This window comes from Actinomycetota bacterium, assembly GCA_040757835.1.
In the GTDB taxonomy this organism is placed as follows: Bacteria; Actinomycetota; Geothermincolia; order Geothermincolales; family RBG-13-55-18; genus SURF-21.
On sequence record JBFLWJ010000003.1, the window covers coordinates 25,714 to 82,811 of the forward strand.

The 57,098-nt window shown below is 63.7% G+C and carries 56 protein-coding genes, 1 tRNA gene and 1 riboswitch (1 of these 58 running past the window's edge); of the genes, 5 read left to right on the plus strand and 52 right to left on the minus strand.

The genetic code is table 11. The annotated features are described in order from the left end of the window. Positions 1 to 272: 272 nt before the first annotated feature. From AB1384_04045 to AB1384_04230, 38 genes are all read right to left on the minus strand, one after another. Entirely contained in the window at positions 273 to 932 is a 660-nt protein-coding gene (locus tag AB1384_04045) for a V-type ATP synthase subunit D (GenBank protein MEW6553443.1), read from the minus strand. Between the two features lie 31 nt (positions 933 to 963). Next, a complete protein-coding gene (locus AB1384_04050) occupies positions 964 to 2,385 on the minus strand; it encodes a V-type ATP synthase subunit B (GenBank protein MEW6553444.1) in 1,422 nt (473 codons plus the stop codon). Between the two features lie 24 nt (positions 2,386 to 2,409). After that, positions 2,410 to 4,158 (minus strand): V-type ATP synthase subunit A, encoded by a 1,749-nt coding sequence (locus tag AB1384_04055; GenBank protein MEW6553445.1) that lies wholly within the window; start codon positions 4,156 to 4,158, stop codon positions 2,410 to 2,412. 65 nt (positions 4,159 to 4,223) lie between these two features. Continuing rightward, the gene (locus tag AB1384_04060; GenBank protein MEW6553446.1) at positions 4,224 to 4,565 is read right to left on the minus strand and encodes a V-type ATP synthase subunit F; all 342 of its coding nucleotides are present in this window, start codon (positions 4,563 to 4,565) and stop codon (positions 4,224 to 4,226) included. A gap of 22 nt (positions 4,566 to 4,587) precedes the next feature. Continuing rightward, entirely contained in the window at positions 4,588 to 5,685 is a 1,098-nt protein-coding gene (locus AB1384_04065; protein ID MEW6553447.1) for a V-type ATPase subunit, read from the minus strand. A 39-nt stretch (positions 5,686 to 5,724) separates the two neighbouring features. Beyond that, positions 5,725 to 6,333, minus strand: a complete 609-nt coding sequence (locus AB1384_04070) for a V-type ATP synthase subunit E (GenBank protein ID MEW6553448.1) — start codon at positions 6,331 to 6,333, stop codon at positions 5,725 to 5,727. A 59-nt stretch (positions 6,334 to 6,392) separates the two neighbouring features. Then, complete coding sequence (locus AB1384_04075; protein ID MEW6553449.1) at positions 6,393 to 6,614, minus strand: ATPase; 222 nt, start codon at positions 6,612 to 6,614, stop codon at positions 6,393 to 6,395. A 1-nt stretch (position 6,615) separates the two neighbouring features. Continuing rightward, positions 6,616 to 8,643, minus strand: coding sequence for a V-type ATPase 116kDa subunit family protein (locus AB1384_04080; GenBank protein MEW6553450.1), 2,028 nt, complete (start codon positions 8,641 to 8,643; stop codon positions 6,616 to 6,618). A gap of 129 nt (positions 8,644 to 8,772) precedes the next feature. After that, positions 8,773 to 9,198, minus strand: a complete 426-nt coding sequence (locus AB1384_04085) for a hypothetical protein (GenBank protein ID MEW6553451.1) — start codon at positions 9,196 to 9,198, stop codon at positions 8,773 to 8,775. A 141-nt stretch (positions 9,199 to 9,339) separates the two neighbouring features. Next, positions 9,340 to 10,113, minus strand: coding sequence for a type III pantothenate kinase (locus AB1384_04090; protein MEW6553452.1), 774 nt, complete (start codon positions 10,111 to 10,113; stop codon positions 9,340 to 9,342). A gap of 109 nt (positions 10,114 to 10,222) precedes the next feature. Then, on the minus strand, positions 10,223 to 11,065 hold the full coding sequence (nadC, locus tag AB1384_04095; protein MEW6553453.1) for a carboxylating nicotinate-nucleotide diphosphorylase: 843 nt from the start codon (positions 11,063 to 11,065) through the stop codon (positions 10,223 to 10,225). A 3-nt stretch (positions 11,066 to 11,068) separates the two neighbouring features. Further along, positions 11,069 to 12,751, minus strand: coding sequence for an L-aspartate oxidase (gene nadB, locus AB1384_04100; protein MEW6553454.1), 1,683 nt, complete (start codon positions 12,749 to 12,751; stop codon positions 11,069 to 11,071). 28 nt (positions 12,752 to 12,779) lie between these two features. After that, on the minus strand, positions 12,780 to 13,691 hold the full coding sequence (gene nadA, locus AB1384_04105) for a quinolinate synthase NadA (GenBank protein ID MEW6553455.1): 912 nt from the start codon (positions 13,689 to 13,691) through the stop codon (positions 12,780 to 12,782). A 184-nt stretch (positions 13,692 to 13,875) separates the two neighbouring features. Beyond that, complete coding sequence (gene panD, locus AB1384_04110) at positions 13,876 to 14,259, minus strand: aspartate 1-decarboxylase (protein ID MEW6553456.1); 384 nt, start codon at positions 14,257 to 14,259, stop codon at positions 13,876 to 13,878. Positions 14,260 to 14,355: 96 nt separating this feature from the next. Beyond that, the gene (gene panC, locus AB1384_04115; protein ID MEW6553457.1) at positions 14,356 to 15,210 is read right to left on the minus strand and encodes a pantoate--beta-alanine ligase; all 855 of its coding nucleotides are present in this window, start codon (positions 15,208 to 15,210) and stop codon (positions 14,356 to 14,358) included. 37 nt (positions 15,211 to 15,247) lie between these two features. Further along, a complete protein-coding gene (locus tag AB1384_04120) occupies positions 15,248 to 16,135 on the minus strand; it encodes a Rossmann-like and DUF2520 domain-containing protein (GenBank protein MEW6553458.1) in 888 nt (295 codons plus the stop codon). Further along, positions 16,128 to 16,649: a 2-amino-4-hydroxy-6-hydroxymethyldihydropteridine diphosphokinase gene (gene folK, locus AB1384_04125; protein MEW6553459.1), complete on the minus strand. Its 522-nt coding sequence runs from the start codon at positions 16,647 to 16,649 to the stop codon at positions 16,128 to 16,130. Before folK ends, AB1384_04120 begins: the two co-directional genes overlap by 8 nt. Further along, positions 16,639 to 17,013, minus strand: coding sequence for a dihydroneopterin aldolase (gene folB, locus AB1384_04130; GenBank protein ID MEW6553460.1), 375 nt, complete (start codon positions 17,011 to 17,013; stop codon positions 16,639 to 16,641). The genes folK and folB overlap by 11 nt, the downstream gene beginning before the upstream one ends. A 1-nt stretch (position 17,014) precedes the next feature. Further along, positions 17,015 to 17,713 carry a peptidylprolyl isomerase gene (locus AB1384_04135; GenBank protein ID MEW6553461.1) on the minus strand — a complete coding sequence of 233 codons (699 nt, stop codon included), beginning with the start codon at positions 17,711 to 17,713 and terminating at the stop codon, positions 17,015 to 17,017. Between the two features lie 12 nt (positions 17,714 to 17,725). Beyond that, positions 17,726 to 18,934 (minus strand): dihydropteroate synthase, encoded by a 1,209-nt coding sequence (gene folP / locus AB1384_04140; GenBank protein MEW6553462.1) that lies wholly within the window; start codon positions 18,932 to 18,934, stop codon positions 17,726 to 17,728. Positions 18,935 to 18,943: 9 nt separating this feature from the next. After that, positions 18,944 to 19,510 (minus strand): GTP cyclohydrolase I FolE, encoded by a 567-nt coding sequence (folE, locus tag AB1384_04145; protein MEW6553463.1) that lies wholly within the window; start codon positions 19,508 to 19,510, stop codon positions 18,944 to 18,946. Positions 19,511 to 19,733: 223 nt separating this feature from the next. Further along, positions 19,734 to 21,713, minus strand: coding sequence for an ATP-dependent zinc metalloprotease FtsH (ftsH, locus tag AB1384_04150; GenBank protein MEW6553464.1), 1,980 nt, complete (start codon positions 21,711 to 21,713; stop codon positions 19,734 to 19,736). 2 nt (positions 21,714 to 21,715) lie between these two features. Continuing rightward, the gene (gene hpt / locus AB1384_04155) at positions 21,716 to 22,264 is read right to left on the minus strand and encodes a hypoxanthine phosphoribosyltransferase (GenBank protein MEW6553465.1); all 549 of its coding nucleotides are present in this window, start codon (positions 22,262 to 22,264) and stop codon (positions 21,716 to 21,718) included. Between the two features lie 73 nt (positions 22,265 to 22,337). After that, complete coding sequence (gene tilS, locus AB1384_04160; GenBank protein MEW6553466.1) at positions 22,338 to 23,774, minus strand: tRNA lysidine(34) synthetase TilS; 1,437 nt, start codon at positions 23,772 to 23,774, stop codon at positions 22,338 to 22,340. 380 nt (positions 23,775 to 24,154) lie between these two features. Beyond that, the gene (locus tag AB1384_04165; GenBank protein ID MEW6553467.1) at positions 24,155 to 25,324 is read right to left on the minus strand and encodes a CapA family protein; all 1,170 of its coding nucleotides are present in this window, start codon (positions 25,322 to 25,324) and stop codon (positions 24,155 to 24,157) included. Between the two features lie 280 nt (positions 25,325 to 25,604). Then, positions 25,605 to 26,882, minus strand: a complete 1,278-nt coding sequence (locus AB1384_04170; GenBank protein MEW6553468.1) for a prenyltransferase/squalene oxidase repeat-containing protein — start codon at positions 26,880 to 26,882, stop codon at positions 25,605 to 25,607. Continuing rightward, complete coding sequence (locus AB1384_04175; protein ID MEW6553469.1) at positions 26,875 to 27,639, minus strand: ECF transporter S component; 765 nt, start codon at positions 27,637 to 27,639, stop codon at positions 26,875 to 26,877. The genes AB1384_04170 and AB1384_04175 overlap by 8 nt, the downstream gene beginning before the upstream one ends. Then, positions 27,636 to 29,303, minus strand: coding sequence for an ATP-binding cassette domain-containing protein (locus AB1384_04180; protein MEW6553470.1), 1,668 nt, complete (start codon positions 29,301 to 29,303; stop codon positions 27,636 to 27,638). Before AB1384_04180 ends, AB1384_04175 begins: the two co-directional genes overlap by 4 nt. After that, positions 29,276 to 30,196: an energy-coupling factor transporter transmembrane component T gene (locus AB1384_04185; GenBank protein ID MEW6553471.1), complete on the minus strand. Its 921-nt coding sequence runs from the start codon at positions 30,194 to 30,196 to the stop codon at positions 29,276 to 29,278. Before AB1384_04185 ends, AB1384_04180 begins: the two co-directional genes overlap by 28 nt. Positions 30,197 to 30,220: 24 nt before the next feature. Beyond that, a complete protein-coding gene (locus AB1384_04190; GenBank protein MEW6553472.1) occupies positions 30,221 to 31,195 on the minus strand; it encodes a DUF4430 domain-containing protein in 975 nt (324 codons plus the stop codon). Positions 31,196 to 31,344: 149 nt separating this feature from the next. Then, the gene (locus AB1384_04195) at positions 31,345 to 33,933 is read right to left on the minus strand and encodes a PQQ-binding-like beta-propeller repeat protein (protein MEW6553473.1); all 2,589 of its coding nucleotides are present in this window, start codon (positions 33,931 to 33,933) and stop codon (positions 31,345 to 31,347) included. Positions 33,934 to 34,052: 119 nt separating this feature from the next. Beyond that, positions 34,053 to 34,231: riboswitch (cobalamin riboswitch) on the minus strand. A 40-nt stretch (positions 34,232 to 34,271) separates the two neighbouring features. Continuing rightward, entirely contained in the window at positions 34,272 to 34,415 is a 144-nt protein-coding gene (locus tag AB1384_04200; protein ID MEW6553474.1) for a hypothetical protein, read from the minus strand. A gap of 326 nt (positions 34,416 to 34,741) precedes the next feature. Continuing rightward, entirely contained in the window at positions 34,742 to 35,917 is a 1,176-nt protein-coding gene (locus tag AB1384_04205; GenBank protein MEW6553475.1) for a thiolase family protein, read from the minus strand. Positions 35,918 to 35,962: 45 nt separating this feature from the next. Then, positions 35,963 to 36,160 (minus strand): DUF6485 family protein, encoded by a 198-nt coding sequence (locus tag AB1384_04210; GenBank protein ID MEW6553476.1) that lies wholly within the window; start codon positions 36,158 to 36,160, stop codon positions 35,963 to 35,965. Between the two features lie 192 nt (positions 36,161 to 36,352). Beyond that, on the minus strand, positions 36,353 to 37,165 hold the full coding sequence (locus tag AB1384_04215; GenBank protein MEW6553477.1) for an SAM-dependent chlorinase/fluorinase: 813 nt from the start codon (positions 37,163 to 37,165) through the stop codon (positions 36,353 to 36,355). Position 37,166: 1 nt separating this feature from the next. Continuing rightward, the gene (locus AB1384_04220; protein MEW6553478.1) at positions 37,167 to 37,586 is read right to left on the minus strand and encodes a secondary thiamine-phosphate synthase enzyme YjbQ; all 420 of its coding nucleotides are present in this window, start codon (positions 37,584 to 37,586) and stop codon (positions 37,167 to 37,169) included. Between the two features lie 54 nt (positions 37,587 to 37,640). After that, the gene (locus tag AB1384_04225) at positions 37,641 to 39,314 is read right to left on the minus strand and encodes a thiamine pyrophosphate-binding protein (protein MEW6553479.1); all 1,674 of its coding nucleotides are present in this window, start codon (positions 39,312 to 39,314) and stop codon (positions 37,641 to 37,643) included. Positions 39,315 to 39,354: 40 nt separating this feature from the next. Further along, positions 39,355 to 40,338 (minus strand): NAD(P)-dependent oxidoreductase, encoded by a 984-nt coding sequence (locus AB1384_04230; protein MEW6553480.1) that lies wholly within the window; start codon positions 40,336 to 40,338, stop codon positions 39,355 to 39,357. 456 nt (positions 40,339 to 40,794) lie between these two features. Between AB1384_04230 and AB1384_04235 the strand changes: the two genes are divergently transcribed. Next, positions 40,795 to 41,937, plus strand: coding sequence for an acyl-CoA dehydrogenase family protein (locus tag AB1384_04235; GenBank protein MEW6553481.1), 1,143 nt, complete (start codon positions 40,795 to 40,797; stop codon positions 41,935 to 41,937). A 321-nt stretch (positions 41,938 to 42,258) separates the two neighbouring features. Here the strand turns inward: AB1384_04235 and AB1384_04240 are convergent, their stop codons facing one another. The 3 genes from AB1384_04240 to AB1384_04250 all read right to left on the minus strand — a co-directional run bounded on the left by AB1384_04240 (position 42,259) and on the right by AB1384_04250 (position 44,824). After that, a complete protein-coding gene (locus AB1384_04240) occupies positions 42,259 to 43,428 on the minus strand; it encodes a Xaa-Pro peptidase family protein (GenBank protein ID MEW6553482.1) in 1,170 nt (389 codons plus the stop codon). 61 nt (positions 43,429 to 43,489) lie between these two features. After that, positions 43,490 to 44,008: a DUF6141 family protein gene (locus AB1384_04245; GenBank protein ID MEW6553483.1), complete on the minus strand. Its 519-nt coding sequence runs from the start codon at positions 44,006 to 44,008 to the stop codon at positions 43,490 to 43,492. A 48-nt stretch (positions 44,009 to 44,056) separates the two neighbouring features. Further along, entirely contained in the window at positions 44,057 to 44,824 is a 768-nt protein-coding gene (locus tag AB1384_04250) for a prolipoprotein diacylglyceryl transferase (GenBank protein MEW6553484.1), read from the minus strand. 209 nt (positions 44,825 to 45,033) lie between these two features. On the opposite strand from AB1384_04250, the gene AB1384_04255 reads away from it, so the two are divergent. Continuing rightward, entirely contained in the window at positions 45,034 to 45,636 is a 603-nt protein-coding gene (locus AB1384_04255) for a PASTA domain-containing protein (GenBank protein ID MEW6553485.1), read from the plus strand. 252 nt (positions 45,637 to 45,888) lie between these two features. Beyond that, the gene (locus AB1384_04260) at positions 45,889 to 46,740 is read left to right on the plus strand and encodes a hypothetical protein (protein ID MEW6553486.1); all 852 of its coding nucleotides are present in this window, start codon (positions 45,889 to 45,891) and stop codon (positions 46,738 to 46,740) included. A 6-nt stretch (positions 46,741 to 46,746) separates the two neighbouring features. On the opposite strand, the gene AB1384_04265 is transcribed toward AB1384_04260, so the two are convergent. Next, complete coding sequence (locus AB1384_04265; protein ID MEW6553487.1) at positions 46,747 to 47,532, minus strand: hypothetical protein; 786 nt, start codon at positions 47,530 to 47,532, stop codon at positions 46,747 to 46,749. A gap of 178 nt (positions 47,533 to 47,710) precedes the next feature. Between AB1384_04265 and AB1384_04270 the strand changes: the two genes are divergently transcribed. Further along, positions 47,711 to 48,529: an EFR1 family ferrodoxin gene (locus AB1384_04270; protein MEW6553488.1), complete on the plus strand. Its 819-nt coding sequence runs from the start codon at positions 47,711 to 47,713 to the stop codon at positions 48,527 to 48,529. A gap of 33 nt (positions 48,530 to 48,562) precedes the next feature. Here AB1384_04270 and AB1384_04275 read toward each other — a convergent pair whose 3' ends face one another. From AB1384_04275 to AB1384_04285, 3 genes are all read right to left on the minus strand, one after another. Continuing rightward, on the minus strand, positions 48,563 to 49,513 hold the full coding sequence (locus tag AB1384_04275; GenBank protein ID MEW6553489.1) for a DUF3592 domain-containing protein: 951 nt from the start codon (positions 49,511 to 49,513) through the stop codon (positions 48,563 to 48,565). Beyond that, positions 49,510 to 50,688: an aldo/keto reductase gene (locus tag AB1384_04280; GenBank protein MEW6553490.1), complete on the minus strand. Its 1,179-nt coding sequence runs from the start codon at positions 50,686 to 50,688 to the stop codon at positions 49,510 to 49,512. The genes AB1384_04275 and AB1384_04280 overlap by 4 nt, the downstream gene beginning before the upstream one ends. Before the next feature lie 80 nt (positions 50,689 to 50,768). Next, complete coding sequence (locus tag AB1384_04285; protein ID MEW6553491.1) at positions 50,769 to 51,497, minus strand: class I SAM-dependent methyltransferase; 729 nt, start codon at positions 51,495 to 51,497, stop codon at positions 50,769 to 50,771. 192 nt (positions 51,498 to 51,689) lie between these two features. Here AB1384_04285 and AB1384_04290 point away from each other — a divergent pair, with 192 nt between their 5' ends. Next, complete coding sequence (locus tag AB1384_04290) at positions 51,690 to 51,881, plus strand: hypothetical protein (GenBank protein MEW6553492.1); 192 nt, start codon at positions 51,690 to 51,692, stop codon at positions 51,879 to 51,881. Positions 51,882 to 51,935: 54 nt separating this feature from the next. Here AB1384_04290 and AB1384_04295 read toward each other — a convergent pair. From AB1384_04295 to holB, 7 genes are all read right to left on the minus strand, one after another. Further along, positions 51,936 to 52,011: transfer RNA gene (locus AB1384_04295), tRNA-Thr, on the minus strand. A 108-nt stretch (positions 52,012 to 52,119) separates the two neighbouring features. Further along, positions 52,120 to 53,082, minus strand: coding sequence for a thiamine pyrophosphate-dependent enzyme (locus AB1384_04300; GenBank protein MEW6553493.1), 963 nt, complete (start codon positions 53,080 to 53,082; stop codon positions 52,120 to 52,122). After that, entirely contained in the window at positions 53,079 to 54,299 is a 1,221-nt protein-coding gene (locus AB1384_04305) for a transketolase C-terminal domain-containing protein (protein MEW6553494.1), read from the minus strand. Before AB1384_04305 ends, AB1384_04300 begins: the two co-directional genes overlap by 4 nt. After that, entirely contained in the window at positions 54,286 to 54,579 is a 294-nt protein-coding gene (locus tag AB1384_04310) for a 4Fe-4S binding protein (protein MEW6553495.1), read from the minus strand. The genes AB1384_04305 and AB1384_04310 overlap by 14 nt, the downstream gene beginning before the upstream one ends. Positions 54,580 to 54,627: 48 nt before the next feature. Further along, positions 54,628 to 55,230 (minus strand): 2-oxoacid:acceptor oxidoreductase family protein, encoded by a 603-nt coding sequence (locus AB1384_04315; protein MEW6553496.1) that lies wholly within the window; start codon positions 55,228 to 55,230, stop codon positions 54,628 to 54,630. A 130-nt stretch (positions 55,231 to 55,360) separates the two neighbouring features. After that, positions 55,361 to 56,242 carry a stage 0 sporulation family protein gene (locus AB1384_04320; protein ID MEW6553497.1) on the minus strand — a complete coding sequence of 294 codons (882 nt, stop codon included), beginning with the start codon at positions 56,240 to 56,242 and terminating at the stop codon, positions 55,361 to 55,363. A gap of 38 nt (positions 56,243 to 56,280) precedes the next feature. Then, on the minus strand, positions 56,281 to 57,098 hold the 3' portion of the coding sequence (gene holB, locus AB1384_04325) for a DNA polymerase III subunit delta' (GenBank protein MEW6553498.1). 331 nt of this gene lie beyond the right edge of the window; only the last 818 of its 1,149 coding nucleotides appear in the window; its start codon lies off the right edge, out of view — the gene reads right to left on this strand; the stop codon is at positions 56,281 to 56,283.

Consider the following 57,098-nt stretch of genomic DNA (forward strand, 5'->3'; position numbering starts at 1 on the left):
GCCACCTTCTGCGCTGCCCCTGCCCGAGAACTACCAGGTCGGTCGCAGAGACAAGCGTGCATCGGAGTGGCCGGATAAGGTGAGCCCATCCGGGTGTCGCCCATACCGACGCCCATACCCGGACTCGCTATGTTTTATTAGGGCGCAGCTCTGGTAAGTACCACTTGCCCGGCGAGCAAGGTGCTCGGAGGAGGCTTGCGACGACGACCAGCCTTGTCGCCGGGCCTGAAATGCAATTGCTGTGGAGATCAGCATCCAGCGGTCCGGGTACCCTATGAGCGGAGGCGCTCCATGCGCTCGACTTCCTTGCGCTCCAGGGCCTTCTTGACCTTCTTGAGGCGGAAGATGTCCTCGCGCGCGCGTTCCTCGAGGCTCATCTGGATGAACTTTATCTGCTCGTCGTAATCGGGGATGACGATGTTCTCGAGGGCGTTGACGCGGCGGTTGGTCTTGCGCAGTTCCTCTCCCAGGCGGCGCAGGCGCGTCTCGATATCGGCGGATTCGATGATGACGTCGATGATCTCCTCGAACTTCTCCGCCGCCGCGTCCACCCGGCTGGAGACGCCGGTGATGCTGTAGCCGCGCTTGAGCACGTTGCGCATGCTGCTCTGGCCCTTGCGGATGACCGGGATGGGCACCCCCATGACATGGGTACCGGTGATGTCCACCAGCACGTCGCCCTGGGAGGCGTAGGAAGCCGAGCGCACCCTGGGCCCCCCGTCCTTGGCCTTGGCCATGGCCAGGTCGTACTGGGCGTCGGAGGTCACCCGCTCCAGGCGCAGCGACAGGCGCATGGTCTCGTCGATGATGGGCATGAACTCCGCCAGCAGGGCGTCCCGCTTGCGCTTAAGCAGGTTCATGCCCTGGTCGGCCAGGGCGCGGTTGGCCTTGCGCTTCAGGAGCTCGCTCCGGGTCGGGTGGACCTGTTCCATCTGCCGCTGTCTCCTGCCTGAGAGCCCTCGATCAGCTCTCGGTCGTCGCGAACTCCTCCGCCATCTCCGGGTTGAAGTTCTTCTCTATGTATTCCGTCTTGATACGCTTGATGGAGTCCTTGGGCATCATGCTGATGAGCTTCCAGCCCAGCTCCAGCGTCTGGTCCAGCTCGCGGTTCTCGTCCTTCTGGTCCAGGTAGTTCTGCTCGAAGGCGTCCGCGAATTTCAGGGCCATGCGGTCGGTGTCCGTGAGGGCCTCCTCGCCCACGATGGCCACCAGGCGGCGCAGGTCGACCCCCTCAGCGTAGTAGGCGTAGAGTTGGTCGGCGACGCCGCGGTGGTCTCCCCGCGTGCGCCCCTCTCCGATACCCAGGTTCATGAGGCGTGAGAGGCAGGGCAGCACGTCGATGCAGGGGAAGATGCCCCGGCGGTGCAGGGTACGAGAGAGCACGATCTGCCCCTCGGTGATATATCCGGTAAGGTCGGGGATGGGGTGGGTGATGTCGTCGTCGGGCATGGCCAGGATGGGCACCTGGGTCACCGAGCCGGGCTTGCCCTTGATGCGTCCCGCGCGCTCGTATATCGAGGCCAGGTCGGTGTACATGTACCCTGGATAACCGCGCCGTCCGGGCACCTCCTCGCGCGCGGTGGAGATCTCGCGCAGGGCCTCGCAGTAATTGGTCATGTCGGTGAGGATCACCAGCACCTGCATGTCGTGTTCGAAGGCCAGGAACTCGGCCACGGTCAGGGCGCAGCGCGGGGTCTGCAGCCTCTCCACCGTGGGGTCGTCGGCCAAATTCATAAAGAAGACCACCCGCTCCAGGGCGCCGGAACGCGCGAAGCTCTCCTGGAAGAAGGAGGCCTCGCGGCGGGTGATGCCCATGGCCGCGAAGACGATGGCGAATTCCTCTCCCCCCACGATCTTGGCGTTCTTCACGATCTGCGCCGCCAGCTCGTTACCGGGAAGGCCGGCACCCGAGAAGATGGGGAGCTTCTGTCCGCGCACCAGGGTGTTCAGGCCGTCGATGGCGGAGATACCGGTCTGGATGAAGTCGCGGGGTTCCTCGCGGCTCCAGGGGTTGATGGGCGAGCCGGTTATCTCCCTCTCCTCCTCCGGGAAGACCTCGGGTCCCCCGTCGATGGGCTGACCCATGCCGTTGAGGACGCGACCCAGGAGGTTGACCGAGCAGGGCATCTTGGCCACTTCCCCGCGGAAGCGCACGTTGGTCTTATCCACGTCCAGCCCCGCCGTGGGGCCGAATACCTGCACCACGGCAAGCTCGCCCGAGAGCTCGATGACCTGGCCGTATTTGACCGAGCCGTCGGCAGAGCGGATCTCCACCATCTCGTTGTAGGAAGCGCCTTTGACCTTGCTCACGAAGAGCAGGGGACCTGCGACCTCTCCCACCGTGCGGTACTCCATCGTGGCCAGGGTTACTCTTTCGTTCGACATCTTATATCTCCCGCTTCCAGTTCCTTACCATTCGCTCAGGGATCTGAGCTCCTGCTGGACCCTATCCACCAGTTCGGATATCTTCTCCTCCGCCTCTTCGGACGGGATCTCCTTCATGCGAGCGATCTCGTTCTTGATGGGGTGCTCCGTGGCCTGGCGCAGCGGCACTCCCTGCACCAGCACCTCCTCCAGGCAGTCATAATAGGTGAGGATTACCTTGAGCATCAGGTACTGCTTGCGCAGCGAACAGAAGGCGTCGGTATCGGAGAAGGCGAACTGCTGCAGGAAGTCCTCCCGCAGCATGCGCGTGGTCTCCAGCACCGCCTTGGCGAAATCTGGCAGGGCGTCAGGGCCCACCAGCTGCACGATCTCCTGCAGTTCCACCTCTTTCTGCAGCAGGCTCATGGCTTTATCGCGCAGGGCCCTCCATTCCTCGTCCACGTTCTTCAGGTACCATTCCTGGATCTGGTCGAGGTAGAGGGTGTAGCTCTTGATCCAGCTGATGGCGGGGAAGTGGCGGCGGTAGGCCAGGGAGGTGTCCAGCGCCCAGAAAGCCCCGGTGATGCGCAGGGAGTTCTGGGTCATGGGCTCGGAGAAATCCCCGCCGGGAGGAGACACCGCTCCGATGGCGGTGATGGAGCCTATGCGCTCGTCGCTGCCAAGGCACACCGCGCGCCCGCAGCGCTCGTAGAAGTCGGCCAGGCGCGTGGCCAGGTACGCGGGGTACCCCTCCTCCCCGGGCATCTCCTCCAGTCGGCCGGACACCTCGCGCAGGGCCTCTCCCCACCGCGAGGTGGAATCCGCCATGAGCGCGACGTTGTAGCCCATGTCGCGGTAGTACTCCGCCAGGGTGATCCCGGTATAGATGGAGGCCTCCCGGGCGGCCACGGGCATGTTGGAGGTGTTGGCAACGAGGATGGTGCGCTGCATCAGCGGCACCCCCGTCTTGGGGTCGATGAGGCTGGGGAACTCCGCCAGCACCTCGGTGATCTCGTTGCCCCGCTCCCCGCAGCCGATGTAGATGACGATATCGGCATCGGCCCACTTGGCCAGGGTGGTCTCCGTAACCGTCTTACCGGTCCCGAAGCCTCCCGGGATGATGCTGTAGCCGCCCTGGGCGATGGGGAAGAAGGTGTCCAGGATGCGGGTGCCGGTGATAAAGGGGACGGTGGGGTTCTCTTTCTTCTTTACCGGTCGCGGCACGCGCGCGGGCCAGGTCTGGTGGAGCTTGATCTCCCCTCCCCCGTCCAACCGCACGACCACGTCATCGATGGTGAACTCGCCCTCCCAGACCTCGGCGACCTTGCCTGACATGCCGGGCGGGACCATGATGCGGTGGGCGATGTGCGCGGTCTCCTGTACCTCGCCGACGATATCGCCCTCTGCCACCTCGTCCCCCTCTTCGACCATGGGCTGGAAGGTCCAGGTGCGGTCCCGGGGAAGGGCCACGGTGGTCACGCCGCGCACGATGAAGTCGCCGAAATCGTCGGCGATATCGACGAGGCGCCGCTGGATACCGTCGTAGATGGATGATAGCAGACCGGGACCCAGCTCGATGAGCAGGGGCTCCTCGGTGCATTCAACTTTCTCGCCCACGCGCAGGCCCGAGGTGTCCTCGTATACCTGTACGATGGCCACGTCTCCGTCCAGGCGCACTACTTCTCCGATGAGCCCGAGGTCTCCCACCTTGGTGATATCGTACATCTTGGCGCCGGACATGCCCTCGGCGTTCACCACGGGCCCGGATACCTTAACAATCGTTCCCTCGATCATACCGACACTCTCCCGTCTCTGGATCCATCCCGCCTGCAGATATGACTCAACATAACGCTGCCCACCTAGTCTCCCCCGCCCCCGCGCAGGGTGATGTCGAACCCGATGGCGCGGTGGATGAGGCGGGCCAGGTAAGCCCGCCGCTCCCCCGCCATCTCTACCGACTCCTTGATGGGCAGGGGGATAACGATGGGCCGGTAGATACTGTCTATCTTCTCCTGGGTCTTCTCGTCGATGTTGTCGTAGAAATGCTCGTTGACGGCCAGGATGCCGGCGTTGGGGTCATCCAGCAGGAGCTTTATCTTCTCCCTCGCCTCGTCGGCGTTCTCGGCCTCGACCACGCTCACGCCGGCCAGGCGAAAACCGTCCGCCGTCTCCGGGTCGGTAACCACTATCGCCTTATACAAGCTCCCTCACCTCTCCGGGCCATTACTTCTCCCGCGCCTCGGCATCCCACATGAAGAGCTCTTTGCGGATCTGGGACTCGATGAGCCCGATGCTCTTGCCGCGCAGTATGATGCGCAGGTTGGTTATCTCCAGGTATTTCTTCCACATGTATTCAACGATAACCCCTATGCCCAGGGGGTCCTTGGACATCTTGAGGCAGGTCTCGATGATGTGCTTCTCCATCTCGTCCTCGAAGGCGCTCTCTCCGCGCTCGTCGAAGCTGTTCCATGCCGCTTCCAGGGCCTTGCGGTACGGGGTCTTCCTGCACAGGGCCTCGTAGACCTGCTCCGGCTGTCTGAGTTCCATGATGCGGGCGAACTCCTTCGCGGTGGCGATGGTCCCGCCCGGGATGAAATAGTCCTCCGCCCTGGCGCCCGTGAGCTCCAGGCCGCAGATGCGCATGAGGGTGGCGATGTTGATGGAATCGACCTCCATGGTCACTACCTCGCGCACCAGCCTGGTGTTGGCGTCCCCGCCCCCCAGCATCCCGATCACCTGTTCGTAGTGGTATCCGTCCATACCCAGCTCCAGGATGGAGAGGTCGTGCTCGCGGAGGAACTCGGCGAGGTTCGCGCTGACGGCCATACCGTAGTGGATATCCCACTGCGGGCTGAACATGACGATGGCGTCCAGGGCGGCGCGCAGGTCCGGCTGGCTCGCGATCTCCTCCAGGGTCACCTGGTCCAGGGAGCCTATGGGGATCAGGTTACGCACTATCTCCGCCTTGGGGATGAGCGCGCGTATCCCCCGCAGCACCGTCTTCAGGTTGTAGAGGTCCCAGCGTGAGAGCAGGGCGTTGACCATCTCCTCGGGCTTGCCCATGAAAAAGTCCTTGATTTGGCTGAAGTTACGGATGAGGTTGCGGTTGAAAGCGCGGTCCATGGTGGTGGGCCGTGCGCCCTCCATCATGAAATGCTCGATGTCCTCGCCGTATTCGGTATCCTCCAGCACGGCGATGGCCCGGTTGTAATCGGGCGCATCGAGCAGGTCCTTGTACACGCTCAGGTCGAGGAGGCGGGCGTTCATCGCCCGCACCCTGGCATTGGCGTAGCTGTAATCCTTCAGCGGGACCTGAACCATTATCTCTCGCCTTTCGCCGCCGACATCGAAAGAGGGGGCTTAACCCCCTCCCACCGCGGCCCCGACCTCCTCCTCGAAGAGGATCCCCGACACATGCATGCGTAATTTCTCCCGCGCCCGGTTCAACCTCTCCTCTACGGTATTGACGATCCTTACCCTGCCGTCCGCGTCGGAGATCACCGCTCCACCGGCGGACTGGATGTCCAAGAGCAGCTCGTGGTCTAACGCGAGTCTCTTCATCACGGCTTCCGCCACCTCCGCGTCGGCCGGATCGACATGCACTATCACCTTGCCGCTGATGCGGACCAGGCCTTCCTTGATCATATCCTCGAGGATGGACGGATAGTCCTGGCGTGACCTCAAACCGTGCAGCTCTTCCTCGGCGGACGCCAGGGCTTTCTCCGCGATCTGCTCCTTGGTGGAGATGACCGTGTTCTTGGACTTTAGGCGGGCGGTATAGAGCATGGAGGTCGTCTCGCTCCGTGCCTCCGCCTTGACCTTGTCGAGCCGCGCCTGCCGGATGGCATCGGCCTCCGCCTGCGCCCTGTCCAGGATCTGCTTCGCCTCCGCTTCCGCCCGGCTGAAGATCTCCTGGCATTCCTGGCGGCACTGGTCGTCAAGCGCCTGCAGGATGTCCTCTATAGACATGCCTTCACTTCCTGTCGTTTAAGGAATGGAAAATGCCGAGTGTGATCCTCTTGAGCAGATCATTCGGGCTTTAACCCGGTGATCAAGAAGGAAATAACGAATCCCAGCACGACCATTGTCTCGGGGATGGCGATCATGATGATGGCGTTCCCCGCGAGCTCCGGCTTCTCGGCTAGGGCTCCCGCCATGGCGGCCCCGATCTTAGACTGCGACCACCCGGTCGCCAGAGCGGCCAGGCCGATGGCCAAGGCTGCCCCGATGGCGATGAGTCCAAGTTCCAAACTATTCACCTCCTGAACGCTTGAACGGCTTATAGACTACGTCTGTTTCCTGATAAAACTTGGTAAAACTCTCCACCAAGTTGAGACGGAGCGATTGTATCGAGGGGCTCAGCACGCCGAGTGCGATGTTCAGCGTATGCAGTAGCGCGGCTACAATGACCCCCAGTATTATCATCAGCCCCGATCCGAATTCGGCCCCCAGCTCGTTGGCCACCTCGGCCAGGATGACCGAGGCCAGCCCGATGCCGTAGAGACGGGCGTAGGAGAGGAGGTTGCCGAAGGTGAGAGCGGCTTCCAGACCTCCTCCAAAGCCACCTCCATAACCCGCCATGCCAATGCCTGCGAGAGACATCACCGCCCCCAGTGGGACCGCAACGTCCTTGGCGCTCTTGATGCCCCAAAGGCTGCCGAAGATAACGACCAAACCAAGGATGAAAAGGAGATAGCCCGCCTTCTCTATAACGTGTTTGCGGTCCTTGTGCTTGATGCCGTCGATCATCCCTATGACCAGCGCGCTGCCTATATGCAGCGCACCGATTATGATTACCACGATGAGCAGAAGCTTAAACATACCTTCGTTGGCCTGCGCGATACGCTCCAGCGGCCATCCCCAGGGCTCTTCAACCCCGTTGACGTTGATGTATCCCCACACCCACTGCACCTCAACATGCCCCGCCGCGTCCTTCCACCCAAAGAGGCGGATCAGGAGGTCACCAAAGAACTCGAAGTACAACAAGCCGAATATGAAAGAAGATATCGAACAGATCAGGAGGACGTTGGCGAATAGCGTGGCGAACACTCCCCCCGACGCACGTTTCTTGATTATCCGCCTGATCAACATCGCCACCCCGAAGAGTACCAGGGCGTAACCCATGTCCCCCAACATGAAACCGAAGAGCAGGGGGAAGAAGATGGCCACCAGGAAGGTGGGGTCAAGGTGCCCGTACTTGGGCGGCTTGATGAGCAGGTAGATGAACTCGAAGGGCTTGACCGCCGCCGGGTTCTGCATCGCCGATGGGGCCTCCTCCATCTCCGCGTGTGTCGGCAGCTCCTCGGTGACCTCCACCTTGCCCTCGAACTTCTCCTCCAGCAGCTTTCGCGTCGGCTCGACCTGGTCGGAGGGCATCCAGCCCGTGATGACGAAGGCATGTCCGCTCTGCCCGAACTTGGGGATGGCGTTAAGGGACTCGATGCGGTCGGAAAGGTAGTCCTTGAGAGCCACAAGGGTTGCGTACCACCTATTCGAGACGTCCTCCAGGTCTTCCTTGACCTTCTCGAGCTTGGGGGGTATCTCCTTGTAACGCGTCTCTATCTCCTGTAGCGCTTCGTCATAGGGCTTGTCCGCCAGCTCCGTCGGCAGGCGCACCTGGTTGACGTTCTCCGCTGCCAGGAAGTTGTGTACCTGCTCGGAAAAGCGCTTGTGGAAGACGAGGATGGCGGCGTGGGTGTTCTCGTCCACGCGGGCCGAGAAGACATCGCACTGTCCCCCGGTTATCCTCTCCAGCTCGTGCTCGATATAATCGAGCACCTGCTTGTAGCGCTCCTCGATGAGCAGGGCCACCGATGTATACTGTTCGGTGGTGGTGACCTTGCTGGCCAGCGGGTAGACCTTCTTGATTATGGGCTCGTATTTGGAGAGGCGCGACATCTCCACTTCCAGCTCGTTCTTATAGGATATTAATTCGCGGGTTGAACTCTCCTCCTCCTCCACCATGGCCGATATATCGCCGAGGGTCTTGCCCTGGAAGGAGCGGTATTTCTCCTCCAGCACTGCCTTGCTGACCTTCTCCTTGGGGGGCACCAGCTCCGCGAGGATGGCGTTGTTGCGCATGGCCAGGTTCTGCAGCAGGTTCCTCTCCTCCTCCAGCGCCGGGTCCATCTCCATCGGGATCAGGTCCGCATAGCGCGGACCTTTCTTCTTGGTGATGTCCTCGAGATGGAGTGTGCCCAGGTCCTGAAGGGTCTCTAGAACCTGGAAGAATTGGGTCTTCACCCCCACGATCTCCACTTTCGACATCGTCAGTAACATCTGCTTCCCCCGTTCAATCTACTCGCGTGTCGATCATGTCATCGCTTCTCTCTTCCGCAACAGGATATCTTCCTTGAAAGACCGCCAGAAATGGCCGGGCGGGCCACACCGCTTCTGTCCGCGCCAGCCCTAATCGTCCTGACTGCTGGAGATCACCGCCTTGACGATAAAATCCACCGCCTTGTCAAGGTTCTTCTCGCCGGTCCTCTCGACCTCGGCGATCTCCTTGGCGGTGGCATTCTCGATCTCGCCGACCTCTTCGTGGGCAGCGGCGATCATCTTCGCGTGAACGTCTTTTCCTAACTCTTCGAGGGTTGCTTTACGCTTTATGGCCGCGGCTTGCCCCTTGGCGTCCTCGATCAACCGGTCCGCTTTCGTACGTTCGTTGCTGGTCTTGGTGCGGATCTCTATTTCCTTGGCGGATATGCGGCTGAAAACCTCGGTCCTTGCGCCTACGAATTTCTCTTCCAGCTGGTCTGATATATGCTTGTCTTCCTTGCCCCGGGTCTTGGCTTTGGCCTTATCCTTCTCCACCTTTTCCTTTGATCCTGCCATGCTGTTTCGACCTCTTGCTTCGATTCTGGCCGGTCATTTTTTTCTTTGTTGCTGGTTCAGATTTCCCTTGCAGAGCAGGAGTTTTCTGAGTCCCGTAACATAATATATGCGGGTTTATTACATGTCAATAAAGCTGTGGTGTTAGTGCTGGGGCCTCTCCCTCTCGTAGATCAACCTCAGGCCGTGGAGGGTGAGCAGGGGGTCGTGGAACTGGATGTTGCGGCATTCTTCCACTACCACCTCGGCCAGGCCTCCCGTCGCGATGACCTTGGCCTCCTCGCCCAACTCCTGCAGCATCAGCTCGACCACCCGGTCTACCTGGCCAGCGAAACCGAAGATTATCCCCGACTGCAGGCTCCATACGGTGTTCTTCCCGATGACGGAAGGTGGGCGGTGCATATCCACGCGTGTGAGCCGGGCCGCCGCCCTGAAAAGGGCCTTGGATGATATCTCGATCCCCGGTGCTATCACCCCTCCCAGGTAATCGCCCTGCCCGGATATGGCATCGAAGGTGGTGGCGGTGCCGAAGTCCACAACGATGCCCGGGCCGCCATACCTCTCGAAGGCCGCGACCGTGTTCACCAGGCGGTCGGGCCCCAGCTCCTTGGGGTTGTCGATTAGCACCCTGATGCCCGCGTCGATATTGGTGCCGACGATGAGCGGCTCGAAGTCCCAGTACTCCCTGGTCATCTGCTCCAGGGCCATGGTGGCCGGCGGGACCACGGAAGAGATGATCACCGCGTCGAAGCTGGCGAAGGATAGCCCCTTGAGCATCAGGAACCCCTGGTAATAGAGGGCCAACTCATCGCCGGTCTGGTTGGAGTTGGTTGAGACCCTCCAGTGTCCGGCCAGCTCGCCGTCGCGGTAGGCGCCGATCACCGTCTGGGTGTTTCCGACATCAATGGCCAGCAGCATATGATTCTCCCGATTATCTCGAAAAACTGGCTACGCTAACTTATTATGCAAGAACCTGCCGTTTCCCGCTACCTGCCGCCGGCGGAATCAACAGACAAGAAACCTGGCCCTATTCCAGGTCCAGCGCGATATCGAGGGCCCTGGCGCTGTGGGTCAGGGCCCCCACGGAGATGAAGTCAACCCCGGTCCCGGCATAGGCGGCGACGTTCTCCAGGTCTATGCCGCCGGAGGCCTCCAGCTTCACCCTGCCGCGTGAACAGAGCACCGCCTCCTTGACCTCCGCGACGGTCATGTTGTCGAGCATGACCACGTCGGCGCCGGCCTGGATGGCCTCCTCGAGGTCCTGCAGGCGCTGCACCTCCACCTCGACCGGCGTGCCGCCCGTGACGGCCGCGCGGGCCAGTTCCACCGCCTTCCCCGTCCCCCCCACGGCCGCGATGTGGTTGTCTTTGATGAGGACGGCGTCGTAGAGGCCGAAGCGGTGGTTCTTGCCACCCCCGGCGCGCACCGCGTACTTTTCCAGGCCGCGCATCCCGGGGGTTGTCTTGCGAGTGTCCAGGATGACCGTTGCGAAGGGAGCTACCGCGGCTACGAAACGTGAGGTCAGAGTGGCGATCCCGGATAGCCTCTGCAGGAAATTGAGGGCCGTACGCTCGCCCTCCAGTATCGTCACGACCTGCCCTTCCACCACTGCGATCTCGCTGGAAGCGGGGAGGCGCTCCCCGTCGTTAACCAGGGCATGGAAGCCGATCCTGTTGTCGAGGAGCCTGAAGGTCATGGAGGCGAGGGGGAGTCCAGCCACTACGCCCTCTTCGCGCATGACGATCCGCCCCCTCCCCCTGGCATCGGTTGAGATGAGGGCGCGGGAGGTAATGTCGCCGGAACTCTGGAGGTCCTCGTCAAGGGCCCTCTGGACCGCCTCCATGCATATGCGCCGGAATCCCTCTTCCATGGCTCATGCCTCTCCCGGAGCGTTCTCCGACCAGTCGTAGCCGGAGTCCGTGAGCGCTCCCACCGGCCGCAGCTCGTGGTTTATCGCGTCACCGCCAAGTTTAAACACTATATGCCTGCGCCAGTATTCCGCCTGTCCCGGGAAGTCGGTGCGGTAATGGCAGCCGCGGCTCTCCTCGCGCATCAGCGCGGCCGACTGCATCAGGTTCGCCAGGACGATCATGTTCTGGAGCTCGAACCCCTGTGGGTTGAGGTATTCCACCTGGAGCACTTCCAGGTTCTTGGTGAGGAAATCGCCGGCTTCCCTCAACCCCTCTTCGCTTCTGCGGAACCCCACGCAGTCCATCATCATCTGCTGCAGGAAACGGCGCAGCAGCCCTATCTCCACCGGCAGCAGGCTCCTCCGGACCTTGTGCTTGAGGCCGTCCAACCGTCGCGCGCCCCTGGCGGCGCCCTCGATCACCCCGGGCAGCTCCTGCATGATGCGCCAACTGAACACCAGGCCCTCCAGGAGGGAGTTCGACGCCAGGCGGTTCGCCCCGTGCACGCCGGTGCAGGCGACCTCGCCGCAGGCGAAGAGGCCCCGGATGCGGGTCCTGCCGTAGAGGTCGGTGACTACGCCTCCACTCATGTAATGCGCGGCGGGAGACACCGGTATGGGCGCCTCGGTGATATCGATACCCGCCTCGAGGCAGTGCCTGTAGATGGTGGGGAACCTTTCCTTGAGCTTCTCCGCGGGGATATGCGTCGCGTCCAGCAAGAGATGGTCCCTCTCCTGCTCCTTCATGACCCGGACCATCTCGTTGACCACCGTGTCGCGGGGTGCCAGGTCCTTGAGGCGGTGGACCCCCTCCATCACCCTCTTTCCCGCATGGTCCACGATTATCGCCCCTTCACCGCGCAGCGCCTCGCTGATCAACCAGCGCGGGGTCTCTGGAAGGTGCAGCGCGGTGGGGTGGAACTGCAGGAACTCGAGGTCGGAGACCTCCGCTCCCGCGCGCAAGGCCATGGAAACGCCGTCTCCGGTGCATATCTCGGGGTTGGTGGTGACGGGATAGAGCTGGCCCATTCCCCCCATGGCCAGCACCACCGCGGGAGCGCGGAAACAGTTGATGGTCCCCTCCTCTGCGTCCATGCCCAGGATACCCGCGCAACAACCGTCCACGGTGAGGATGTCGATGGCGTAGTGGTTCTCGAAGATGTCCAGGCGCTTATTATAGAGCAGCCGGCGGGTTAGGCTGGCCTCCAGCTCGCTGCCGGTGGCGTCTCCCTGCGCGTGGGCCACCCGCCGCCTGGAATGCCCGCCCTCTATGGTCAGGTCCAGGTGGCCGTCCACGCAGTCGAAATGGGCTCCGACCTCCTCGATGAGCTCGGTGATGCGCATGGGCCCCTCGCGCACCAGGGCCCATACCGCTCCCTCCTCACAGAGGCCCTTACCGGCGGTGATGGTGTCCTGGAAATGGAGCTCCGGGCTGTCGTCGGCGCCAAGCGCGGAGGCGATGCCGCCCTGGGCTATCCTGGTCGCGGTGACGGTCAAGGTGGTCTTGGTGAGCAGGGCTACCCGGTAGTGCCGCGCCGCGCGCAGGGCGGTGGAAAGCCCCGCCACGCCGCTCCCGACCACGATGAGGTCGAAGGCGACGCTGGGCAGGTCCTCGAGGTCGAAGTTGACCAGGTAGCGCGGGATCACTCTACCCTCCCTCTGAATATAGGGAAAGCTATCCTATTTCCAGCATCCTCTCCACTGCCAGCAGGGCGTTGAGGCGGATGTCCTCCGGTACCGTGACCCTCGGCTCCAGGTCGTGCAGGGACCGCTCCACCTTCTCCAGGGTTATCAGCTTCATGTCGGGGCACAACGGCTCCTCTACGGGGAAGAACAGCTGCTTGTCGGGGAACCGCTTTCCCAGCGGATGTCCCATGCCCGCCTCGGTCAGCACGATGATCTCCCCCGGGCCCGCCCTCTCGATCACCGAGAACATGCCGGATGTGCTGGCGACCTCGTCCGCGAGTTCCAGCACTTCCTCGCGGCACTCCGGGTGGGCTACCACCAGGGCCGACGGGTGAAGCCTCTTCTGCTCCATCACCATCTCCACGGTGATCCTGTCGTGGATGGGGCAGCATCCCTCCCAGATTATCAGCTCCCTGCCCGTGACCCTCTGCACATAGCGGCCCAGGTTTTTATCGGGCGTGAAGATGATCTCGGGCGCCTCGATGGCCTTTACGACCTCGACGGCGTTGCCCGAGGTGCAGCAGTAGTCGCTCTCTGCCTTGACGGCGGCGCTGGAGTTCACGTAGGTGACCACCACGGCGCCGGGGTGAAGCTTCTTGAGGGTGATCAGTCCCTCCGGGGTGATGGTATCGGCGAGGGGGCAGCCCGCATGCGGCTCCGGCAGCAGGGTGATCTTGTCCGGGTTGACGATGGCCGAGGTCTCGGCCATGAAGTGGACGCCGCAGAAGACGATGACCTCGGCGTCCACGCCGGCGGCCTGGCGGGCCAGGCCAAGTGAATCGCCGACGAAATCGGCGATATCCTGTACCTCCGGCCTCTGGTAGTTGTGGGCGAGGATCACCGCCCTGCGCTCCCGGCGCAGCTGCGCTATCCTCTCCAGCCTCTCGGCGTCCGTGTCCATACTTTACCCTTGCCCCAGGTCCCGTCCTCGCATCGCCCCGCGGGTCCTCCCCGGGATCCCTGCCGCCGGGGAACCGCGGCCAGGGATCAGGTGTAACCCGTATCTTATATATAGAGTATCGCCATGGAATGCAAAAGGTCTTCTCGGGGGATCATGTGCTCCCCGGCCGCCCCACCGGTCGGGCTCAGCAGATATCGTCCGCGGTCACGTGGTCCTCGATGAGGCTGATGTGGTTGAGCTCATCGACCAGGACCACCCGGGGCTTCAGGTTGACGGCCTCGACCTCGTCCACGACGCAGAACGAGAAGATGATGATGGTGTCGCCCTTGTGGATGAGGCGGGCCGCGGCCCCGTTCATTGCGATGGTGCCCGATCCAGGCTCGCCCCCGATGACGTAGGTCTCCAGGCGGCTGCCGTTGTCGATGTCGACGACCATCACCTTTTCATAGGGTATGAGGTCGGCCGCCTCCATCAGTTCCTTGTCTATGGTTATGCTCCCGACATAGTGAAGGTCCGCGTCGGTCACCGTCGCGCGGTGTATCTTGCTCTTGAGCATGGTGCGCTGCATCGTCCCGCCTGTCTCGCTCTTCTCTCTCTGCCGGTACCGCCGTATGCTTAATATTCGGCGTCCACCAACTAAAAATATAGCATAACCATGGCCCGTCTATACATCCGGGATTTCCAGCAGCACATTGTCGATGAGCCGGGCCTTGCCGACCCGCGCCGCCAGCGCGATGAGCACCTCGCCACGCAGCTCTCTCGCCGGCTCGAGGAGTCCCCAGTCCAATGCCTCTATGTATTCCGTCCGCACCAGCGGTTCTTCCTCTATGAACTCCCGCATGCGCGCTATGACCTTGGCGGCATCGCGCTCCCCCTCCGCGGCAAGCTCCCGCGCGAGCACGAGCGAACGGTTCAGCACGGTCGCCGCTGCGCGCTCCTCCGCCTCCAGGTAAATGTTGCGGGAACTCATGGCCAACCCGTCTTCCTCCCGCACCGTGGGGCAGGCCACTACCTCGATGTCGAAGTCGAGGTCGCGCACCATCTTGCGGATAACCCACACCTGCTGGGCGTCCTTGAGCCCAAAGTAGGCGCGCCGGGCCGGGACGATATGAAAGAGCTTGGCCACGACAGTGGCTACGCCGCGGAAGTGCCCGGGACGCGATGCGCCGCAAAGGACGCGGGAAACCTTTTCCAGCTCGACGTAGGTATGATAGGGCTGCGGGTACATCTCCTCCACCCCGGGGTGGAAGACACAGTCGACCCCAGCCTCCTCTGCTATGGCGCAGTCGCGCTCGAGATCGCGCGGGTAGTCCTCCAGGTCCTCTCCGCGGCCGAACTGGGTGGGGTTGACGAAGAGGCTGACCACGACAAAGCCGCAATCCTCGCGGGCCGCTCGCATAAGGGAGACGTGTCCCGCGTGGAAGAAGCCCATGGTCGGCACTAGCCCGACCGTCTTTCCCGCGCCGAGCTGCTCCGCTGCCGCTCTCTTCATCTCCTTCACCGTGTTGATGACGCGCATCCCCGGTCTCCTTCCCTGCCCTTGCCGGTGCCACGCATCAGGAGTAATGCTGCAGGAGTTCCTCGATCTCCTCGCAGCGGGCCTTGCTGACATCGGCCTCCGCCAGGTCGAGGGCGAACATGGAGAGGGAGGTGTATACCTTGAGCAGCAGCTCGCGGTCCTCGCCATGCAGTTCTTCCAGGTGGCGACGGAGCACGCCGATATCCCCCCGCGCCACCGGCCCGGTGAGCGCCCTCTCAGTGCCCAGCCGCTTTAGGTTCCGCACCGTCCCCTCTATGAGCGGCAGGAGGGCCTTCAGCGCTTTCTCGCGCTGCATGCCGATCTCCTGGTAGACCAGTTCGGCCGCATGCTCCAAGGCCACCAGCAGGTTGCTGGCCACCACCGCGCCGATGTGGTAGAGGGTCTTGTCCTTCTCGGCCAGGAGCACGGGCTCGCCCCCCAATTTCCTCACCAGTCCCTCCGCCCAGGCCTGGATGGCCTCGCTGCGGGCGGTCACCGCGAAGACCGAGCCGGGTATGCTCCTCACCGCCCCGCGCACGTCGGCGAAGGTCTGCAGCGGGTGGATGCAGGCGGTCCTGGCCCCCAACTCCTCGGCCGGCTCGAGCACGTCCAACCCCAGGGCCCCGCTCATATGCACGATGTGGTCGCCCTTGCCCACCGCCTTCCCGCTCACCAGGGTGAGGATGGTATCGGCGATGAGGTCGTCGGGGGTGGTGATGACGATGACGTTGCCCTTCTTGCCCGCCTTGACCACGTCGGAGGTGAGCATGGCCCCCCGGATGTGCTTCTCCACCGTCTCGAGGGATGCGTCGCTGCGCGAAGCCACGGCGACCACCCTTTCTCCCTTGCCCTGCAGGATGTGCCCCACGGCCGTTCCGACCCTGCCACCGCCGATGATCACGAAGCGGTCCACTCTTCTAGCCATGCCACTCCTCCTTGCCATACCGGAAGGCTGGCCGTATTTCTCCGGTGCCCCCGCCCCCGGCGAGCCCAGGCGCCCCGCCCGCGGTCGGCGCCGGCTTCCCGTGCCGCAGCTCCGCCAGCGGGACCATGACGAAATCCCTTTCCAGCATGCGCGGGTGGGGGATGACCAGGCCGTCCTCCTCCACGCTAAGGTCGTCGTAGAGCAGTATGTCCACGTCGATGACGCGCGGGCCCCACCTCTCCGCCCTCACCCGTCCGAGCCCTTTCTCCACCTCCATGCAGGCGTCCAGCATGCCGTGGGGATCGCGGGAAGTGGACACCAGCGCCACCAGGTTCAGGAAATCCGGCTGCTCCTCCACTCCCCACGGTGCTGTTTCGTACACGGACGACACCTCGAGGACGCTCACGCCCTCCATGGCGTCGAGCAGGCGCAAGGCCGCCAGCAGGTTGGCCCTGCGGTCGCCCAGGTTGCCGCCCATCCCCAGGTAAACCCGGTGCTTTTCTTCACCATCCATCGCTTGCCAGGACCACCTCCACCGCCACCTCGCCGACTTCCTGGCTCAAGGGGGCCTGCGGCTTGCGCACCCTCACCAGCAGGCGCGAGGCGGGGGTGGTATCCATGATGCGCTCTCCGATGCGCGCGGCCAGGGTCTCGACGAGGTCGTACCTCTCCCGGGTGACCAGTTCGTAGACGTCCGTGGCAAGGGCATCGTAGTCCACCGCCTCCGCCAGGTCGTCGTTCTCCACCGCCCGCGCGGCGTCGTATTCCAGCTCGATGTCCACTATGAAGTCCTGCCCTTTCTCCTTCTCCTCGGGCGTGCAGCCGTGGAAGGCGTAGGCCTTGATGCCGGAGATGACTATCTTCGCCGTGGGGACCATCTCACTTCTCTCTGACCGTCGCCGTGATGAGCACGTCCGTATCCTCCAGCGTGTCCACCACGTCCATGCCGGAAGTCACCTTCCCGAAGACGCTGAAATATGGGTCAAGGTCAGTTCTGTCCGTCTTGAGGATGAAGAAATCCGTAGTCGCTGAATTGGCCTGGTATTGTCCTGTCTGGGGATCGCTGGGCTTCGCAAAGGATATAACGCCCCTGGTGGCGGAGATCCCGATCTCGTCTATTACCACGCCCACCCCCTGGTCCGCCGTCAACGCCTCCTGCAACTTCGCCTCGTCAGGGGTAGCCTCCCCCGCCTCTGCGACCAGCGACTGGTAATGACTCCCGGTCTGGACCACGAAGTCCTCCACCCGGTACCAGAGAAGGCCATCGTAGAACCCCTGGTTCGCCAGGTCGGTGATGTGCTGGACGTTCATGGGCGCATCCTCACCAAAGAGCCCCACGATTATCTCCCCCTTGCTGGTCTCCAGGACCAGCTCGGAGGTGATCCTGGGCTCCGCCTCCTTCTTCTTCTCCTCCTCTTTCATGTAGTTGACCAGGATGACGAGGCCCACGGTGACGGCGATGGTCGCGATGCAGGCGACGACGATGATGGCCTTGCGCCAGATGTCCTTGCGCTCCTGCTCCCGCCGCTTCTCCTCCTCCTCCTTGCGCTGCTGTTTCAGTTTCTGAGCCTTGCCCAATGTTCTCTCTCCTTATCCCTTGCCTACGATGGCGTCCGCCACGCGCGCCACGCGCGCCATCTCCCTGACGTCGTGCACCCTCACGATGTCCGCGCCGCCCCTTATGCCCAGGGCCACGCTGGCCGCGGTGCCCTCCACCCTGTCGTTCTCCGGCAGGTCGAGCAACCTGCCGATGAAGCTCTTGCGGGAGGTGCCGATCACCATGGTATACCCCAGGGACCTGAACTCCTCCAGGCGGCGCAGGATCTCCAGGTTGTGCTGGAGGGTCTTCCCGAACCCGATACCGGGATCGATCATGATATTGGAGGGGTCGGCCCCAGCCTCCTCCGCCACCGCAGCCCGCTCGCGCAGAAAAGAGGATATCTCCCCGATGACATCTTCATAATGCGGCTCCACCTGCATGTCCTTGGGCAGGCCCTGCATGTGCATGAGGCAGAAAGGCACCCCGCGCCCGGCCAGCAGGGGGAGCATCTCCTCGTCCAGGCGCAGGGCGCTTATCTCGTTGACCATGGCGCACCCCGCCGCCAGCGCCTGGCGTGCCACCTCCGCCTTGGTGGTGTCTATGGACACCGGCACGCCGGCACGCCCCAGTACCCCCTCCACCACCGGCATTACGCGGCGCAGTTCCTCGTCCAGGGTGATGAAGTCGGACCCCGGGCGGGTCGATTCCCCTCCGATGTCCAGGATATCGGCCCCCTCCTCCTCCAGGCGCAGGGCGTGTTCGATGGCCTTTGGCGCATCGGCGAAGCGGCCGCCGTCGGAGAACGAGTCCGGCGTGACGTTTACCACGCCCATGATCAGGGTGCGCTTGCCCAGGTCATACTCCCTGCCCCCAAGGCGTAGGATGCGACTCTGCTCGGACATGGAGGAGCGCAGGAGTGCTTCCAGTTCCTGGGCCAGGACCTTGAGCCCGAAGGGCTGCCGCTTCAGCTTGGATATCAGTTGCCTGTAATGCTTGAGGTTGCCGGAGATGACCGCCGATACCTTGACCCCGCCGTAGTCGAAGACCTCGCGCGGCAGCGACACCTCCCCGCCTATGGAGAGCATGTTCTGCTTGAGGATGTTGGCGGCCTTGGTGTCCACGTTGTCCACGCGCACCACGCGGCAGACCATCTTGGGAGCCATGATAGCCCTCCCCTGTTCGCTGGGCCTGAGTTCGTCCAGGCGCGCATAGGCACCCGAGAGGTCGTCCACGGCCAGGAAACGGGGGTTGAACCTCATGCCCGCCTCTCAGCTCTTCTGGCGGATGAGCGCCATGGCCTCCGCCCGCGAAGCGGCGTTGGTATGGAAGGTGCCCCTCACCGCGGAGGTGATGGTGAGGGTACCAGGCTTCTTCACCCCGCGCATGGACATGCACAGGTGTTCCGCCTCGATCACCACCAGCACGCCGCGGGGGCGCAGGGCTTTGACCAGGGTGTCGGCCACCTCGGTGGTTATCCTCTCCTGCACCTGCAGGCGCTTGGAGAGCACGTCCACCACTCGGGCCAGCTTGCTGATGCCGGTTATCTGGCCTTCCGGGCCGGGGATATACGCCACGTGGGCCTTGCCCAGGAAGGGGATGAGGTGGTGTTCGCAGATGGAGTAGAAGGGGATGTCCTTGACCACGATCATCTCCTCGTGCTCCTCCATGAACATGGCCTTGATGACCTCGGCGGGGTCGATGTCCACTCCGCACAGGAGTTCCTCGTACATGTTGGCTACCCGTTCGGGCGTCTTGAGCAGCCCTTCGCGCTCGAGGTCCTCCCCTACCCCCTCGAGGATCATGCGCACGCCCTGCATTATCCTGTCTTTATCCACTTAATCCCTCCTTCGCGGATTTAACGCATATTATATCGCAACGGGGTCAGCCCCTGACATGTGACATTTCGTTATCCAGCTGCACGATACAAAGATCTCCTTCCTTGGGAATGTCACATGTCAGGGGCTGACCCCGTTTTTCCTTCCTTGGGAATGTCACATGTCAGGGGCTGACCCCGTTTTTCCTTCCTTGGGAATGTCACATGTCAGGGGCTGACCCCGTTTACTCGGGTTGGGGCAGGGGGCTTCCCTTGATGGGGGAGGGCGTGCGTATCTCCCCTTGCGCCTTGTCCTGGCTCTCGCCTTCCTTCGCCGCGAGGGGCTGTTTGGGGGCGGCGGCGACCTCCCGTCCCTCCAGCAGCGCCAGCAGTTCCTCTTTTTCCAGCGTCTCGCCCTCGATGAGCGCCCTGGCGATGGTATCCAGTTTTTCCCTCTGCTCGGTGAGGATTGCCTCGGCGCGCTCGTAGGCCTCGTCCACCAGTCTCCTCACCTCTTTGTCGATCTCGTAGGCGATCTGGTCGCTGTAGTCCTTGTGGGTGGTGAAGTCGCGGCCCAGGAACACCTCACCCTGCTTCTGGCCCAGGGTCAGGGGCCCGAGTTTTTCGCTCATGCCGAATTCGCAGACCATCTTGCGGGCCAGCTTGGTGGCTTTCTCGATGTCGTTCTGGTCCCCGGTGGTGAGTTCGTCGAAGATCATCTCCTCGGCCACGCGCCCGCCCAGGAGCATGGCCAGTTCGTCCACCAGCTCTCCCTTGGTCACCAGGTACTTGTCCTCCATGGGCAGGGTGAGGGTGTAACCGAGAGCCTGGCCGCGCGGGATGATGGAGATCTTGTGCACGGGGTCGGCGTTGGGCAGCTCGTGGGCCACCAGGGCGTGTCCCGCCTCGTGGTAGGCGATGATCTCTTTCTCCTTCTCGCTGATGAGCCGGGTGCGGCGCTCCGGCCCCGCGATGACACGGTCGATGGCCTCCTCCATCTCCTCCATGTCCAGCTTCTTCTTGCCGTGGCGTGCCGAGAGCAGGGCGGCCTCGTTGACCAGGTTGGCCAGGTCGGCGCCGGTGAAACCGGGGGTGCGCCGCGCCAGTACCTCCAGGTCAACATCGTCGGCCAAGGGCTTGTCCCTGGTGTGGACCATGAGGATGTCCCTGCGCCCGTTGAGGTCGGGGCGGTCGACCACGATCTGGCGGTCGAAGCGTCCCGGCCGCAGCAGTGCCGGATCCAGGATGTCCGGGCGGTTGGTGGCCGCGATGAGGATGACGCCGGTCTTCATATCGAAACCGTCCATCTCCACCAGGAGCTGGTTGAGGGTCTGTTCGCGCTCGTCATGGCCGCCGCCCAGCCCGGCGCCGCGATGGCGCCCCACCGCGTCGATCTCGTCCATGAAGATGATGGCCGGGGCGCTCGACTTGGCCTGCTCGAAGAGGTCGCGCACGCGCGAGGCGCCCACCCCTACGAACATCTCCACGAAATCGGAGCCTGATATGGAAAAGAACGGCACTCCCGCTTCGCCGGCTACGGCGCGCGCCAGCAGCGTCTTGCCGGAGCCGGGGGGCCCATAGAGGAGGACCCCCTTGGGTATCTTGGCCCCCAGGGCCTGGAACTTGGCCGGACTTGCCAGAAAATCCCTGATCTCCTCCAGCTCCTCCACCGCCTCGTCCACGCCGGCCACGTCCTTGAAGGTGACGCGGGCGTGTTCCTTGTTCATCACCTTGGCACGGCTCTTGCCGAAGGACATCACCTTGCTGCCCCCTCCCTGCATCTGCTGGAAGAGGAAGAAGAAAAGCACGACGATGAGGAGGAACGGGAGGATGTTTAGGATGATGCCCAGGATATCGAAGCCGCCCTGTGGGTCCACCTTGACCTCGAGGTCCTGGTAAGCGGCGTACCGCTGCGCGACCTCGGGGTCCTCGGAGAAGGCCAGTTGCTTGTATTCATCTATCGACGCCAGCAGGTCGTCGGCATAGTCCGCAGGGTAGGAGACCTCGAACTCCTCGCCCGAGACCAGGGTCCCCGTGACCATGTTGTCCTTGTCTTTGATGGTCACGCTGGCGATCTCCCCGGCCGCCAGCTTTTCGTTGAACCAGCTCAGGTCCTTGGTGGTGTCGTTCCCGAACAGGTTCGGCGACTTGGTCCACACCAGGATGACCACGAAGACGATCAATAGATAGAAGATTGCCGTTCTCCACAGCCTCTTGTTCCCCATGTTCAATGCGCTTCGCCTTCCCTCTTCTCCTCCTCCAGCACCCCCACGTAGGGCAACTGCCGGTACCTTTCCGCATAATCCAGGCCGTAGCCGACCACGAAGAGCGGGGGCACGTCGAAACCGGAATATCTGACCTCCAAGTCAACCTTACGCGCGTCCGGTTTGTTAAGCAAGGCGCACACCTCCACCGAGGCGGGGCCCCGGTCGAGCAACATGCCCACGAGGTATCTCAGGGTCAGTCCGGTATCCACTATGTCCTCCACCACCAGGACGTCCTTGCCCTCTATCTCCAGGTCCATGTCCTTGATTATCTTTACCACCCCGGATGTCTTCGTGTCTGCACCGTAGCTCGACACGGCCACGAAATCTATCTGCAGCGGCAGCTCGATCGCTCGCGCCAGGTCCGCGAGGAAGACGAAGGCCCCCTTGAGCACCCCAACCATTATCAGCTCGCGGCCGCGGTAATCCCGGGTTATCTCCCCGGCCATCTCGGCGATGCGGGCCTTTATCTTGTCCTCGCCGATGAGCTGCCGGGCGTTTTCCAGGTCCATGTAGCGATTATCCTCCTGTTCCGGGGTTTTGCGGATGACCTGTCTCAACCCGCTGCCGCCCCATACCTATATCTTATCGTCCCCGCTCCCCCGCGTCTGAAATCCCGGCGGCCTCGCCCTCCAGGGGTTTGACCCTGAGCGCCGCCACCCGCCTGGTCCCCTCGCTCACCTTGAACCTCTCGTCGATGCGCATGCCTACTACCCATACGATCTCCCCAGCGGACTCAAGCACCATCACGCGCGTCCGCTCCTCGCGGGGGACCTTGGCGTCCACCAGGAAATCCTGGAGCTTGCGTCCGCCGGGACCGCCCAGGGGATGGAAACGGTCGCCCGCGCGGATGCCCCTGACGAGCAGGGGATAAGACAGGCGGTCGGCATCCAACCAGGCGATACCGGGGTCCGCCGCGGCCTCCCGGGGGTCCTCGCCGCCGCGGGGGCGCGTCTCCACTTCCAGCCGCAACCCCGCCCCGGCCAGGACGTAGGTCCCGTCTCCGGGGATGTCCGTACTGGTGGGCAGGTCCCCCCGGGGCCGGGGGCCGAGGATGATGCGATCGTAAGCGCGTCGGGCCGTATGCCCCGGAGAGAGATCGAGGCGGGCTGTGCCCTCTATCTCCAGCAGCTTGGTGCGGATGTCCTCTACCAGGTCGAACCCGGGTTCTATACCGAGGCGGCGCAGGGATGCCGCGATGACCTCGCGCCGCACCGCCAGGGGGCGGGCGCTCAGCCCCTCCACCTCTATCTCATCCCCCCTGGCCGTCGCCGCCAGCGTGCTTTCTTCCGCTTCCGCCGTGAACGCGTCAAGGATATCCGCCAGCGCGGCCAGCATCTCCGCCTCTCCCAGCAGCACCCGCTTCACGGAAGGGTTGTACTCCCGTTCGAGCAGGGGGAGGAGACGGTGGCGGACGCGGTTACGCGGGATGAGGGTATCGAGGTTGGTGGGATCGGCCCGGGGCGCAAGGGGCAGGAAGGCGGCATAGGCGTCCACCTCGCTTCTCCATACACGGATGAGCGGCCTCACGAAGGGGAGGCGCAACGGCGGTATGGAGCCCAGCCCCCGTGGTCCGCTTCCCGCGAGCACGCGCAGGAGCAGTGTCTCCACCCGGTCGTCGGCGGTATGGCCGGTGGCGAGGCGCGCCGCCCCGCTCTCGCGCATCACCGCATGGAAGGCAACGTAACGGGCCTCCCTCAGGGCCTCCTCGGGGCTCATGGAGCCCCCGCCGCCTGGCTCCACCCGCCGCACCGAGCATTCCAGGCCATAATGGCCGGCTACCTGCCGCACGTATGCGGCGTCCTCGCCCGACTCCGGGCGCACGCCGTGGTCCACATGCACCACCCTCAGGGCGATGCCCAGCTCGTCAGCGAGTTGGACCAGGACATCCAGCATGACCAGGGAGTCGGCACCGCCCGATACCGCGGCCAGGACCAGGCCTCCCGGCTCGAACATCGGCCAGCGCCGCAGGGTCTCCCTGACCCTGGAGATTACGTTGAAGCGCTCTCTTTCCCATCTCATGTATTAATAATAGCCCAACGTCGGCAGTGGCAGGGGTCAGGCTTCTTGTCTTCTGCATTCCACCAGACGTATCTGCTAAGAACCGGGCCGCATGAATGCAAGGGACAAGACCTGACCCACAGACGGAAAGAGAATGTCGGCCACGGAAGCACGGATTTGCCATACCGTTGCGGTATCAATAAACCCAAACGTCGGTGGTACGTAATGGCGACTGGGGCCGGTATAAATGTTGGCCCGCACCCTACGGCGTCGGCCGGTCATACGTCAAAAGCCGGTATGGGAGCAGTCCCAGACCGTGCGGGCCCAGCAACTGAACCTGGGCAGGGACAGGGAATGGCGATATCGCCGCCATCACCGCCATGTGGGGCTGAGCCTTGGGGCTAAAGGCCGAGGGTAGCGGTGCTGGTTGCCGGGGATATCTCCAGGTCCACCCCGGGTGAGGCGGCTTTGAGGCCCCTCAGCAACTCCTCCGCCTGCCCGTCATAGAGGGGGGTGGGCCTGCCTCCCTCCACCCGCAGGGGTATGATCTCCAGGCTGGTCAGACGTCCCATGTTGAAACGGCATGCCGCGAAGATGGAGTTCTTGCCCGCCTCGCTCTCCGATGAATAGACCAGGTTGCCCAGGGAGTAGATGACGGGAACGCCGGATATCACCTCAATCCCCTGCACCACGTGGGGATGGCAGCCTACCACCAGGTCCGCGCCGCCCGCGACACAGGCCGCCGCGATCTCCCGCTGGCGCCGCGTGATCTCGGCCGATCCCACCTCTCCCCAGTGCACGAAAACGGCCACGTAATGCGCTTGCCGCGCCGCCGCCCCGACCTTTTCTTCGAGGTCCTCAAGGGATGCCTCGCAGACCCCGGGTGTGTCCTCGCCGGCCGCGCTGGTGGGAGTGGCTACATCGCTGAAGGAGAGCAGCGCGATGGTCGCGCCGCTGGGCGCCTCGAGCAGCAGCGGCCTCTCCGCGGCGGCGGCTCCGGTCCCGGCCCCGAACCCCCCCAGGCCTTGTGCGCCCAGCGCGCTCAGGGTCTCCTCGAGGCCCGCTGCGCCGTAGTCCATGATATGGTCGTTTGCCAGGCTCAGTGCATCTATACCAGCCTCCGCCATGGTGGCGGCGTTGCAGGTATCTCCCCGCATGTCCAGGGAATCCCTGGTGGAGCTGGAGATGGTGCCACTGCAGAGGGGCCCCTCCAGGTTGACCACGGTGAAGTCGTAGAGGCCGAAGAGCGGCGAGACCTCCGCCCAGGGATAAGCCGGCTCGCCCTGGGCGATGAGATCGGCGACCGCCAGGCCGAAGGTCACATCGCCACCCACCCCCAGGCTCAGCGTGGGCGTAGCGGCGCTCGAGGACCGTTCCTCCGCCTCCGTAGCCTGGATGAACTCCCCCGCCGTCTGCGTGTGGATGCCGCTATCGCCGTCATCGTAACGGGGGGATGTGAGCGAAAAGACCAGCAACACCAGGCCTACCACCGCCGTGCACCCGAAAACCAGGAACACGGCCTGTCGCCTCGCCCGCTGGCGCTTCAGCTTGCTCTGCAGAGTCCTGGTCAAAACGTGTCCTCCCGCACTAGTCTTTCTGCGCCCGTGGGCCGCCTTCCTGCCAGTTGTGTTTTACCGCCCCGGCAAGTCGCATCCACACCTAATCATACAGCAAGCCCGGTCACCGGTATCGACGGACGCGCCGATGGTGTTCGTAGCCCCTGCTCAGCGTGGCGCGTCCGCCGTTTCGAGCAGGGAATAGACACGGTCCATGTCCAGGGAGGCGCTGACTATGCGCGCCGGGCGCTCGCGGCCCACCTGACGCCGCGCGTGCGGGCGCGTCTCTTTCGCGTCAACCGAACCTCCTGTAGAGAAGCCAGCCGCCCAGCGAGAGCAGAGGCACCGCGACCATCAGGGGTATCAACCAGACCAGGAAAGACGTCCCCTCGGAGGATCCAGCCCCCCTGTCCTCGCTCTCCGCCGCGGCCTGCGAGGCACCATGCTCCTCGGCCGACTTTCCTTCATCCGCTGCCTGGACCCCGGTGTCCTGCGCGGGCGTCTCTCCCTGGGCCTCGGGGCCGCCGCCGGCCTCTCCTCCGCTATTGGCTTGGCCTTCCCCGCCCCCGGCGGGACCGGTGGGGGAAGCGGCGGGCCCGCCGTCCGTGTCGCCGGCGCTTTCGCCGCTCCCACCCCCTCCCGGGGGATCGGAATACGAGATGCCGATGGGGTAGGGTTTCCTCGCCATGGCGCAGACCGCGTATGCCGTCGTCCACACCGGGTTCTTGTCCGCCCCGTCCATCCAGTAGAAGCGACCGTCACCAGCCTGCATGGAAGCGATGAAGCCGTAAGGTGTATTGCCGTTCTTCGACCACTCACCTCCAGCAGGGTCCTGGCCTGCAGCCACGATGGCCTGCACGCACCAGGCGGTCGCGGAAACATCGGAGGAGCCCCGCTCGAACGAGAAGCCACCGTCACCGTTCTGTATGGATCTCAGGTACGCGAGCGCGGACTTGATCGACTGCTCATCGGAGTTCACCCCCGCCGCCCTGAGGGCCATTATCGAAGCGGCCGTCATGTCCGGGTTGCTGGCGGAGCCGGGGCTGTTGCCCCACCCGCCGTCCCCGTTCTGGTTTCTCACGTGCCATTCCACCGCACCAGGCGGCACGGCCAGCCCGGCCACCCGGTACGAGAGCATGCCGAAAGCATTCGAGTTGATGGCGTCTCCTATGTTCCCGCCCGTCCTCTGGTATGACTGCACCTTGGCGAGGAGGTCGATGCCCCCGAATGATCTGATGTTCCTGCCGGCAGCCGCAACGGCAAGCAGGGTCCTCTCGTAATCGGTCACGCTTCGCCAACTCCCCGATTGAGAGTCCAGGAAATCAACGGGGGAGCGGCCTCCTGACTTCACCGCGTTCGGGTCAGCCCCGCCTGCACGGATAGCCATGATGCACCAGGCGGTGGTGGAGTCGGCCCCCTCGGTCCTTCCCGGCTCGGCGAAACCCCCATCCGGCATCTGGTTTGCTGCGATGAAGGCGAGCCCTTCCGCCGCGCCCGCTGCCGCGGGCAGGGAAGGGCACATCGCGAGCAGCCCCACGCATAGGGCAATGGTTATGATCAGGGGTCTAAGCATCGACAACGTTCTCACCACCCGTGTTTGATAGTGTCGACCCGTACGGATCCCGGCTTCCCGCCTTATCGTCCAGGTATTCCACTCCGAACCGTTCCCGGAAACGTACGAGCATCGTAGCCACCGGAACGGTGAGGAAGACGGCGAACAGGAGGTTGCCGGCGGCATGGAAGAGATCGAACCAGAAACTGGTCAGGTTCGCTGCCATAAACGATCTGAAGGTCAGGGGATAGACATAGGAGAGCCAGAACCAGAAGTTCATCATCCAGCCGAAAAGGAAGCCCCAGATGGTGCAGAGAGTGGCGATCGGAGCGATCCTGACCCGCCCCCTCATCGCGGCGGACAATAACCCGCCGCTGGCGCCCGCCAGTCCCCAGGCGAGCATCTGCCACGGCGTCCAGGGACCCTGTCCCAGGAAGATGTTGCTCAGCAGGGCGGCCAGTGCCCCGACCATAAAACCAGGCTCGGCCCCGAAGACGTATCCCGCCAGGACGGCCACGAAAGTGACGGGCTGTACGCCGGGTATCGCGGCGAAGAGCACCCGTCCCGCCGCGGCCATCGCCGCCAGCGCACCCACAACCGCGACTTCCCGGGAACCGTATTCTCCTTCCTCGAAGCGTATAAACAGCACCGCGAGGGCTATCACCGCCAGCAGCAGGGTGCTCATCGACCAGTTGTCGAATGGCGGCACTCCCTCTATGCCGAGGTAGGCGAGCATCGCGGCCAGGGCGATCAGGGCGTACCTGACGAGGCGCATCATGGCCTGGCCTCCCGCAGGATGGATACGGCTTCCTCCTCGTGGATCACCCCGCCATAGGCGTCGCCCAGCAAGCGGTTGACCTGGGGGGAGAAGAACAGCGAGTCGCTGAGGACCTCCGATGCCGGCCCCACGGTGATGATACTGCCGTCTCCCATGATGGCCACACGGTCCGCGAGGGATGCGGCGAACTCAACGTCGTGGGTGACCACGAAGAGCGTGCTGCCATCTTCCCTGTATTCGTCCAGGTAGTCCAGTATGGTGCGCTTATTGTCATAGTCCAGTCCCCGCGTGGGCTCGTCCATCACCACCAGGTCCGGGGCGGGAGGGAGCAGGGCTGCCGCGATGACCACTTTCTCCCTTTCCCCACTGCTCAGGTCGCGCGGGTTGCGGTCGGCCAGGCTTCCGAGGCCAAGGCGGTCCAGTTGCCGGTCCACGGCGTCCCCGGCCTCCAACCCGTCAACACCCCGCAGATGCATGGTGTGCAGCAACTCTTCCCTCACCGAGGAGCGCACGAAATAAGTAACGGGGTTCTGCGGACAGTAGCCCAGCCTCCGAGCAAGACCGGGGAGGCGTGCGGGCGCCGGCTCGCTTCCAAAGAGCTCGACCTTGCCGCGCGACGGCCGCAGCAGGCCGAGGAGGCAGCGCAGCAGGGTGCTCTTGCCCGCACCGTTCTCGCCCATGACCGCCAGGCGGCAGCCTCCCTCCAGAGCAAGGTCCACGCCCTTCAACGCCTCTGGGCCATGCGGGTACACTTGCCACAACCCCCTGGCCTTGCAGACCGCCTCCCCTCCGGTGGACCTTTCCGCTCCCGCCTCCCTTTCCTGTCCGCCCGCGCCGTTGGGGCTCACGCTCCCCCGCAGCATGACCCGGGCCTGGTTCACGGTCAGCGGTATCTCCTTCCAGCCAGCCTTGACGAAGACCCTGGATACCGGCGGCAGGAACGCCTTGTCACGCTCCCCGCACCAGCGCGCCGCTTCCCGCGGCTCGCCGTCGAACAGTATCCTGCCCTGCTCCATGTAGATCACCCGGGACGCATAATGAAAGCACCTCTCCAGCCTGTGCTCGGACATCACCACGGTGGTGCCCGTCTCTTCGTGTATGCGCCTCACCACCGTCAAGAGGTCCTCGGCGCTCACCGGGTCCAGTTGGGAAGTGGGCTCGTCCAGGACGAGCAGCACGGGATGGAGGGCGAGTATGGCGGCCAGCACGACCTTTTGCGTCTCGCCGCCTGAGAGCTCGGGGATGAAGGAGCGCCTGAGATGGGAGAGGCCCAGTCCGGCCAGCATCTCCTCCACCCGCTTGGCGATGGTGGAGGCCGGGAGCCCGGCGTTCTCCAAGCCGAAGGCTATCTCCCTCTCCACGGTGGTACTCACCATCTGGTCCTCGGCATCCTGGAACACCATGCCTACCTTCAGGGCCAGCTCGCGGGGCCTGACCTCCGCCGTATCGTGCCCTCCCACCATTACCTTGCCCCGAATCCTCCCGCCGTGGAAATGGGGGATGAGTCCGTTGAAAAGCCGCATGAGGGTGGTCTTTCCGCTGCCGGTGGGCCCGGTGAGCAGGATGAACTCGCCTCTTTCCACACTGAGATCTATCCCCTCCAGGGCTGGCCGCTCCGCCTTGGGGTACCAGTAGCTCAGATCTTCGATCTCAACCAGTGCCATCTCTTCCAGCTCCAGCTCAATAAGACCACCGACAGCAGCACCGCGGCCAGGGCCGTCAGGGCGGCCGGGCTTGCTTCGCTCCACGGGTCGGAAAGGGTGGGGAAGAAGGAGTAAGCCCCTTTCCCACCCACCGACGCCGCCACCGCCACGCCGAGCAGGGACATCGACAGCGTGACGACGACGGCATCCCTGGCCCTGAACGGGCTCCTCCTCATCCTCGTGCGTCCGCCGCTTCCGAACCCGCGTGCGCTCATTGATTCGGCGATGGACGCGGCACGGTCCAGGGAGCCCTGAAAAAGCGAGAGGAGCATGGGCAGGTGGGCCTTGGCGCGGGAAAACCGTCCTCCCCCTTTGAGCCTTTCTCCCCTTACCAGTTGCACCTCCCTGATCGCCCGCGCCTCGCTGACCATGCTGGGATAGAGGCGCACCGCCAGCGCGGCGGACAGGGAGGAGCGCGAGGAGAACCTGGAAAACATGCCCAGTAAATCGTCGGGATTGATCACCGTGCTCGCGAGACCGCAGATCATGATGACCGTGAATACCCGCAGCGCGGACGACAGGCCGTAGAGGACGGCTTCCAGGGTGATGTCGAGACTGCCCCAGAGCGGTATCCTCGGACCGTAAACGAGGACGTGCTCACCCTGGCTGTTCACGAGGGGGTTGAGGACGGCGATGAACAGCGCCACCACCAGGCCGATGCGCAAGAAGGCCCTGCACTCTTCCCAGGTCTCCGCGCAGAGGATGATCCCCATGGTCCCGGCGCAGACCACCATCACGTACAGGGGGTTCTCTAGGAGCAGCGCGGCGGCGGCCAGGGAGGCGACAAGGAGCAGGGAAGCCACGGCGTTCAGACCGTGCAGCAGCGTTTCCTTATACCTGTAGACCGGAACCAATACTATCTCCCTTTACTCCGGGCGCTATCTCCCGTCCATGTCCGCGCCGGCAAACACCACCATGGCCGGTCCGGAAGAGCGGTTGTCCCAACCGGCGAGACGGCCGACGGCGGCCCTTACCCCCTCAACGTCCGTACCGATTACCATGAGCGCGGAGCCCTCCTCCCCGAGTCTCGGCCCTATGGCCTCTATCAGGCCCTCCCCGCTGGCCAGGCATCCGCTCGCTTCCCCTTTCCCGTCCACCAACAGGATATCAGCTCCAGCGATGTAGGCGGTCAGACCTATCCGGGCGGCGTTGGCGCTGGCCTCCGCGATGAAATGGTTTTTCGCCAGCTCCGCGGCGGTCCCTACGACAACCGCGTACTCGCCTTGCCTCGGCCTCCAGCCGGGGTTCAGATCTTCAAGGTCGCAAGTGGGCGCGCCCGCCTCTCTCAGTACCTCCGCGAGCCGCTCTCCGGAGTCCTCGCATCCCGGGGCACAGACTATCAGGCATTCACGTGGCGCCTCACGGAACCCGTGAACGAAGGGCTCCGGGAAACAGCCGGCGAACGCCGGGGTGAACACCGAATATTCCCAGGAATGGTAGTCGAAGATGAGCCAGTCCCCGTCCCTGACCTCGAAGTCACCGGCACCGACCTCCGCCATCTGTCCGTTGACGTAGTAGAACCAGTCCGTCTTGCTTGAACCCTCGCCGTCATAGCCCGAGACCAGGCCGTCAACGGCACGGATGAAACCCCCGCCGTATGACGTCTCCACTTCGGCCGCCTTCTGCAGGGCCTGCATCGCGCTGGAACCTTCCCTCACCTCGACGTCCTCGTCCCGCAACACCTCCCCGCCGAAGTCGCGGGTGATACTCAGCCTCACCACCACGCTTTCCTGGCCCTCGTTCCAGGGCATGAACGCGCATCCCCGCACCGTGAAGAAGACAGCGACGAGGACCAGGACGGTTATCCACGCATACCACCAGGCGCGGGTGCCGCTTCTCTCCGCCGTATCCACACAACCGCCTTCCCTCTTAACGCCACCCTGTACGATACGGGTACGCAGGCACGGCCGAGCGGGGAAGCGGGACCGCCTCCCCGCTCCTGGCGGCCTTCGCCGGCCAGGGTCAACCGCTGATCAATATGGGCTTTCCGGCCTGCTCGTGCTCAGTACATGTCCTTGAGGGTCGCGCCCATGGTGCAATGGCCTCCGTTCCACCCGCGGTTCTCATAGCCCATGTAATCGAAGTACATGGCCCGCTCCACCACCACGCCGCGATCGGAAGAGATGGCGTAGGCGCGTTCCACGGGCACGTCGCTCCGCATGGATATGGTGAACCGCTGGCCCGCCTCGACCTCATACTCCTCGGCATCACCGTCGCCGAAGAGCGGTTTCACGCTTACGGTCGCGTCCTCCTTGCCCGGATTGGAGATACAGATATACTCGTCGGTGCTGGGATCCGTATAACCTTCCGCCAGACACCAGTAATTGCTGGAAAGGGCGGTTCCCGTCACGCAGTGGCCACCGTCCCACACCCCTTCATAGTCGAAATACAGGGGGCGCTCGGCGAGTATGGGCCTGTCGGAGCTCACCATCAATCCCAGCTCCTTGCCGCTCCCTGCCTCTTCGTTCACGTAGAGCGTACGCCTGCTGCTGGCGTTCACCGTGTACTTCTCGGAATACGCTTCCTCTCCCTGATAGAGATAGGCCACCGTGACCTCGGCGGCTTCCGTGCCCGGGTTGGCCAGGCAAAGCCATTCCTCGAAGCCGGATCCGGTATAGCCTTCGGCGAAACACCACTGCCCGCCTGCCTCTCCGACCCCCATCACGCAGTGCCCGCCGGTACAACCGAGGTCGGCCCGGCCCCGGTAATCGAAGTACATCGGGCGCTCCGCCACGATGGGCTGGTTTGAAACGGCCTTGATGGAGACCTCCTTGCCCGCTCCCGCTTCCTCGTTTACGCTCAAGGTCATCCTGCGGTTGCCGGGCACGTCGTACCGTTTCTGAAGCGGATCTCCATCGGGATAGAGGTAGGTCACGTCCACCGTGGCCGCCCGGTCGGAGAAATTGGCCAGGCAGAGCCATTCCTCGAAGCCTGAGCCTGTATACCCCTCGGCGAAATACCACGTGTCGAGGGGCATGTCCGCGCCGACCACGCAGTGCCCGCCAGTCCAGTTGTGGGCGGCAGCTCCGTGGTAGTCGAAGTACATGGGACGCTCGGCGACGATGGGCCGGTCAGAAATGGCCTTGATCGAGACCTCTGCGTCGGCGCCCACCTGCTCGTTTATATATATGGTCCTGCGCGTGCCGGCCGGCACCTCGTAATCGACGGTCAGGGGGTCTGCAGCGCTGTTGAACACGTAAGTGACGCTGACCGTCGCGTCATCGTCCTGGCCGATGCCCGGGTTGGCCAAGCACAGCCATGCGTCGAAACCGGGGCCGGTATACCCCTCGGCGAAATACCAGTCGAAAACCGAGGGCATAAACTCCTCGTAGGCATAAAGGCGGCCATCGGCGGTCGAGTACGCCAGTCCGCCGGAAACCACGGGATCGCCGCCCGCCTCCTGTTGCACGTACCAGAGCTCACTTCCGGTTTCCGGATCCATGGCTGCCATGCCCTTGTTGTGCGCCCACATACCGGTGTCGAAACTCCCGGCATAGAGGTACCCGGTGGTCGGGGACAGTGCGCAGTTGCCATTGTAAGCTCCCCAGTTTGGGTTGTCCCATACCAGACCGCCGGTGTCCATGTTAAAGGCATAGAAATGATTCCCGCCCACGGAATAATCGTTGCCGCACACGTACACTATGTTATGGTTGCCGTCGACGAGTGGCATGCCGGACGATCCCCATATGGGCTGGCTCCAGGCGAGTGTCGCCTTGTTCCCACTGTCATCAAGGCGGTAGAAATTGCTGACGGGCCCACCGTAAGCGAAATCGCTCAAGTACAGATGTCCCTGGTCGCAAGCAATAGGCCCCGCGATGTCGTATTGCGTGGCATACTCCCATTTCTTAACGACAGTTGAGCTGGACACGTCGATGCAATGTACCTTTCCGTTAGGAGAGAAGCCGAAGGCGGCCGACTGTGGCAGGTAAAGCCGGTTGTTGGTATCGTCCACGCCCGGCGCACCCGATGCGGAGGAGTTGGCATCGAGCTCATACCGCCACACCACGTCGCCGTTGAGGGCCGACAGACCGACGTATGCGCCATAGGTGAAATCGGCCACCACGACTACCTCGTTCGCCGCCGCATCGCCATACATCACCGGATCGCTTATGATCACGGAGTTCCCCAGGAGCCCTCCTGCCGGGGTGATGTCCGTATGCCAGAGGACCTTGCCGCTCGCCGTGGTATCCAGGCAGTAAAGGCTCTTTCCACACCCTATATAAAGACGGTCACCGTCGACGAGGGGTCGTGCCTTGGAACCCATACCCCCGGCCCATTCCAGGTCCTTCTGCCACAGAAATCCGCCGTTGGTGGCGTCCAGCGCGACTATACTGCTTTTCACTCCCGGTGGCATCCATGGGTCGTCTCCGGCGAAGAGGTATGCCACCCCACCGTCTATGGCCGGTCCGGTCCCGTCCTTGATCCTATAATCCGCGCTTTCGAAAACGGGGGCCTCCGACTGGACAGACGGGGAGGGCAGCGCATTCTCCACCCCCACGACCGTCATCATCGCCAATGATACCGCCACCGCCAGGAGGGCGGCCGTCCATCTTCTCCAGTCCCTTTTCCTTGCTTCGGTCCCGGCTGTCATCCCTTTTCCTCCTTTGTTCTTTTCCGTGCTCCGCAGCCGGCGACGGCACGAAAAAACCTCCTCTCTCGCTCTGAGATCGGAGGTCTATCATGCCTGCCAGGTCCTCTCTATCGCGGAGAGCTTGCTGACTCCTGCCGGGCAGGTCTTCTGACTCCTGGATCTTCGCTCGGCCCCTCCTTCCCGACCTTACGTCAGTGGTTTCGCGGGGCTCCGCTCCCCAGTCACAGCGGCGCTACCGTGCCGGTCTCTCACCGGCTTCCCTCCTGGCCCTTACGGGACCCGGCAGGCATGTTATGCGTTTGTCAACTCCCTCATGCTAACACAAAAGCCAGTCCAACTCAAAACGTACGCATGTGTTCCAGTATCCCCCGCAGGACCTTTCTGCCCACCTCGAACAGCTCTTTTATCAGCCCGTCCTCCAGGTCGTTGAAATCATCGTTCTCTTCCACTAACCTTGAGATAAGCTGAGACAGATCTGACATGTGAGAGATCACTCCTTTCTCCTGTTTGTTTTGCTTCACTCAGGAATAATTGAGTGGTCTCTCCTCTTTTTCCTTCTCAGACCTGCCTACAAAAGAATTACAGCAACCATGCAAAACTGATATCAGCGCGACCGGCGCTCGGGTGTCGTCCATATAATAAGACCGCCTGGGCCCGCCATGGTGGCAGCAGGCGTCCTTGTGAAGCCCAGGTCTGTACGGTGTTCTGGCGAAGCCTCATCTGTGATGCCACTTGCCCGAACATGGAACGGGACACCCGGCTCGAGCCGGACATGCAACACGTCCCTAGCCAGCAGACCCGGGGCGAGCTACAGGCGCTCGAGGACGACTGCGATGCCCTGTCCACCTCCGATACACAGGGATGCCAGCCCCACTTTCACGTCCAGGTCCTTCATGGCGCTCATCAGGGTGACCACGATACGGGCGCCGGTGCACCCCACCGGGTGCCCCAGGGCCACTCCGCTGCCGTAGATGTTGGTTATCTCCGGGTCCAGGCCGAGTTCCCGGATACAGGTGAGGGCCTGTGCCGCGAAGGCCTCGTTGAGTTCGATGACCCCGATGTCCTCTAGCTTCAATCCCGCTCTCTCCAGGGCCTTGGGGATGGCGTAGATGGGCCCTACGCCCATGACCTCCGGGTCCACGCCCACGTAGGAATAGGAGAGCACGCGCGCCACGGGCTTGACGCCCAACTCCTTCACCCTGTCCCCTGACATGATCACCAGGGCCGCGGCGGCGTCGTTGATGCCCGAGGCGTTGCCCGCGGTTACCGAGCCGTCCTGCTTGAAGGCCGGGGGCAGGGAGGCCAGCTTCTCCAAGGTCGTCTCGGTGGGATGCTCGTCGGTATCGAAGACCTGTACCCCTTTGCGCGTCCTCACCTCCACCGGCACGATCTCCTCTTTGAACTTACCCGCCGCTATGGCCGCCAGGGCGCGTCGCTGGCTCTCCAGGGCGTAGACGTCCTGTTCTTCCCTGGACACCCCGTAACGCTCCGCGATGTTCTCCGCGGTCATGCCCATGACGAGGCCGTTATAGGGGTCGTGCAGGACCTCCCACAGGCCGTCGATGAACTCGCCGTTCCGCATCCTCTTTCCCCAGCGCATGTCGTTGCTGTAGTAGTGGATGGAACTCATGTTCTCCGCGCCCCCGGCGACCGCCACCCCTGAGTCCCCAAGGCGCACCGCCCTCACCGCATCGATGACCGCCTGCATCCCCGAACCGCATCCCCTGATGACCCCTGATGCCGGCACGGTATAAGGCAGGCCCGCTCTCAGCGCTCCCAGCCTGGCCGCCAGGCAGTTCTCGTCCGTGCGCGGCACCACCTGGCCGAATATGACCTCGTCCACGGCGTCGGGGGATATGCCGGCGCGCTTCACCGCCTCCTCAATGACGATGCGTACCAGCTCACCCGTCTTGACGTCTTTCAGGCTGCCGCCGTACTTCCCGATGGCGGTACGGCACCCGCTCACGATGTAGGCCTCGTTCACTTCTCCCTCCCTTTCCCCATCGTCTGCTCTGTCGTTACTGCTGATCTACTTGCATTTCATGAAGCGCCGGATGGAGCGGTCGTAGGTGCGCTCCACCTCGGGCGGGAAATAACAGGCCGGCAGCTCTCCCATGCGCCGGTGGTAGGCGATGCACTCGCAGCAGTATCCCTTGCGCGAGCACGGCTCATAGGTGCAGTTGCACCTCTCCAGGTTGGCCTGATAATTCTTGCATTCCTCTGGCATAACGGCCTCCTCACGGATTACTGACATGGCGTCGAAACGCCCCTAATACATTAATCAGTGTTCGCGTATCGCGCAAGAAAATACTTCGCCCGGCCTTCTCCTTCTCCGGCACCGCATACGCGCCTCTTTAAGGGCGTGCAAAATGCCGCCCCGATGCGTAACGCTGAAGTCATGGAGGGTCTCCGCGCCGTGCTACGGGCGCTCCGCCGGGCCGTAGATGATGAGGATATCGCCGGTGCGCACGCCGGTGCGAGCGGCCACGGAACCCCCGCTCACTCCCACGGCCATCACGCCCGAGGAGTCCTCGAACAGCAGCAGGCCCCCCGCGGCGATGTCGCCGAAGGTGGAGGCAAGCCGGGCTTCAACCTCCTCCTCGCCCACCCCCAGCAGCACCCTTTCTCCCTCGGCGTAGCCCAGGGACCTCACCTGTTCGGGGTAGGCGTTGAGGCGCAGTGAGCCGAAACGGTCGACATCGACCACCGTGGCGTAGACCGCCCCCTCGCCCTCGCGGGCCCGGCCCCAGGGCGCGGGGACCAGGTCGCCCGGGTCCAGGGGCGACCCCATCTCGCGCGGGTCCACACCCAGGGAGAGGTGGGCCGCGACGGGGGCGAAGATGTCGCGGGCGTGAAAGGTGGGGTGGACGGGGGCGCGGAAGAAATCCTGGTCGTCCAGGAAGAAGGCCTTGCTCACGCCGCCCAGCCGCGCGGCGGCGGGGATGAGAAGGCCGTTGTCGGGTCCCACCAGCACGTCCCCGCGCGCGGTCACCAGGGCCACGGCCAGGCGGCGCGTGCCCACCCCCGGATCGACCACGGCCATGTGCACCCCGGGCGGCATGTAGGGCAGCGCCGCAGCCAGCACGAAGGCCCCTTTGCCGATATCGAAGGGCGGGATCTCGTGGCTGATGTCCACGATGGTCGCGGCGGGGTTGATGGAGAGGATCACCCCCTTAACCGCTCCCACCCATTCCTCACAACAGCCGAAATCACTGGTGAGGGTGATCACCATCTCAGCCACCGGGGACCACCTTAACCCTTACCGTGCGTTTGCGCGGCCCGTCGAATTCGCAGAGGAATATCCCCTGCCATACCCCCAGCCCCAGGGCGCCCCGGTCCAGGATGATGGTGACCGAGGACCCCGTGAGGCTGGCCTTGATGTGGGAGTCGGCGTTGCCCTCGCTGTGGCGGTACCTCCCCCGGGGCACCAGCTTCTCCAGGTGCTCCAGGATATCTGCGGCCACCGCCGGGTCGGCGCTCTCGTTTATGGTTATCCCGACCGTGGTATGGGGCACGTACACCACGCAAATGCCGTCGGTGACCCCCGTGCCGCGGACCTTCCTCTGGACCAGCTCGGTGATATCGATCATCTGCGACCGCGAGGAGGTCAAGACCTCGAACGCGGCGTCCTGGATGCTCTTTCCGTCTTCCATACCTGTTATTCTGCGATGCCCCCGCGCATCCCGCAAGCGGCCAGAGGCATCCGCTCATCCCATGCTCATGCGCAGGGTCGCCTCCAGGTTGAGGGGCGGCAGGTCGTCGGGGTCGATGATCACGTCCACCACCGCCACGCCCGGCGCCGCCAGCGCCTCGCCCAGGACCACGGAGATGTCCCCCACCCTCTCCAGCCTGAAGCCCGCGGCCCCGAAGGAGCGCGCCAGGGCGGCGAAATCGGGGTTTCCGTGGCAGGTCCCGATGACCCGGCCGCCGCACTGTACCTTCTGCCTGATGTTAAGCACCCGGTACATATTGTCGTTTATCACCAGGACGCAAACCTTTATCCCCTCGCGGCAGGCCGTCTCCAGGTCCTGCATGGTCATCATGAAGTCGCCATCCCCGAGGACGGCCACCACCTCCTTCTCTGGATGCACCAGCTTCGCAGCCAGGGCGGCGGGGAAGCCGAAACCCATGGCTCCGAAGTTGGTCGCCGCGAGAAAGGAGAGGGGCCTGCGGCACGGCAGGAAGGCCATGGGATAGAGGAGGTGGGTGCCCGCCCCCACGGTGACGACATGCTCCCCGGGCAGCAGGCGTCCGAGTTCGTGCACCACGCGGCCGGGGGAGAGCGGGACCTTGTCCGAGGCGATGGCCGCCTCTACCTGGCCGTTCCACTCCTTCCGCTTCGGCTCCAGCAGCTCCCACCATTCGTCGCGTGGCGGCGGCCGGTAGTCCTTGACCGCCCCCAGGGCCTCGACCAGGAAATCCCTTACGTCCGCCTCCACCATGTAGCCGGCGCGAAAGCGGCTGGTGAGCATGGCCTCAAGGTCGATGTTGACCAGGATCACCTCGCCCTCCATGGGCAGGGTGTACTCATAGGAGGTCATATCGGAGATTGTACACCCCAGGCCCAGCACTACGTCCGCCTGGCCGAGGGCGGTATCCGCCGCCGTATTGCCGCCGCCGAAGCCGGCCCTGCCCAGGCAGAGAGGGTGGTCCTCGGGGATAGTGCCGCGGCCGTTGCCGGTGGTGATCACCGGCGCCCACAAGGCCTCCGCGAACCGCAGCATAAGCTCGGAGCTGCGCGAATAGGCCACGCCTCCGCCGCTGAGCAACAACGGTCTGTGCGCCTCCTTTATCATGGCCAGTGCCTTCCACACGTCCTCGACGTGCAGCGGCGGCCGGTATTCCGCGGACAACCTGAAGTCCGGGGGCGGGCCCTGCACCTCCTCTCCCCATACGTCCTCCGGCACCTCGATGAGCACCGGACCGCGCGCGCCCGAGACCGCCAGGGTGTAGGCCTTGGAGAAGGCGGCGGAAGCACGCTCCGCCTCCTCTACCCGGAACACCCCCTTGCACAGCGGGGCGAAGATGCCGGCGTGATCGGCCTCGAGCATCCCGTCCGATCCCTTGAGCTTCCTCTTCACCGCACCGCTCAACACGATCATCGGACTGCAGTCCTTATAGGCATTGCCCACCGAGATGAGTGCGTTGAGGGTGCCGGGTCCGGAATGGGTGAGAACGATGCCGGGCACGCCGGTGAGGCGGCCTTCGACGTCGGCCATGCTCGCGGCCACCTGCTCGTGCCGGCAGGAGACGTAGCGTATGCGGTCCTGGTAATCGTAGAGGGCGTCCACGAAAGAGATGTTCGAGGTGCCGATGACGCCGTATATCCTCTCGGCACCCATGGCTTTTATCCCCTCTATGAGCACCTGCGCGCAGTTCATCCCGTTACACTCCCCTCACGACGTGGCCAGATCCCGTTCGTCACCTTACCCCGTTCACGACATATTGCGGTTTTCCCCCCTCCAGCACCCGGTTCACGTTCTCCACGGTGATGGCGAGTATCCTCGCCTTGCTCTCGTTGGTGCCCCCCGACACGTGGGGCGAGAGGATGACCTTGTCCGAGGCGAGCAGTGGGTTGTCCGGGCTCACCGGCTCGTCCGTAAAGACGTCGATTCCGGCGCCGGCCAGGCGGTCCTCCCGCAGTGCCGCCGCGAGTGCCGCCTCGTCCACCACCTCCCCCCGCGCCAGGTTGAGCAGGTAGGCCCCCGGCTTCATCATCGCCAGCCTGTCCGCGTCGATGAGCCTGGTGGTCTCTGGCGTGAGCGGCACATGCAGCGTTACGATGTCCGCCTCCCGCAGCAGCTCCTCCAGGTCCAGGCGCTCCGCCTGCAGCGCCGATGCGATCTCCTCGGGCAACGCGACGGTATCCGCATAGACGATGCGGCACCCGAAGCTCTTCGCCCGCACCGCCACCTCTCTGCCGATGTTGCCCATGCCCACGATCCCCAGGGTCTTATCGTGGAGCTCGAAGAGACCGAGGGTGAAGATATCCTGCTGCGCCCACTCTCCCGCGGCGGTCCTGGCGTGGAAATAGAGGGCCCGCTTGAGCAGGCAGAGCATGAACATGATCGCCTGCTCCGCGACGCCGACAGCGTTCGCCGCCCCCGCGTTGGCGACCGGGATGCCGGCCTTGCGCGTCGCCTCGAGGTCGATATGCTGGTAGCCGATGCTCGGCTGCTGGATGAGCATGCACCCCCGTGCCGCCTCCGCCGCGGCGGCGTCGATGGGCAGTCGGAAGGTGAAATCGCCGATGATCACACCGGCTCCCCTCACCGCCTCCACCAGCCCCTGCCCCGGGTCTCCGCCGTAGACTTCGATGCTCACGTCATCGCGGTCGGTGGCCGCCGCGAACATCGCCCGTGCCACGGCTTCCGGCAGCGGCGCGAGAACCACTATCCTCACCATCACGACCTCCCTCTTGTACCCTTTCCGTAACCACCGGCCACTCATATATTATCCTGATGCCAAAAAGTACAAACCACCCACGTCGAGCCTCGGCCCCGGAAGCAGCGTAGTTCTCAAGCGGCAGGGACGGTTATTGATCGCTGCCAGGTGGGGGGTAACGGCGACTGGGGCCGGGGCATCGATTCTTCGCAACGTACACGTGCCAGGCCAGGCCTGGCCGCGCCAGGACTGGCGCTGGGACACGTCGCGCCACCCTCCGGACGTCGCTGTCGCTTACGCGATGCGGCCCACGGAGGTAGGCGGGCAGACAAGCGGGTTATAGATCGGGTGTGGGCACGCAGGCCTGCGGCCTGTAGCAGACGCGCGGTTCCGCAGACGCGTGATATAATTTCACCGCATTACGGATGTTCTTCACGTCAGCATGGCATCTCCGCCATGCGATGCAGGGAGGTAGAGATGAGTTACGATATCTTTCAACCGGTGCACGAGGACTTCCGCAAGACCGTGAGGGAGTACATCACCAGCGAGCTGTTCCCCCATGCCGACGAGTGGGAGGAGGCAGAGGAGTTCCCCCGCGAGGTTTTCAAGCGCATGGGCGAACTTGGTTTCCTCGGCATGTCCTACCCAGAGGAATACGGTGGAGACGACGACCGCCTCGCCGAGGCGGTGCTCACCGAGGAGCTGCCCCGCTGCGGATCCGCGGGGGTGGCCTCGGGCATCGGCGCCCACATCGGCATCGCCATGCCCCAGATCAACCGTTTCGGGACACCCGAACAGAAGGAGAAATACCTCATCCCGGGGATCAAGGGAGAGACCATCGGCGCCCTGGGCATCACCGAACCCGAGGCGGGCTCGGACGTGGCGGGGATCAAGACCTACGCCGTCCGCGACGGCTCGGACTGGATCATCAACGGCTCCAAGACCTTCATCACCAACGGAGTGCGCTGCGACTGGGTGGTGGCCCTGGTGAAGACGGACCGCGAGAAGGGCTACCGGGGCATGTCACATATGATCATAGACCGCGGCATACCCGGCTTCGAGACATCCAGGAAAATCAAGAAGCTGGGCTGGAAGGCCTCGGATACCGGCGAGCTCTCCTTCATCGACGTGCGCGTGCCCGCGGACGCCCTGCTGGGCCAGGAGGGCAACGGCTTCTTTCAGACCATGGCCAACTTCGTGTGGGAGCGGCTGATCATGGCCCTGGGCTCGGTGGCCGGCGCGGATATCGTCTTCCAGGTCGCGCTGCAGTACGCCAAGGACCGCCAGGCCTTCGGCAAGCCCATCGGCAAGTTCCAGGCCATCTCCCACATGCTGGCGGACATGGCCACGGAGATAGAGCTGGGCCGTGCCCTCACCTACCACGTGCTCAAGCTGTACATCGAGGGCAAGGAGCCGATGAAGGAGGTGGCCATGGCCAAGCTCTACACCCAGTCCATGGCGGTGCGGGTGGCGGATCGCGCCATCCAGATCCACGGCGGCTATGGCTACACCGAGGAATATCCCCTGGCGCGCGCCTGGCGCGATATGCGCCTCGGCCCCATCGGTGGCGGCACAGACGAGATCATGAAGGAGATCATCTCCCGCTCCTACGGGCTGTAGGGTTTGGTCCAAGCCCATGGGTAACGGTCCTCGCTCCTGGGGTTATTTTCCGGCCCGGGGCCTCCAGGTAACGGTCTCGCTTAGCGCGCTTCCTTTTTCCCGGGAAGAAGAGACCGCCTCTTAAAGCGCGCACGCTGCGACCGACCTGGTAGTTCCCCGGGCTGTGAGCAGCACAGACGATATCGCTCCGACCGACCCAGTCGAGCCCGGGTGGGGAATCATGTTTTCGCAGCCCGTGATTCGCGGGCGTTTCTTATATCTAGGCTACACACGAGGCGTTTGGCACTATCTTGCGTGATAATATGCCCGTTTACACCGGTCCTAGATATCCAATACCGTCAGTTCCAGCGGGGTGGTGTTGAGCATCTCCCCTCCGTCGGGCGTCACCCTGACCGAACACTCTAGACGCATGCCCCCCACGCCCTTGACGTTCATCACCAGGGCGGCGATCTCGACCACGTCCTCCTCCAGCACCACGTCACGGAACTCGTCCGAGTTGAGGATGGCGGGGTACCATTCGTGCCCGATGACCCCGATGCCGTGGCCGAAGGCGGGAAGAGTGTGATCGGCGTATCCCAGTTTAACGACCTCGTCATAGACGGTCTCCCACACCTGCCCCACGGTCGCGCCGGCCTTGAGGGAGGTGATGAGCAGTTCCGCTGTCTTGAGATAGGCGTCTGCGAGCCTCCTCTGCTCGCTGGACGGCTTGCCCAGGATGTAATTGTGGGAGAGGTCGCCGTAGTAGCGCTGGTAGGTTGGGTGCATGTCCACCAGCAAGCTCTCGTTCGGCTGCAGCACCTTGTCCGTGGGCGGCGTGCACCCCCCCAGGGCGTACCAGGTGCGGTAGCCGGAGGCGACCTCCGACGAGCCGGTCACCGGCCAGTGGAACTCGCTCCCCAGTTCGCGCATGGCCATCTCCCCGATGCCGGCGATCTCCTGCTCGGTCATGCCCACGCGCAGGGACTCCCTGACCCTGGCCTGGGCGGCATCGGCGATGGCCGCCGCCTGGCGCAGCAGCCTTATCTCCACGGGGTCCTTTATGTAGGTCACCCGGTCCATGACCTCCAGGGCGTTCACGAACCTCGCCTGCGGCAGTTTCTCCGCGAGGAACTCGTACTCGGTGGCGAAGAGGTACCCCGCGATCATGCGTGGGGAGTGCCCCAGCTCCACCCCGATGGTCGCCTTCTCCCACCCGTGTTCCACTATCTGGCGCACGGTTATGTCCCAGAGCTCGAAGCCCGGGATGGGGCCGCACCCCACCACGTTGTCCAGCCAGGAATCGTCCCTCACCCGCTCCGCGTCCATGAGCAGGGTGTTCAGGCCCACGTACCCGTCCCTGGACACCAGGACCACGCTCCGCCAGGGGATAAAGGCTCCCCCGATATAGGTTACGCTCTTACCGCGCGTGGCCAGGAGAAGGTCCAGGCCCCGTGCTTCCATCTCTGCGGTTATCCTTGCTATCCTCTTCGCGTAATCGATGATGGCGTCCACCCTCGCACCTCCATGCTCCACTCACCGGTCAGCACACCGTGCCGTCCGTCTTGCGGGGACTTCAACCCCGCATGCCTTTCCTTACCGCCGCGGCCAGCTCGTCCGCCCGCTGCGAGCCGAAGAGGACCCGTTTACCGTCCGTCAGTACCAGCTGCAGTCCCCGGTTGCCGTAGACGTTGTATGCCATGCCGCCGTCCTTCCTCCATGCCCTTCTGAGCCCCCACCCGCCGTACTCGGCGATGGGCCTGTAGCTGCGGGCCTCGGCGGACGTTATCTCTTGCCAGGCTATGCGATAGGTCCTGCGGTGAAAGGGATGGTAGCGGTAGTAGAGCCCGTCCCGGCGTACCTCCACCACCAGCTTGCAGGCGATGAAGAGCACCGGCACGCCCAGCCCCACGACCACCCATACCAGGACGGCTACCCAGAGATCTGCTCCGCCATCGTCTCCGGTCAGAGACGAGAAGAGCTCGTAGAAGAAGGCGAACCAGGCAAACGCGGCTGCCAAGGCCACCAGCGCCCACAGCCAGGGCTGGTTGAAGCGCTGCACCTCGCGGAAGGTGGCCTCTTCCCCGCCCGCCATGTTTCCCTCCACTTACCTACCTTTCTCCGCCCGGCTGTGTTCCTCTGACTATTCTAGCGGATGCTCGGACCCCGGCGCTTTTTCCGCTGTCCGGAAGCGCTCGCGCACCAGCACCGCACCCGAGCACGCGATAAGAAGGGCCAGGCTGACGGCCTGGAAGAAGAGGGCGGCATGTGGGTCGGCATGGACGCGAAAGAACTCCACCACGAAGCGGATGAGTCCGTATGATGCCAGGGAGAGGAGAAAGAGGTCCCAGTCGCACCGCAACCGCTTCCGCACCCATAACAGGAACGCGAAAGCGGCCAGGTCAAGGGCCAGTTCATAGAGCTGGACGGGGTGGACCGCGACCGCGGAGCCCGGAAATGTCACCGCCCAGGGGAGCCCTGAAGGCTTGCCCCCGCAGCAGCCGTTGAGGAAACACCCCACCCTGGCGATGGCCAGGGACAGGGGCATGGCGAGACCCACCGCGTCGGACACCGCACCCAGTGGGAGCTTCATTGCCCTCACCAGCAGCAGGCAGCAGGGCACGGCCAGGGCCAGGCCCCCGTAGAACACCAGCCCGCGCATGTTGAGGTCCAGGATCTGGCCCCAGTCGCCGGAGAAGGTCTCCAGGTTGCCTATAACGTAGAAGATGCGAGCCCCGACGACCCCGGTGATGGCGGCCACGGAGGCGATGAGGTAGATGGCGGAGCCGTCCAGCCCGCGCCGGTTAAGCTCGGCGCGGGCCACGAAGATGCCGGCCAGGAAGGCGATAAAGAGCATCACCCCGTACGAGTAGACGGGGAAACCTCCGATATGAAAGAGCACCGGGCGCATGGGCGAACCTCCCCCGCAACCTTTTCGTCATACAAGTCTAGCAGAATCGGCGGCGGGACCAAGCGCCGGGGGCATTGGTCATTGCCAATGCCGGGCGGGGCGGGGAGAATAATAACAGGGCTGGCAACGGTAAGGGCAGGCGCCGGCAGAGTGCCGGCCGCCATGGAGGACGCCACGTGTAAGAGGCGCGGCTGATGGCAGGAGGAACGGTGATCGGTTTGTGGATCAAGCGCGGATCGCTGGTGGCGCCCCTGCTGCTGCTCGGTCTGGCTCTGGTCCAGGCCGGCTGCGGGCAAACGGCTCCGGCGATCGAGCTGGCAGCGGTACCGGAACTGGCCGGACTGACCACGCAGGATGCGGAAGCCATACTGCTGGAGGCCGGGCTGGAGATGGCGGTGGCGGACGAGGTCTTCCACGACACCGTGCCGGCGGGCAGCATCGTCGCCACCATGCCGGCTGCCGGCGAAGAGGTCGAGGCCGGCTCGACCGTCGAGTTGACGTTGAGCAAGGGACCAGACGTGCTCCCGGTGCCCTCGCTGCTGGGATCACCCGAAGCGGATGCCCTCGCCACCCTGCAGGCCCAGGGTCTCCAGGCGGAAGTGGTCCGCGACTACAGCGAGTCCGTGCCCGGAGGATCGGTCATCGCCATGAACCCCGCGCCCGACACCCCCCTGAAACGCGGCTCAACGGTCACCCTGACCGTGAGCCTGGGCTCGGCCTACGTGACCTGCGGCACCTGCGGCGGCGGCGGCGAGGTCACCACCACCGTGACCTGCCCCGACTGCGGCGGGACCGGCACCTGCTTCACGTGAGGCGTGCCGTCACCGTGCGGTACGTGCGGCGGGAGCGGAGAACTCGAGGAGACGGGCGTCTGCCCCACCTGTGGCGGGCGCGGGGTGGTCCACCGCTGACCAGCGGCGGCCGCCGTGTCCACGACCTTGTGGTCCCGGGTTAAATGCTGGCCGCTGTTTTTCCGATTCTGATAGAGGACGCACAACCCCTTGCAGCGAAATGGCTGAATATAGGCTGTTCGGATAGTCGCGTAGACTGGAATGGAGTGCCGCATGGCCGTCGGTGCGGAAATCAAGCGCAGCATCTTCACCCAGCAACTCGCCAAGGTGCTCGAACAGGAGGGGATCACCACTCCCCTTTACGTCCTCGACCTCCTGGACAAACCGTTCGCGGATTTCACGGATGAGGACAAGAGGCTGTACGAGACGCAGATAAAGCAGAAGGAGTTGCTCATCCTCTTCGCCAGGTTGCTGCAGAAGATCTACGGATCGGCGGGCGAGGCCACCAAACACAGCTGGAGGGGCATGTGCCACCTGCTCAAGGACTCCCCCATCAAGGTCTGCGTCTCATACGTGATCAACCAGGAAGAGGAACAGGAGATACGGGCGGAACAGGAGGCGGAGACGGCCCCCGCCCGGGCGGCGCGCTTCACCACTCCGGGGGGCGAAGCGGGAGGCGGAGCGCCGGATGCCTCCCGCAAGAGCTACTTCACCAAGAAACTGGAGCGCAAACTGGACGAGCGCGGCATAAAGGTGCCTGTCTCCATCATCTCACTCCTGGACAAGCCCTTCGACGAGTTCTCCCCGCAGGAGATGCGCATCTACGAGGAGGAGTTCAAGGGGCGCCAGCTGACCATCCTCTTCTCCGACCTCCTGGACGAGCTCTACGAGGAGACCGGGCGGGTCTCCAGCGGCTGGAACGCCATGTGCCGCTACCTCAAGGAGACGCCTATGAAGCTCATCGCCACCTACGTGGTCCAGGAGGAGGAGCGCCTGGAGGTGATGGGAGAGGTGGTGCCGGAAGAGGTGGTGGGCCAGCCGGTGCGGGAGAAGCTCAACGTGAAACGCTACCAGGCGCCTGCGGCAGAACATAAGGAATCGCAGTCACGCAGGCGAAGGAAATGAGGGCGCTCAGCCCTCGATGGCCACGGGTGCGACTATCTCGTACTGGAAGTAAGCCGCGAAGATGAGCAGCAGATAGGCGATCTGCAGGAAGATATCGGCCAGCTCCGTGGTGCTCATGATGCCTACGAGGCGGATGTGGGCGGTGAGGATGGTCTGGACTATAACGCAGGCCAGGGCCAGCGAGATATAAAGATAAGGCCGCCCCGCGTCTCCCTTTCCAATGGTGATGGCCATGAAAGAGATGATGCAGAGCGCGGATATCTGCACCACCAGGGCGAAGATGTCGGATACCTTCACCCCCAGGTCGCCGCCGCTCCTGGCCATGGGCACGATGAGCACGACGATGGTCACCACGAGGATGATCAGCATGGAGGGCAGCACGCTGAGCAGGGACTCGCGGCTGAACTCGAATCCCTGCTTCTTGAAGCCGTAGTACATCAACCCTATGATCACCAGCACCGGGATGAAGACGAAGAGGTAGAAGAGGAAGATGAGGTCCGGGGAGAAGACGTTGCGCCCCGCGTAGGCATTGATCGTCTCCAGGGTGACCGGGATGACGTTGATGATCATGGCCACCGTTACCCACATCCACAGCCTCCAGGGCAGGGTGCCACGGCTGAGGCGCGGCAGCAGCAAGGCGAGGACGGCGAGCAGGAGGAGGATGAGCACGAGCCGCGCGGTATAGACCGGGCCTCCCAGTATCTCGCCCGTCCAGAAGCTCACGATGTACATGATTGCCGCTGCCGCCATGACGGCGGCTGCCAGCCCCACCAGAATCCTCATCGCCTTCAAGGATCTTCCTCCCTGTTGAGCCTGGTCTACGTACACTGCTACTATACTTACCTGTTCATGCCGTCAGGCTCAATGATGTATATCGGGGTACGATATCATACTCTTGAATCGTTCGCTGACAGGAGCAATACGACCGTTTTATAATCATGACGCATAGTCATATTAAAGGAGGCACTGGATGAATCTGCTTATACTCTACGAATCGTGCACCGGGAATACCGAGCTGGCGGCGGAGATAGTCCGCCGCACCCTGGAGAAGGACGGCCACCGCTGCACCGTGCAGCACTTGCGGGAAACGGACGCCGGGAGCCTGGAGGGATACGACCTCTACTGTTTCGCCACCCCCATACAGGGCTTCGCCCCCCTGTCCACGACATATCGCTTCGTAAAATCCATGCCCAAACTGCAGGGCCGCCCAGCCTTCATCCTCTCCACCGGCGGCGGCTGGCCGGGGGTGGCCCACCGCATGCTGGCGGGGCTGCTGAGGCGCAAGGGCATGGTGGCGCTGGGAGCCCACATGCTCGCCTGCCCTGACAGCTGGCCCATCGGCCGGAGGTTTGACGGCCGTTTCTACAACCGCTTTACCTTCCCGCGCAAGAGATCGATGAGGAGGGTCCAGACCTACGCGCGCGACATGGTGGGCAGGGCTTACCGCCACCGTGACGGCATCAAGGTGAAGCAGGCTCCGTGCATACTCTGGCCCACCCCCACCCTGCCCCTGGGATTCTTCGCCGTCAGGGGCATGCTGGCCAGGGGTTATGGCAAGAGGACGGTGGACGCGGAGGCCTGCAACGGCTGCGGCATCTGCGTCGAGACCTGTCCCGTGGGGGCGGTGCACCTCGACGGGCTCCCGAGCTTCAACGCTTCCTGCATTGGCTGCTGGGGCTGCTTCAACAACTGCCCGACCCGGGCCATCCGCTCGAGCGCATGCAGGCCGGAGCATTTCTACGGCGGCATCGCCGACCGCGAGAAGCTGCTGAAGAAGGTGGGCCTGTAGGGTCAAGCGCCTCTCCCAGGCCAGCGGAGGATTCTAACCTTCTTTCTCCTGGCTTTCCGCCTCGCTCTCCGCCGGCGGTGGGTTTTCCCCTTCCGCAGCGGGGCCTTCCTCCCCGTCCTCCGCGGGCGGCTCCGTCTCGCCTTCCGCTACCGGGGTTTCCACGATCCCGACCGCCGGCAACGTGACCTCAACCGCCGGTGCGGGGGCCTCACCTTTTCCCCCGGAGTGGAAGAGGGCCACCCGCGTAAGGTCGTCCGGATCGTATTTGACGGTGATGGTCTTGCCTGCCTGGTACTTACCCACCGCGGCCTCGTCGATCACGCCCATGGTCTCGGCCTGGAAGGCCTCCTTACCCTCGGGCTTCACCTCCAGCAGGAACTGCATGGCCGGGTTGGGGCCGTTCACGTTTATACCCAGCTCGAAGGCCTTGAGGATGACCGCCTCGGCCTCCAGGCCTTTGGCGTGTATCTCTTCTCGCTTCTTCTCGTTCCGCTCCAGCATCGCCTCGATCTGCTTCCTCTGCTCCTCCAGGGGCGTGGTGGTGGCCAGGTTTCCAAGCTCGCCGCCACCGTCACCTATCGCGACATCGGTCGGGTTGTCCGGGTTCACCATCACGGAGATGATCCTTCCGGGATCAAAGAGGTGCACGTCCTCTATGGGCACCAGGCCCCTGGTCCTGGCCTCGTAGGGTTCTCCTTCCTCCGGGAGGATTTCGAGGGTGAAATCGTACTGTTTATATACGTCGTTGACGACGGTGCCGGTGTACCTGGCCGCCACCACCCTGGCGCGGGCGGGCACGCCCGTCTCCGCCAGGCGCTCGTTCTTCATGAGGGTCCTGAAGAAGAAGAGGTAGACGAAGCCCATGGCGGCGAGGTCGATGACGGTGATCAGCGCGCCCATCGCCAGATCGACCGCGAACATGACGACGACGCCGATGATGAGCGAAGCGGCCACCATGAGATAGAACATCCTGGTCACCTTCATGATAGGGTCCCCTCCTTGTCCGGGTAAGGTTTTCCCTCTCCCAGCACCGCGTGAACCTCGGGCATGAACTCGCTCACCGCGATGCCCTGGGGGCATTTCTCCTCGCACTCCCCGCACGCCGTGCAGGCGCTGGCCTTATCGGCATCCTCGAAGAAGCGGAAGTAGCGGAAGCGCGAGACCAGGAGGTCGTCGTAGATGATACCGTTGTTGTAGAGGCCGAAGTTGGCCGGGATGTCTACGCCCTGCGGGCACGGCATGCAGTAGCCGCACCCGGTGCAGGGGATGGCCGCCTTGGCCTCGAAGGTCTCGCGCACCCGCGCGATGAGGCGGCGGTCCTCCTCCTCGAGGGCGCGCTCGAGCGATGCGTTCGCCGCGAGCATGTTCTCCTCCAGTTCCCGCATGTTCCGCATGCCGCTCAGCACCACCGTCACCTCCGGCTGGTCCCAGATCCACTGCAGCGCCCATCCCGCGGGGGTGCGTTTTTCGGCGTGGGCGTCGAAGATGGCCTGGACGTCCCGGGGAGGGCGAGCCAGGTTCCCCCCCAGCAGCGGCTCCATCACCACCACCGGGATACCGCGCGCAGCGGCGTATACGAGGCCTCTGGTGCCCGCCTGGTTCTCCGTGTCCATGTAGTTGTACTGGACCTGGCACATGGACCAGCCGTCGTAGCCGTCGATTATCTCCTGGAAGGCGCCATAGGCGTCGTGGAAAGAGAACCCTATGTTCTTTATCCTGCCGTCCGCGACGGCGGCCTCCGCCTGGCGCAGCAGGCCCTGCTCGAGCAGGGTGTCCCACCTCTTCCTGCTCAGGCCATGAAAGAGGTAGTAGTCGATGGGGCCCGCCTGCAGCCGCTCCAGCTGCTCATCGAGGAAGCGGTCGAAGTCGTCGGCCTTCTCCACCATCCACACCGGGGACTTGGTGGCGATGCGGACCCGGTCGCGGTAGCCGTCCCGCAGCGCCATGCCCAGCACCACCTCGCTGCGGCCCTCGTGATAGGTGTAGGCGGTATCGAGGTAGTTGACGCCCTCGTCGATGGCGCGGCGGATCATCGCTATGGCCTCGTCCTCGACGATGTTCACGCTGATGGGGATGCCGTCGCTGGTCGGCAGGCGCATGCAGCCCACACCCAGGATCGAGGCCTCCCAGCCGTCGTTCCCGAACTTCCTGTACAGCATCTTCTTATAACCCTCCGTTTCCGCATCATCCTACACTCGGTTCGGATAGGTCCCACCCTGTCCTGCCACCTATTCAGCCGTCACTTGTAAAGAACGAGGCGGAAGAAGGGAAAGCCGGGTCCCTTCTCCACCACAACGCGGCCGAAGCCGGCGGAGGTGGCCAGCGCCTCCGCCGTGCCGCCGTCTATGGCCACCGCGGGGCCGAAGACGTACTTCCTCGTGAGCCATTCCTGCGATCGCCTGTACGGACCGGCCTCTGCATATGAGGTCGTGAACTTTCGAATCTCTTCCTGCGTAGAGCTGCTGTCAGCATCAACGATGAACGCCTTTCCATCCTCTGCGAGCACCCGGAGTATCTCTTCCAGTCCTTTGCGAATGTCCGGCCAGCAACTTATGGAAAAGGTGCTGACCACAACATCAAATGAACCATCATCCAAGGACAGGTCGACGGCGTTTCCGACCTCGAAGCTGCAGTTGCCGATGGCTTCCCGGGACAGCAGTCGGTTTGCGGCCCTAACCTGTCGCGGGGAGAAGTCGACCCCGACCACCTGCGCCTGCGGGTATCTCTCGGCCAGCAGCAGCGTCACCAGCCCCGGTCCAGACCCTATATCGAGGATCCTCGCCGCCGGAGGCACATCGTGACCCCACACGACCATATCGAGGAAAACGCCGTAGAAACCCTTCCCAATCCTCAATACGCGTTTATTGTATCCGGGCCCGATCGCGCGATCCCAGATCAGCTTCGAGGCAGCTATCTTTCTGGGGATATTTCTCTTGACCGTTTTCCGGGATGAAACTACCGTTACCACGATCACTCCCCGATCAAAGGTCCTATCTAAGGCAGCGGCTGCCTTCCGCGTGCTCCCAGCCTTGCGGGACACCTATCGGGCTATACCAAGTATAATCGTTCCCCGGAATTAAAGGGTATGGATGGCCGACTATCGGGTATATATGAATATCAACATGTTCGCTGCCGGCTGTCGTTTGAAAGGGGGCCCATCATGATCATCGATACACATTGCCATATGTGGATGGAGGAATGGATAGAGAAAGACATGCTCAAGGTCATCGAGTCGGTGCAGGAGTCACTCGGCCTCGCGGACCTGGGCAACATCATACGGAGCGACGTCGAGCGGCTCATCGCGGATATGGACGAGGCGGGCCTGAGATCACCCCCGAGGACAAGGAGATGACCCTGGGGAGCAACGCCGTCGCGGCACTGCGGCTCTGAACCATCGGGAAATAGATGGAGCCGACGAGCGGACTCGAACCGCTGACCTGCTCATTACGAGTGAGCTGCTCTACCTGCTGAGCTACGTCGGCACCGTTTCAACAACCATAGATTATATCGCGGGTGGGCTTCGGGCGGGAGGCCGTATTCGAATTTGAACCGCTATATCTTCTGTGGAGTGACCTGATACTTTGGGGGTCCTAGCGGGGTGGGGCCAGCTCGATATCCATGATGTGTTCCTTCATCTTGTGGGTGAACTGCAGGGTATCGAAGATGTGGCTGATGCGCCCCTGGATCTCCGCGATCCTCATCTCGTCCTTCTCGGGCGAGAAGAGGTGGCGGAAGCGCCCCTGGGCCTGCAGGTACTCCTCCACCGGGAGCAGCTTGGACTGCCCCTGGATGATGCGCTGCGTGCCGGCGGTGTAGGCGGTCTTGCCGCCCTCGTGCTCGTAGAGCATCCACATCCCGCTCTGCACCGCCAGGCGGGCCACCTTGATGGTGTGGCTGGACGGGAACTTCCATCCCGGCGGGCAGGGCGCCTGGATCTCTATGTAACGCGTGCCCTTTATCTCCTTGGCCTTGGCGAACTTGCGATACATGTCGGTCGGGTAGGCCAGGGAGGCGGTGGCTACGTAGGGCACGCCGTGGGCCACCATGATCTGGGCGATGTCCTTGCGCCATTCGTCCTTGCCCTTGGTGGTATTGGTGGTCCAGGCGGCGTAGGGTGTAGCGCCGCTGCGCTGCGTGCCGGTGTTGGAGTATGCCTCGTTGTTGTAGCAGACGTAGATGAAGTCGGTGTTGCGCTCCGCCGCCCCCGAGAGGGCCTGGATGCCGATGTCGTAGGTGCCGCCGTCCCCCGCCCACACCAGGATGGTGGGTTTCTCCTTGAACGCTCCGCTGGCCACCAAGCGGTCGGCGGCCGCGCTGAGGCCGGAGGCGGTGGCCCCGCCCGTGGCGAAGGCCATGTTCAAGGTGGGAAGGTTGAGCGCCGAGACAGGGAAGGGGCTCTGCAGCACCGAGGTGCAGGAGGCGATGACGCAGAGGATGGTCTCGCGCCCCAGGGCCTTGAAAGCCACACGCAAAGCGGCGCTGCCGGGGCAGCCCTGGCAGGCGGCGCTGCCCTGCAGGAAGAGTTCCTCCTCGGGGAAGTCGCGCAGCCTCACAACACTCCCTCCTTCTTCCAGTACCCCTCCAGGCCGCGCTTGCTTACCAGGTGGTGCTCGTTCAAGCGCAGGCTGGGCCAGCTGCTCTCCGGCGCCAGCTTGCCCTCCAGCGCGTCCGCGGTCTTCTCCGCGATGAGGTCGTACCTCACGTCGCGACCTCCCAGGCCGGTGATGAGGTTATAAACGGTGGCATCGCCGTGGCCGTAGATGGCCGCCTTCACCTCCGAGAACAGGGCCCCCTCCAGCCCGAAGGACACGCTGCGGTCAATGACCATCACCGACCTCATGGGTGACAGGAGCTCGCGCAGTTCCGCGATGGGGAAGGGGCGGTACGAGCGCACCCGCACCAGCCCGCAGCGGTAACCTTTATCCCGTAGCTCCTCTACGGCCATCTTGCACTCCGAGGCCATGCTGCCCATGGCCACCAGGGCGCAGTCGGCGTCCTCGGTGCGGTATGTCTCTACCATGCCGCCGTGGAAATCGCCCACGATATCACGGTACTCCTCCGCCGCCCGCTCGATCACCTTGCGCGCGTTGTCCAGTCCCTTGAACATGGAGAAGCGCACCTCCTCGTAGTCGTCGGGGTAAATGACCGAGCCGTGGGTCAGCGGGTAGTCCAGGTCCAGCTTCCACAGCGAGCGGAAGGGCGGCAGGAACCTGTCCACTTTGTCCTGGTCCGGCACTTCCACCTGCATGTAGCTGTGGCTGATGAAGATGGCGTCGTAGCAGACCATCACCGGCAGGATGACCTTGAGGTCCTCGGAGATGCGGAAGGCCTGGATGACCGTGTCCAGCACCTCCTGGTGGGAGGCGCAGTAGAGCTGTATCCATCCCGTGTCCCGCGCCGCCAGCGTGTCCTGGTGGTCGCACCAGATGTTCCAGCCCGGGCCCAGGGCGCGGTTGACGTTGACCATTACCATGGGCAGGCGGATGCCAGCCGCCCAGTGCAGCAGCTCGTGCATGTAGGCCAGGCCGTGGGCGCTCGTCGCCGAGAACGACCGCACCCCCATGGCCGCGGAGCCGATCATGGCGGCCATGGCGCTGTGCTCGCTCTCCACCGGGATGTACTCGCAGTCCATCTCGCCCTCGTCGATGAAACGCGATATCTCCTCGATCACCTGGGTCTGGGGGGTGATGGGGTAGGCGGAGACCACCTCCACGCGCGCCAGGCGCGCTCCCCAGGCGGCGACATGGTTGCCGGTATCAACCAGTCTCATTCTTCTCCTCTTTCCGCATGGCTATGGCCTTGCTCGGGCACTCCTCCGCGCAGATGCCGCAGCCCTTGCAGTAGTCGTAGTTGATCACGATGTCCTTGGTGATGCAGGCCTCCGGACAGTATATCCAGCACAGCAGGCACTTGTTGCACCTGCCCTCGTCGAGGACGGGGATAAAGATGCGCCAGCTCCCGGTCAGGCCCACGCTTCCCTCCGAGGGCACCGAAAGGGTGGTCACGAAACCTATCTCCTCCTCGATCTCTTTCTTCTTTCGCTTCGGCATTTCCCTCTCGCCCTCCCATGACCTGCGCCGGGCATGCGGCCGCGGCAGCTACGACGCCGCGCTCCGCTTCTCCCGCCGTGCCGCCGTCCTGGCTTTCTTTATCTCCACCACCGAGGTGAAACCGCGCCGGGCAGCCTCCATGCTCGCCTCCATCCTCGCCGGCGGGGTGTTCTCCCGGATGACCTCGGTAACCGCCTCCAGCGGGACCAGCTCGGTGACGAAGGAAACCGCCCCCAGAAAGGCGATGTTGGTCACCGGCAGGCCCTCCACCTCCATGCCCAGCTCTATGGCTATGGAGGTGCCGTCCACCGCGTATGAGGCGAACGGGATGCCCGCCAGGCGCTGCTTCGCCTCCTCCTCCTTCATGTTGACCAGGAGGACCGTGCTATCCTTGGTGCCTTCGGCGATGGCCGCGTCCAGCACGGAGGGGCTCATCACCACCAGGAAATCCGGCCGGTATATCTGGCTGCGCAGGTCGATGGGCTTGTCGTCCATGCGCAGAAAGCACATCACCGGGGCGCCGCGGCGCTCCGCGCCGAAAAAAGGGAAGGCCTGCACTTTCCTCCCCACCAGGTCTCCCGCCTGGGCCAGCATGTTGATGAGGGTGACGGCGCCCTGTCCTCCCAGGCTGTGAAATCTTACTTCTACCATATTTTTCCTGACCTATTTCCTTTGTGGGCTACCGGGGCCTGCACATACGGAACAGTAACAATATATAGCATACTAGCAGGGACGATGTCGATGAGATGTGGTCAGTCGCACAAGACCGCGGCCGCGTTTCTCAATCCAGTCCGTCGCCCAGTTCCATGTCGCTGTCTTCCACGATCTCGTCCTCGGCCTCCTCCACCGGGATCTCGACCTCCGCTGGCTCGGGGCCGAAATAGGCGGCCGGCAGGGTGAACTTCTCTCCGTCCTCCAGCTCCAGCGTGACCTTCTCGCTCATCATGTCGTGCGCGGTCACCCTGGCCGGGCCGCGCTCCGTCTCCACCTTCTCGCCCACCGCGGGCACCCACATCATAAAGCGGCGGTAAGAGTCCTGCTCGTAACGGAGGCAGCACATGAGGCGCCCGCATACCCCGGAGATCTTGGCGGGGTTGAGTGGCAGGTGCTGCTCCTTGGCCATGCGGATGGATATGGGGTAGAACTCATCCAGGAACGACGCGCAGCACAACGGACGGCCGCACGGCCCCAATCCGCCTATCATCTTGGCCTCGTCGCGCACCCCGATCTGGCGCAACTCGATGCGCGTCTTCAGGGCGGAGGCCAGGTCCCGCACCAGGGCCCGGAAGTCCACCCTGCCCTCTGAGGTGAAGTAGAAGGTGATGGAGCTTCCGTCGAAGACGTAGTCGATGTCGATGAGCTTCATGGGCAGCTTGTGCTTGACGATGAGCTCCTGGCATTTCCGGAACGCCCGGTCTCGCCTGATCTCGTTGCGTTCGCGCTGCTGGCGGTCGCGGTCGGTGGCCCGACGCACCACCTTCTTAAGCTCTGTCTGTACGCTGCCTTCGGGTATCTCCCGCGGCGGCGCGGTCACAACCCCGAACTCCACTCCCCTGGAAGTGGGGATGATGACCTCGTCTCCCATTCGCAGCAGCAGCCGGTCGGGGTCGAAATACCCGACCTTGCTCCCCCTCCTCATGCTCACTCCGACTACCAGGGCCATCTCCATTCCTCCCATGCCGCCTGCGCGGCAGCACCGTTTCAGTAATCCTTCAGCTCAAGTACCAGGCTGTCTAGCAGCAGCCCGATGTCTACGCTGGCCTCCAGGGCCTTTCTCGCCGTATGCAGCGCCTCCAGGCGCCGCATGGCCTCCCCGGTTCCCAGGTGAAGGGCTTCCCTCGCCAGCTCTTCTTCCCATTCCCGGTTCAGCAGGGGGGCTTTAGCGGCGTCCTTTCCCTGTTCCTCCGTGAGGTTCAAGAGCATTATATCCCGGTAAAAGGAGCTCATGCCATCGAAGAGGTCAAGGGCGGCCTGTCGGCGTAACTTCAAAGTCTCCCGCTTCTCCCTCTTCTCCCAGCGCTTACGCAGCTGTTCGCCGCCGCGCTTGTCCATGGCCTTGATGTAGGCCCCGAGGTCGCCTTCTTCGCCATGTGCGGACGAGGCCTCGAGCCTTTCGCGCTCCTCCGCCGCCCTCTCGAGCAGGGAGAGAAGCGAGGAACGGCGCAGGGAAGCGGCCAGTTCGATGCCCCGGGTCCAGCTCACGGCCAGGTCCGGGTGGCGTGCCCACAGCAGAGCGCGTCCGAAGATGCCACCGCTGAGGCGGGCCAGCCTCTCCGCTTCAGCGGCAGGCAAACCCTCTCTCTCCATCAGAAACGCCTCGATATCCCGCTTGCCCAGGGCCGAGAAACGGACCTCGTGGCAGCGCGATGCCACCGTCTCCAGCAAGGCCTCCCTGCTCTCGACCACCAGGATGATGAAGGTGTCCCCGGGTGGTTCCTCGAGGGTCTTTAGAAAAGCGTTGGCGGCCTCCAGGTTCATGCTCTCGGCCTCGTCGATGATGGCCACCTTGCGCACCGATT

Excerpts from the sequence above, each read along its gene's own strand:
- AB1384_04080 (MEW6553450.1), bottom strand. The coding sequence starts at position 8,643 with ATGTTACTGACGATGTCGAAAGTGGAGATCGTGGGGGTGAAGACCCAA.
- AB1384_04175 (MEW6553469.1), bottom strand. The coding sequence starts at position 27,639 with ATGATGCGCCTCGTCAGGTACGCCCTGATCGCCCTGGCCGCGATGCTC.
- AB1384_04045 (MEW6553443.1), bottom strand. The coding sequence starts at position 932 with ATGGAACAGGTCCACCCGACCCGGAGCGAGCTCCTGAAGCGCAAGGCC.
- AB1384_04090 (MEW6553452.1), bottom strand. The coding sequence starts at position 10,113 with ATGCTGCTGGCCATTGATGTCGGAAACACCCAGACGGTGATCGGCGCC.
- AB1384_04195 (MEW6553473.1), bottom strand. The coding sequence starts at position 33,933 with ATGACAGCCGGGACCGAAGCAAGGAAAAGGGACTGGAGAAGATGGACG.
- AB1384_04250 (MEW6553484.1), bottom strand. The coding sequence starts at position 44,824 with ATGCGCCCGGTGCTCTTTCATATCGGAGGTTTCCCCGTCTACTCGTAC.
- nadC (MEW6553453.1), bottom strand. The coding sequence starts at position 11,065 with ATGGAAGAGGGATTCCGGCGCATATGCATGGAGGCGGTCCAGAGGGCC.
- AB1384_04180 (MEW6553470.1), bottom strand. The coding sequence starts at position 29,303 with ATGGCACTGGTTGAGATCGAAGATCTGAGCTACTGGTACCCCAAGGCG.
- AB1384_04225 (MEW6553479.1), bottom strand. The coding sequence starts at position 39,314 with ATGAACTGCGCGCAGGTGCTCATAGAGGGGATAAAAGCCATGGGTGCC.
- nadA (MEW6553455.1), bottom strand. The coding sequence starts at position 13,691 with ATGGACACGGACGCCGAGAGGCTGGAGAGGATAGCGCAGCTGCGCCGG.
- AB1384_04220 (MEW6553478.1), bottom strand. The coding sequence starts at position 37,586 with ATGGAAGACGGAAAGAGCATCCAGGACGCCGCGTTCGAGGTCTTGACC.
- AB1384_04210 (MEW6553476.1), bottom strand. The coding sequence starts at position 36,160 with ATGCCAGAGGAATGCAAGAATTATCAGGCCAACCTGGAGAGGTGCAAC.
- AB1384_04065 (MEW6553447.1), bottom strand. The coding sequence starts at position 5,685 with ATGGTTCAGGTCCCGCTGAAGGATTACAGCTACGCCAATGCCAGGGTG.
- AB1384_04305 (MEW6553494.1), bottom strand. The coding sequence starts at position 54,299 with ATGAGACTGGTTGATACCGGCAACCATGTCGCCGCCTGGGGAGCGCGC.
- ftsH (MEW6553464.1), bottom strand. The coding sequence starts at position 21,713 with ATGGGGAACAAGAGGCTGTGGAGAACGGCAATCTTCTATCTATTGATC.
- AB1384_04070 (MEW6553448.1), bottom strand. The coding sequence starts at position 6,333 with ATGTCTATAGAGGACATCCTGCAGGCGCTTGACGACCAGTGCCGCCAG.
- AB1384_04320 (MEW6553497.1), bottom strand. The coding sequence starts at position 56,242 with ATGGCCCTGGTAGTCGGAGTGAGCATGAGGAGGGGGAGCAAGGTCGGG.
- AB1384_04050 (MEW6553444.1), bottom strand. The coding sequence starts at position 2,385 with ATGTCGAACGAAAGAGTAACCCTGGCCACGATGGAGTACCGCACGGTG.
- AB1384_04215 (MEW6553477.1), bottom strand. The coding sequence starts at position 37,165 with ATGGTGATCACCCTCACCAGTGATTTCGGCTGTTGTGAGGAATGGGTG.
- AB1384_04055 (MEW6553445.1), bottom strand. The coding sequence starts at position 4,158 with ATGATCGAGGGAACGATTGTTAAGGTATCCGGGCCCGTGGTGAACGCC.
- AB1384_04170 (MEW6553468.1), bottom strand. The coding sequence starts at position 26,882 with ATGCTTAGACCCCTGATCATAACCATTGCCCTATGCGTGGGGCTGCTC.
- panC (MEW6553457.1), bottom strand. The coding sequence starts at position 15,210 with ATGCGCGTCATCAACACGGTGAAGGAGATGAAGAGAGCGGCAGCGGAG.
- AB1384_04085 (MEW6553451.1), bottom strand. The coding sequence starts at position 9,198 with ATGGCAGGATCAAAGGAAAAGGTGGAGAAGGATAAGGCCAAAGCCAAG.
- AB1384_04280 (MEW6553490.1), bottom strand. The coding sequence starts at position 50,688 with ATGCTGTACAGGAAGTTCGGGAACGACGGCTGGGAGGCCTCGATCCTG.
- folB (MEW6553460.1), bottom strand. The coding sequence starts at position 17,013 with ATGGTCCCCACGGCGAAGATAGTCATCTCCGGCATCAAGGCCTACGCC.
- panD (MEW6553456.1), bottom strand. The coding sequence starts at position 14,259 with ATGCAGCGCACCATGCTCAAGAGCAAGATACACCGCGCGACGGTGACC.
- AB1384_04200 (MEW6553474.1), bottom strand. The coding sequence starts at position 34,415 with ATGTCAGATCTGTCTCAGCTTATCTCAAGGTTAGTGGAAGAGAACGAT.
- tilS (MEW6553466.1), bottom strand. The coding sequence starts at position 23,774 with ATGAGATGGGAAAGAGAGCGCTTCAACGTAATCTCCAGGGTCAGGGAG.
- AB1384_04120 (MEW6553458.1), bottom strand. The coding sequence starts at position 16,135 with ATGGCTAGAAGAGTGGACCGCTTCGTGATCATCGGCGGTGGCAGGGTC.
- AB1384_04290 (MEW6553492.1), top strand. The coding sequence starts at position 51,690 with ATGATCATCGATACACATTGCCATATGTGGATGGAGGAATGGATAGAG.
- folP (MEW6553462.1), bottom strand. The coding sequence starts at position 18,934 with ATGAGGTTCAACCCCCGTTTCCTGGCCGTGGACGACCTCTCGGGTGCC.
- AB1384_04310 (MEW6553495.1), bottom strand. The coding sequence starts at position 54,579 with ATGCCGAAGCGAAAGAAGAAAGAGATCGAGGAGGAGATAGGTTTCGTG.
- hpt (MEW6553465.1), bottom strand. The coding sequence starts at position 22,264 with ATGGACCTGGAAAACGCCCGGCAGCTCATCGGCGAGGACAAGATAAAG.
- AB1384_04235 (MEW6553481.1), top strand. The coding sequence starts at position 40,795 with ATGAGTTACGATATCTTTCAACCGGTGCACGAGGACTTCCGCAAGACC.
- AB1384_04245 (MEW6553483.1), bottom strand. The coding sequence starts at position 44,008 with ATGGCGGGCGGGGAAGAGGCCACCTTCCGCGAGGTGCAGCGCTTCAAC.
- AB1384_04275 (MEW6553489.1), bottom strand. The coding sequence starts at position 49,513 with ATGAAGGTGACCAGGATGTTCTATCTCATGGTGGCCGCTTCGCTCATC.
- AB1384_04260 (MEW6553486.1), top strand. The coding sequence starts at position 45,889 with ATGGCCGTCGGTGCGGAAATCAAGCGCAGCATCTTCACCCAGCAACTC.
- AB1384_04270 (MEW6553488.1), top strand. The coding sequence starts at position 47,711 with ATGAATCTGCTTATACTCTACGAATCGTGCACCGGGAATACCGAGCTG.
- folK (MEW6553459.1), bottom strand. The coding sequence starts at position 16,649 with ATGGATGGTGAAGAAAAGCACCGGGTTTACCTGGGGATGGGCGGCAAC.
- AB1384_04315 (MEW6553496.1), bottom strand. The coding sequence starts at position 55,230 with ATGGTAGAAGTAAGATTTCACAGCCTGGGAGGACAGGGCGCCGTCACC.
- AB1384_04230 (MEW6553480.1), bottom strand. The coding sequence starts at position 40,338 with ATGGTGAGGATAGTGGTTCTCGCGCCGCTGCCGGAAGCCGTGGCACGG.